Origin of the sequence: Paenibacillus lutrae (assembly GCF_009757775.1) — a bacterium.
In the GTDB taxonomy this organism is placed as follows: Bacteria; Bacillota; Bacilli; order Paenibacillales; family NBRC-103111; genus Paenibacillus_F; species Paenibacillus_F lutrae.
On sequence record NZ_RHLK01000007.1, the window covers coordinates 299,882 to 346,999 of the forward strand.

Consider the following 47,118-nt stretch of genomic DNA (forward strand, 5'->3'; position numbering starts at 1 on the left):
GGGAAGATCAGCTGAGCGAGATCGTCCCGACCACGCACATTATGCGCGGGATGAAATCCGAATTTGCCGATCTGCTCGGCCTCAATCCGGACGTGCCTTTCGTAGTCGGTGCGGCGGACGGTGCGCTCGCCAACCTCGGTGTGGGAGCGGTCGAGCCCGGCGTAGTCGCGATCACCATCGGAACGAGCGGCGCAGTCCGTACCGTGGTGCCGAAGCCGCTCACCGATCCCAAGGAGCGCACGTTCTGCTACGCGCTCACCGAGAATCACTGGGTCATCGGCGGTGCCAGCAACAACGGCGGCCTCATGCTGCGCTGGTTCCGCGACGAGTTCTCCTTCCCCGAAGTCGAGGAAGCGCGCCGTACGGGCAAAGACCCGTACGACATCATGATCGCGTCAGCCAAGGAAGTAGCCCCGGGCTCAGACGGCCTGCTGTTCCTGCCGTTCCTGTCCGGCGAACGTGCGCCTTACTGGAACGCGGATGCACGCGGCAGCTTCTTCGGCATCGGCCTGCACCACAAGCGGCCGCAGTTCATCCGCGCGGTGCTCGAAGGCATTCTCTTCACCGTCTTCGGAATCGGCATCGCTCTGCGCGACCTGGCCGGCCCGGCGAAGGAAATCCGCGCATCCGGCGGATTCGCCCGCTCACCGGAATGGCGCCAGATCATGGCCGATATGTTCGGCTATCCGGTCCACATTCCGAAGAGCCACGAGAGCTCGTCCTTCGGTGCCGTGGCACTCGCCATGCATGCTGTCGGCGCTCTGGAGCGTCTGGAAGACGTGAACAAGCTCATCTCCATCACAGACCGCCAGGAGCCGAACATCGAGCACGCGCCTACGTATCTGGAGCTGTACTCCCTATACGACCGGGTGTACCACAAGCTGAAGGATGAATTCTCCGTAATTGCGGAGTTCCAGCGCCGCGGCCATAAGTAAACTAATTTATCATTAGCAAGTTAGTTAAGCGCAAGCCAGTTAAGCAGATTCCACCATTACTTAACCATTCAGATAACAGAGAGCCTAGCTCCATCGGCCATCGGGTACACATTCTGCCCTCAAGCACCAATGCCGATCGCATGCGCCAGCCGCTGCATAGCATAGCCGGCAACCCGTATCCGAGGAACTTCGATCTCATGCTCCCAACAATCACAAAATCCCCTGCACAGCCTTCGCAACCAGCGAACCCTGTGCAGGGGATTTTTTTCAATCTATAACGTCAGGTTCGGGATTGCAGTCCCTGTGTTCCAGCCGGCACCTTATACCACCAAATACTCCGGCTTCACCTGACAATGCTCACAATGGACAGGCGGTTCCCACTTAGCAAAGCTCACTTTATCTAAATCCACGATATCCGGCGCGTCCTCATATTCGTCTACGAATTGATCAATTGCAATCTCCAGATGCTCTTTGCAGACTGTGAACATTACTTTGCCCCTTCTTCCTGTTAGTTCTTTCCCGCTTCGGTAAGCGTCAGATTAGTCTGCTGCTTTTTACCTTCGCGGTAGTAGGTCACTTGAATTTTATCTCCAATCTTGCTCTCATTATACAGGAATTTTCGCAGCTGCACCGTGGTCTCGATCTTCTTGCCCTCAATCTCCACGATCACATCTTCGCTTTTAAGTCCCGCCTTCTCGGCAGGCCCGGATGCTTCTATCACGATCAGGCCCCTTTTAACATCAGCCGGCAGTTTCAAGGACTCGGTATCTTCGAATAGCTGCAGTTCCTGCGTGGACACACCCATCAGCGGACGGATGACCTTCTGATTGTTAATGAGAGACTGGATGACCGGCTCCGCATCCTTAATCGGAATGGCAAATCCCAGGCCCTCGACGCCCATTTCCGCGATCTTGAGCGAATTAATGCCTACGACTTTGCCCTCCAGATTGACGAGCGCTCCGCCGCTGTTGCCCTGGTTGATGGAAGCATCCGTCTGGATTAGCTCCATCTCCCAGTCATACTGCCCATCCATCGCGAATGAGATCGGCAGAAGCCGCTTCGGGGACGACACGATGCCTTTGGTCACAGTCGGCGAATAGCCCAGCCCGAGGGGGTTGCCCAGCGCAATGACCGTCTCGCCCGCTCTCAGAGCGGAAGAATCGCCGAACTCGGCAATGGCCGTTAAGCCGTCCGCATCGGTTTCCAGCACAGCCAGATCCGTAATCTGATCTTTACCGAGCAGCTGCGCTTTCTTCTTCTCGCCGGATGCCGTGTAGACCTCGAACTCCTGCCCGCTGTCCACGACATGATAATTCGTCGCAATGCGCACCTTGGAGCCTTTTTTCTCGAAAATAATGCCGGAACCGATGCCGGTCTGTTTCATTTCATCCTCTGCATCGGGCTGTACGCTGACAATACTGACAATCGCCGATTTGACCCGCTCGGTTGCCTGGACAACCGCATTGTTATAAGAATCCTCCAGCTGCTTAGCGGATATAGCGGCCGGCTTGGCACTGCCGGTGCCGGTCACCGCCTGTACCAGCAGGACGATGACCAGCATCGCTGCAGCTCCGGCTGCCCCGGCTATCCATAAGGTGCGGTTAGGCATCTTTTGCAGACCCGGCATTCCAAGCGGACCTGCTCCCGTACGTAAGCGGAACCGGCGTCTCGACGGCAGCCATCCGCCTTCTTCCTGGTTCTGCTGCCGTTTGGACGGCTTCGTAGAATAAAAATCGTCATCGAATAAACTCACGCGACCCACACCTCTCGCTCAAACGGCGGATTTTTCAAGAAACCAGGAATGTTTTCGGCCCGATCAGCCTACAATAATAGTAAACGTATCTGCTAGATTTACCAGAATGGCTCCGGCTCTTGAACTATTAACCTTCCCAAGGAGAGGATTAACATGAACAACCGTATCCGTACATCTCTGGACGAGGTCCAGCTTATCGGCAAGCTCGCCGATCTCAAAGAGGACCACTACCGCAGCTCACTCATCCTCACCGCCCTGATCGATGTTCTGATTGACAAAGGCCTTGTGACTTCCCAGGAGCTCCAGGCACGTATCGACAAACTCGATAACAGCTTCAGTCCTTACCCAGCTCCTCCCATTTCGTAGGACGGTCAAAGTACGTGTCCATCAGCCGGACCTTCCGTTCCTTCAGGGATACTCCCCGGTCTTCTACTACATTATTCAGCGTAAGCCTGGCTAAATCCATCAGGTTGTGATTCTGGCTCAAATGCGCCATATAGATAGCTTTGGTACGAGCCGTCATGATATCGAGAATAGCTTCCCCAGCCGCTTCATTGGACAAGTGTCCGAGATCGCTCAGAATTCTGCGCTTAATGTTCCACGGATAATGTCCCATCCGCAGCATCTCGATATCATGGTTGGCTTCGAGAATAATCGCATCCGAATCACCAATAACGTCTTTGACCTTCGTACTCATGTACCCGAGGTCCGTCGCCATAGCCAGCTTCTGGCCCCCGCAGTGAAAGCAGTAGCCCACCGGCTCTGCCGCATCATGCGAAATTCCATACGATTCCACCCGGATATCACCGAAGAATTCTTCCGTGCCCGTAGCCATCAGGCGCCTATTCGTTTCCGAGATTTTACCGATATGCTTATCAAGCGCGTCCCAAGTCTTCGGGTTGGCGTACACCGGAAGATTATATTTCCGGGCAATAGCCCCGAGGCCCTTAATATGATCGGAGTGCTCGTGAGTGACCAGGATGGCATCAATGTCCTCTCCCTTCACTTCACGCTCAAGCATCAGCTGCTCCACTTTCTTGGCGCTAAGCCCCGCATCCACCAATATCGTCGTATCTCCGTTAGAGACTACCGTCGCATTCCCGGTAGACCCGCTGGCGAGTACCGTAAACCGTAAAGCCATACGCGTTAACTCCTCTATCGCACAATCCCGGCATCGGGATTGGATCACTTTTTTTTCAACAAACTCTGAACTTCCGTCGTATTCGTAAGCATCTCTACCGCACCGTTAAAAGCATGCACATAGTAGATATCGCCGTTATCAATCGATACACGCCAATTCGGCACCATATACTGCGTCTGGGAATCGAACAGCTGCCCGTGGTAACCGAGCCTTACGTCCGTAATAACCGTACCGTCGAGCAGGAATTTATCCACCAGGCTGCGCACAGCCGTATAGGCGTGAATCACCTTCTGCTCCTTGTCTTCTCCACCTGATTCTACTTCAACATAGGTCTGCCGGTAACTGGTAATTAATGTATCATTCTCGTACATCTTCAATTGAACGTCGAACATCGGATAACCATTGTATACCTGATTGAGCACATACATCCCTTTGGTACTTACAACCGGATCATACTGGTACGACTCCAGCTGCGGGATATCGATTTTGGATAATTCCTCTTTGGCCGTAGACCGGTTCAAGAGGTTCGTGAATTTGAAAGGATAACGGAGCTGGAGCATGATGTCCGGTTTGTATGTTTCCGCGAATTTGAATGTAATTTCTCTTAACCTCGGCGTTTCTTTGGGCAATTCATGATTGAGCTGAATATTCTTGTCCTTGAGCAGCTTGTTCGTTTCCTGCAGCACACTGGACATGTCCGTGGCTAGTTCTGTCTGCTTTTCTTTCCCCGCCCACACGAGATAACCGAGCACCACATTCAGAAAGAAGAACGATAAGATCAAGATCGTCTTCGCCCGTCCCCAGTTCATCGCCAGCCTCCCCTCCACCTTACTCCGGTCTTCATTACCCTTTAGTTAAAAAGCTCATAAGTTCCATCCCGGAACTCAATCGCCCACTGCGGAATCAGCTTAATCGTCTTCTCGCCCATAACCGGACGGTACGCTGGAAATACATTAATGATGTTGTAACGCTTGGGATGGTTCGTAATCCGCGTGTTCAGCGCTTCTCCGCCCATTAACTCCGTATTCTGCTTGCTCACGACTTTGGAATCCGCATAGACGACCGACCGTTCATAGTTCGAGACAACGCCCTTCTGAAGCGTAATATGAATCGTTCCGAAGCCCTCCCTTTTATCCGCTATAATCGGAAAAGCATCATACACCTGCCGGAACGCGAATGTCTGGTTGGAATAAGAGTGCTGCTGCATCGGTTTGCTGATGGCATACTTTCCGTTCCAGCCGCCATGCTGATTAATAAACTGCAGACCCGCTTCCAAATTCTCGCTGATGTTATTCTTGCTGTCCGTTACCGCGAGTGCATCCGTATATTTCATCCAGCGTTCTTCCGTATTAATCTGAAGTCCGCGCTTGCCGTCTGTAAAAATCTGCGGGCCATCCTTGTTCTTCAAGTTCCTTGTCAGCAAGGGATCGGCAAAAAGACTGCTCTTGAGCTGTTCCGTCTCGAACTCTTTGTAGCCGAACTCATAGGACAGGACAGGCATTGGCTTGGACGGAAGATAATAATCTCCGGGCATAACCTGGAAGAGATCATTCATAGCTCCCATCGCCGTAAAGTTCTCTACATCCTTCACCGTAAAATCAGCCCGCAGCACTTCATAAGCCGTATTCATCGAATCCGTGAAGAAATACGTGACCGCAGCCTGCTTGTCGCTGCTGGAATAGATCCACATCCGCGTAATCAGATCCGACTCTTCGGGCAAACTTCCCTTAATGTTCAGATTCTTCTGGAGGATACTCAGCGCGATTCCATCACGGAACCGGAACTCGACACCCTCCTGCTTGTCCCGGATATCTTCCCAACTGATCCGCTCCTGCGTCAGATTCACTTTGCGGAATCCTTCAATTTTACGGGACTTCACACTTTCAAAAATCGAAGCATATGCGGACGAATCCGGGAACAGGACCGTATGACGCTGCTGCCCGAAGTGAAGCACGATCTGATCGGGAAATAACAGGTCTTCCAGCTCTGCTTTGGTCCCCTCCAGCACACTGGAAATATATTCGGAAGGCGGCAGCGGCTCATAATTAGGCGTGCTGTAGGCAAGCAGGTAGCTCTGAAGCAGACTGGCCAGTATAAGTACAGTCAAGATGACTGACTTCAGCTTCTCGATCATGAGGCGCTCCCCCCCTCCGGATGAACCGGCAGAGTAAAAGTCACTCTTGTCCCCGTGCCGGGTTCAGATTCTAATGCAATCGTACCGCCGTGGGCTTTTACTATTTCCCGGGCAATCGACAGACCGAGTCCGGTACCGCCCATGTTCCGGGATCTAGCTTTGTCGACCCGGTAGAACCGGTCGAAAATCCGGGGCTGGTCCTTCTTCGGAATCCCGATCCCCGTGTCCTGCACCGTGATTGCGAGCAGATCCCCTTCGCCCTTGCGGGCGCAGATCGTAATCGCGCCTTCGTCCGGCGTGTATTTAATCGCATTGGATACGAGATTATCGAGTACCTGGTCGATTTTGTCGCGGTCGACCGAAGCCGGACGAACGCCCGGCTCCACCTGGATGCGGATCCGGATACTCTTCTGCCGCAGCTGGAAGGAGAACCGGTCGGCTACTTCATCCAGCATATCGGTAATGTCCGTCCGCTCCTTCGTGAGAAGCGCCTGCTTGGAATCCAGGCGCGACAAGTGAAGCAGATCCGTGACGAGGCGGATCATCCGCTCCGTCTCATTGCGCGTCACGCTCAGGAACCTCGGCGCGAGCTGCTTGTCCTCCAGCGCGCCGTCTTCGAGCGCCTCGAGGTAGCTCTTGATCGTCGTCAGCGGCGTGCGCAGCTCGTGCGATACGTTCGCGACGAACTCCCGGCGCGACTGCTCGAGCTTCTCCTGCTCGGTGACGTCCTGCAGCACCGCGATGATGCCGGTAATGCCGCTGACGACATCGCCACGGCGGTGAATCGTGGTGAACGTCACACGAACCGTCTGCGGCTCTTCCACATCCGGAAGAGGAACATCGATCAGTGTCATGTTCCGTGTGCCGTGGACGTATAAGTCGATTTCATGCCTGGTCAGTCCGAGGAGCTCGGAAATGTGGCGTTCCAGCGTCTTCTCCTCGTCCACCTGAAGAATCTGCATCGCCCGCCGGTTCATCAGAATAACCTGACCGGTGTCGTCCGTTGCGATGACCCCGTCATTCATATTCGTCAGGACCGAAGCCAGCTTCTCTTTCTCTTCCTCATTGATGGATAGGGCTTCCTTGAGCCGGTTCATCATGAAGTTGAACGTATGCCCGAGCTGGCTGATCTCATCTTTGCCGTACACCGTCACGCTCCGGTCGAAGTTCCCCTCGGCCGCAGCCGTCGCCTGCTGGGTAATTTCCTTGATCGGCTTCGTAATGGTCCCGGATAGGATAACACCCAATCCCGCCGTAAAAGCCAAAGCGATCAAGGTCGCCACAATCAGAATCCGGTTGATGCTCGACATCGTCTTATACAAGTCTTCCATCGAAGACACGATATACACGGCGCCAAGTGTTCTCACGCCGCTGCCGATAGGCTTGGCCGTAGCAAACTTCCGGGTGTTATCGACGTCCGTGAACATCCGGTCGTTATTCGGAATGCCCTGCAGCGCCCGGGTCACTTCCGTCTTGGTCGTCTTCTGGTTGACGATCTGCTTATTCGCCTCCAGCGAGGTGCTAAGCACCACGCCTCCGGCATCTATAATTTGAATCTCCGTATTGCCCGGAGCAAACAAGCTGTTTACGAAATACGTCAGCTCCTCCGATAAATTCTTGGAGTCGCTGTTCTTGGATTCACTGTTCTTGGACTCGTTCAAGTAGTTGTTCTCGACCATCGTGGCGATCAGCATCGCCTGCTTATTAATCGAGTCTCGGAATTCATTCTTATAATGGCTGTCCAGCGTCTGGTAGAAGTACGCCGCAATGAGCTGCATCGCAATCAGGATCAGCAGCACATAAATAATAATCAGCTTGGCCTGGACCGATTGAAAAAAACGGATCCCCTTCATATCAGAAGCCTCCGTATTTGGTTCCCCGCATCATATAGCCGAGGCCGCGCCGGGTCACGATGTATTCCGGTTTGCTCGGGTCTGTCTCCAGCTTCTCGCGCAGCCGGCGGATCGTCACATCGACCGTACGGACATCGCCGTAGTAGTCATAGCCCCACACCGCCTGCAGCAGGTGCTCGCGCGTCATGACTTTGCCGGGGTGCTTGGCCATGTAATGAATCAGCTCGAACTCGCGGTGCGTGAGATCCAGCGGCTCGTTATCCCGGTAGACCACATACATGTCGCTGTCGATAAACAAGCTGTGCAGACGGATGCCATTCGCTTCCTGCGGTTCCGGCTCTGCCGGCCCGGCTCCGGATGATTTGCTCTGGCGGCGCAGATGCGCCTTGACGCGGGCAAGCAGCTCCCGGTTGCCGAAAGGCTTCGTCACATAATCATCGGCGCCCATTTCGAGTCCCAGCACCTTATCCAGCTCCGTATCCTTCGCCGTCAGCATAATGATCGGCGTATTCAGCTTCGCCCGGATCTCCCGGCACACGTCCATGCCGTCTTTGACAGGCAGCATGAGATCGAGCAGAATCAGATCGGGGCGTTCCGAGAACGCCAGCTCGACGGCCGTGCCGCCGTCATGGGCGCAGATAACCTGGTAGCCCTCTTTTTCCAAATTAAACTTGAGTATATCCGCAATCGGTTGTTCGTCGTCGACGACGAGAATTTTACCATTTGTGCCGAACATGACCTTTATCACCTGTCCTTCACCTAAGAAACCATACCCTTTTATTGTAACATACCTCTAAGCAAAAAGAGACACAGCCTCCCTTGCGGGAAGCGGTATCTCTCTGTTAAAAATGCCCTAGTGATTCAAATATTTAAGCGGGTTTTCCAGGCCGCCGTTCTTGTGGATTTCAAAATGGAGATGGACCCCGGTGGAATCGCCGGTACTGCCCATTACCCCGATTTGCTCACCCTTCTCGACGATCGTTCCCGCAGTGGTTTCGATTTTACTCATGTGCGCGTACATCGTTTCGTACCCGTTCATATGGTTTATAAGTACATAATAGCCGTAATCGGATTTATAACCCGCTGATACCACTTTTCCGTTATCCGCCGCCACGATGGCGCGGTTCCCTACAATATCGAGTCCCTTGTGAAGCTTGTTCCAGCGTGTGCCGAAGGTGCTGGTAATGGAATGCGACACGACCGGCCATGCGAAGCTTCCGGTTCCTTCCCCGAGAATAACCTTGGTTCCTTTTTTCACCTTAGCCGGTACGGGCTTCTCGACCATTTCTTCCCCGATAATTTTCTCATCCACCAGTTGGCCGTTCACCTTAGTCAGTTCATACGTAACTTGTTTAAGTCCATTTTTACCCGGGGAGATTGTCTCGACAATCCCTTCTTTGACCGTATCATCGGTAATGACCTCGGTCTCATACTGGACATCTTGATTCTCTACCATTTTCTCCACGGTCTTAACCGAGAGGGCCGGCTTGATCACAGTCAGATCGAGTACATCGCCTTCACGAATCTGATCATCTACAATCCAAGGGTTCTTGTCATAAATGACTTGCTTGGGCACGCTCAGCTTCTCGGCAATACAAGAAACGCAGTCACCTGGAAGCACCGTATATTTAGTCGGCTCTACGCCGCCTGTCTTAATCTTCGCGATCAGCTCGTCCGGTTTAACGACATCCTGAGGCTGGATTCCCAGCGCATCGCTCGTCTCCACCTTCTGCACGAACTCTACCTTCTCGACCGTCGTCGAAGCCGGCTTGGCCGTATCTGCGGATAGAACAGCCACCTGACTGCTATCCTTCGCTTTCTGCTCATAAGGCTTCTTGATTTCGGCCAGGACTTTGTCCGCTGTCGCCTGATCTTTTACAATCGCGAATGTCTTGCCTTCAATGACCAGCTCAACACCGCTTGCAACGGGCTTCAGCTTCTCGTCTAAGAGCGCAAGCACCTTGCTGTCATCCGGCTTCTGGCGGAAAGCTCTCTCCGGCTCTGACTGCTCTAGTTCGGGTAGAATCATATGTACGTCCGGATACTGCTTGGCGAGCTTCTGCTCACGGTCTGCCGTATATTCCTTCAGGACTTCCGGGCTGCTCACATAACCGAGCGTTTCCTGCCCGACTTTGACCGGATAAATATCTGCGAGATTCGCTTCAACGTAATCCTGGCCGGTTATCGTTAAAGTTCCGATCAATGCGATTGAACTTATGCTATATAGGAAGAACCATTTACCTCGTCCGGGTGCAGCGCTATCCTTCAGGACGGACGTCGGTTCTGCTTGTTTACTGGTCAAGCTTTGCCATTGGGCTTTACTTTGTTTCCAAAGCTTCCGGGCCCAATCTATTCCCTTAGAACCTCTCATAATCTTCTCCTTGTCCGCTTTGTTCTGTACGATGCGGCGAATACCCCTTAAACTCGTTTAAGGAGTCTCAAACTCTATCACCGTATAAACTCCCCTAATAATTTAACACAACCCGTCCCGACTTTTCAAGAAAAGTATAGGTTGCCACTATTAGGAATGACGCGGACAAGACAGATAAACCGTGCAGGAAAGGGGGTTTAGAAGCCATCAGGAAAACATTGGGTTCCCTGTCTCAGCACACTCTTAACTTCCATATTTCTTCAAAATCACGGAAAGCTGCTCGTATTCTTCCTTACTCAAATATTGCTTCATCTTGCCGTCTACTTCCTTCAACTCTTCAGCCGTAATGCCGTCTTCCACCAGCTTGGATAGCTTCTGAACTTCTTCGGAAGGCAGCTTCGCGATCAGAATAGAGAGGATCTTCTGCTTGTCTGTACCGGATAGCGAATCCTTCTTCTTGGAAAAGTCCTCCGTCGAGACGACGACGTCCTTCTTGTCCGCTCCCGTCCCGCCGGCAGGGGGCTCCCCTGTCTTCAGCTCACCCATGACCGCCACCGCATCGGGCATTCCCGTAGGCTGCGGCGATACGCCTCCCTGCACGGGTGAAGCGGATGGCTGCTGGCCGGGAGCCTCCGTCCCGCCGCTTACACTGCCCGATGTGCTCTGCGAGGCGCCTGTCGGGGCAGGGCTCGGAGCCCGTGATGGCGAAGGCGAAGGCGAGCCCGCGGCAATCCGTTCCACCCGCTCGTTGACGGAAGCGCCCGCATTCGCACCGGGTTTGCCCAGTCCTATCTGTTCCCCCAGTTTACCTACAATTTGCGGGAAGCCGATCTTCGCTCCGATCGGAGGCAGCTGAAAATGCTTCAGCACCTCGTCTACCATCGTAGTTACCACTACATACGTCGTAAATATGGACAAAAAGGACATCAGTACGGCACCCACTGCCCACTTGCTCAACACACCTATCCATTTCATCTTCATCCACCGCCTTGTTGCTTCTAGTTTCGTCTCTCTCTATGAACCAGTATGGACGAATTAGCAACAAATCAATCGAGTGGTGTCAAAAAATAAGAGGCTGGAGGATGGAAAACAACCTGGGGACTAGTGAGTTACTTATTGGCGTAGATTCCTTGGGGCTTACAAATACTACGGGGTTTGAAAGCCCCTCTTCGGCATTTACCGCTTCTTTAAGTTCTTTAATTCTTTAAGTTCTTTAAATCCTGTAACTTTCAACCAACCCCCCGCCTTCTTTTTTACACGCAAAAAAAGCCTCCCGCCACGCCGCTAACAACGGCATTGGGGGAGACTTGGCTTAATTCGAATCTTAAGCGTAAACAGGGCGAATCAAGTTCGTTTGCTCACGGTTGCGTCCGACCGAGAAGATCGCGATTGGAATGCCCGTCAGCTCCGAGACACGCTCGAGGTAGTTGCGCGCATTGTCCGGCAGGTCACTCAGCGTCTTCGCATTGGAGACATCTTCGCTCCAGCCCGGCAGCTCTTCGTACACCGCTTCGCACTCCGCAAGCACGTTCAGGCTTGCAGGATAGTGCTCGATAACCTCGCCTTTGTACTTATAGCCTGTGCAAATCTTGACGGTCTCAAGACCTGTCAGCACGTCGATTGAGTTCAGGGACAGGCCGGTGATTCCGCTGACGCGGCGCGCATGACGGATCACGACGCTATCGAACCAGCCGACGCGGCGCGGACGTCCTGTTACGGTGCCGTACTCGTGGCCCGTCTCGCGGATCATGTCGCCGATCTCGTCCTTCAGCTCGGTCGGGAAAGGCCCGTCGCCGACACGGGTCGTGTAAGCTTTGGCTACTCCGATGATCTGGTTGATCTTCGTCGGACCTACGCCGGAACCGTTACATACACCGCCGGCAGTCGGGTTCGAAGACGTAACGAACGGATACGTGCCTTGATCGATGTCGAGCATAACGCCTTGTGCGCCTTCGAACAGCACGCGTTTGCCTTCGTCAATCGCATCATTGAGCACAACCGAAGTATCGGTTACGAATACACGCAGCTGCTCTGCATAGCCCAGGTATTCGGCAAGAATCGCGTCTGCATCTACGCCTTCATGACCGTATACTTGCTTGAGCAGCGTATTCTTGTCTTTGACGATTTGACGCAGCTTAAGCTCGAACTCGGCCGCATCCATCAAGTCCGCGATGCGGATACCGTTGCGGGCTGCTTTGTCCACGTAGCAAGGGCCGATGCCTTTGCGTGTCGTTCCGATTTTGTTATCGCCCTTGCTGTCTTCCTCAAGCTGATCCAGAAGAAGGTGATAGGGCATAATAACGTGAGCCCGGTCGCTTATTTTTAAATTATCTGCAGAAAATCCGTTATCGCGAATATACTGAATCTCTTCCACAAGCGCAGCCGGATTAAGGACCATGCCGTTTCCGATGACACAAACTTTATTATGATTGAAAATACCGGACGGTATCATCGTCAGCTTGTACTTCTTGCCTTCGATCAGAATGGTGTGGCCGGCATTGTTGCCGCCTTGGTAGCGGGCGACCACTTCCGCGGACTCCGCTAAATAGTCCGTGATTTTCCCTTTCCCTTCGTCTCCCCATTGGGTTCCGACTACAACCACTGTTGACATTCTGTATTACCTCCGTAAAGTGACTCTCGCCACATCATTTTGCTGCTTTTTAGCATACTGCTTTAGTGTAGCAGTCAGAAGTAGCAAAGTCAAACAAAACGCGAACAATCATACTGAGTACAGTATGATTGTTCGGATATTGTCAACCTGCAGGAAGCTCCTGATGGGCTCTGTCCATATTGACGAATTTATTAAAGTTTTTGAGGAACGCGAGTTCCACTGTACCTACGGGGCCGTTACGCTGCTTGGCGATAATGATCTCGATGATGTTCTTCTTCTCCGATTCCTTGTCATAGTAATCATCCCTGTACAGGAAAGCTACGATGTCGGCATCTTGCTCAATGGAACCGGATTCCCTCAAGTCAGACATCATCGGGCGTTTATCCTGCCGCTGCTCGACACCCCGGCTGAGCTGGGAGAGTGCAATAACCGGCACATTCAGCTCACGGGCAATCTGCTTCAGCGTACGGGAGATCTCGGATACTTCCTGCTGCCGGTTATCGCCTTTACCGCGGCCCTGAATGAGCTGCAGGTAGTCGATCAGGATCATCCCGAGTCCCCGCTCCTGCTTCAGCCGCCGGCACTTCGCGCGGATATCGGTTACGGTGACCGAAGGGGAATCATCGATATAGATGTCCGCTTCGGACAGCGAGCCTATCGCCATCGTCAGCTTCTCCCAATCGTCCCCTTCGAGGAAACCGGACCTCATCCGGGTTGCATCCACATTGGCCTCCGCACAGATCATCCGCTGGACAAGCTGTGCGGCGCCCATCTCCAGGGAGAAGATCGCGACGGTTTCCTTGGCCCGCACACCCACATTCTGCGCTATATTCAGCGCAAAAGCAGTTTTACCGACAGAAGGACGGGCCGCCACGATAATCAAATCCGAACGCTGGAAGCCGGATGTCATCTTGTCGAGGTCGTTAAACCCCGAAGGAATTCCGGTTGATCCCCCTTTATGCGAGTACAGGAACTCTACCCGCTCGAAGACGTCCATCAAGACGTCCCGGATGGAGATAAAACCGTTCGAATTACGCCGCTGCGAAATCTCCAGAATGCGGGATTCCGCGTCGCTGAGCATGAGGCCGACATCCTCAGCACTGGCGTAGCCGTCTGACACGATCTGTGTCGCGGTCCGGATCAGCCTCCGGAGCATCGATTTCTCTTCGACGATAGCTGCGTAGTAATCGATGTTGGCTGCCGTCGGGACGGCATTGGCGAGCTCGGACAAATAAGCGACCCCGCCAATCTCTTCGAGCAGCTGCTTGTTCTGCAGCCTCGCCGTCAGCGTCACGAGATCGACCGGCTCGTCTTCCTCCGCCAGTTCGATCATCGATTCGAAAATACGCTGGTGTGACGACCGGTAGAAATCGTCAGGCCCCATCCGCTCCATCGCGGTAATCAGTGAATCGCTATCCAACAGGATCGCGCCAAGAACCGCTTGTTCAGCTTCGATATTTTGCGGCGGAACACGATCCATGAACAATTCTTGGTTCATGTTCTTTCACCTGTTCTTCCGTTCATATTTTCTTGCTGCCGGAGCACGACTTTACTCTTCCGAAACTTGAACACTGATTGTCGCAGTCACTTCGGTGTGCAGTTTCACAGGAACCTTGGTTACGCCAAGAGTACGGATAGGATCGCTCAGTACGATTTTACGCTTATCGATCTTGTAGCCCAGTTTCTCAAGCTGCTCCGCGATTTGCTTGCTCGTAATGGCTCCGAACAGGCGGCCGCCTTCTCCGGATTTCGTACGGATGGTTACCGTTGTTTCGTTCAGCTTGGCACCGAGTGCTTCCGCTTCCTGTTTCTCTTGCTCTTTGCGCTTCTGCTCCGCCTTATTCTGCTGGTCAACCTTCTTTACCGCAGAATCCGTACCTGCCGCAGCCAAGCCTCTGGGGATCAGGAAGTTTGTTGCATAACCTTCCGAAACCTCTTTGATTTCACCTTTTTTGCCTTGTCCTTTAACATCTTTCAGAAATACGACTTTCATTCGAAAAGCCCCTCCTCTTGCTCTATCTCTTCTAATATTTGTTTCAGCTTCAGAGCCGCTTCCTGCGGACTTATTTCAAGCTGAGTCGCTGCGTTCGTTAAATGCCCGCCGCCTCCCATACGCTCCATGACAAGCTGTACATTCATAGAACCGAGAGAACGCGCGCTGATACCGGTTAATCCGTCAGGTCTTACACAGATGACGAAGGATGCAAATACACCAGTCATATTTAATAAGGTATCAGCCACCTGCGCAATCATCAACTGAGAATATTTGTGATCCGCCTCGCCTACGGCCAAAGCCACGTGCTCATACAGCATTTCCGTATGCTTCATGATCGTAGCCTTCTCGATATAAGCTTCCAAATCTTCCTTCAGCATCTTCTGGATGATAGTCGGGTCCGCGCCGTTGCGGCGCAGGAAAGATGCCGCCTCGAAGGTCCTTGAACCGGTCCGCAGGCTGAACTGCTTCGTATCCACGACAATACCGGCCAGCAGGACGGTCGCTTCAAGGACATCAAGCGAAATCTTGTCGTTGAAATACTGCAGCAGCTCCGTCACCAGCTCGCATGTGGAGGAAGCGTACGGTTCCATGTATACGAGCGTCGCATCATGGAAGAACTCCTCGCTGCGCCGGTGGTGATCGACTACCATAATCCGGTGAGTCAGGTTAAACAGCTTCGGCTCCGCCACCATAGAAGCGCGGTGGGTATCCAGCACGACCGCCAGCGTCCGCTGGGTCGTGATCTGCATCGCCTGGGCCGGTGTAATGAACCACCGGTTCAGCTTCTCGTCCTCGGCGATCATCGTCATCAGCTTCTCAATCGAAGGATTGACGCCCTCGAGGACGATGTAGCCTTCTTTGTTGCTGAGCTGGACCGCCTTCAGCACGCCGATCGCAGCGCCGATAGAGTCCATATCCGGGAAGCGGTGACCCATGATCACGATCTTATCGCTCTCTTTAATGAGCTCTCTCAGCGCGTGAGAGATAACCCTCGCGCGGACCCGCGTACGCTTCTCTACCGCGTTGGTACGGCCGCCATAGAACGAAATACGCTGGCCGGCCTTAACCGTCACCTGGTCGCCGCCGCGGCCCAGAGACATGTCCAGGCTCGTCTGGGCGACACGTCCAAGCTCCTCCAGATCCTCAATACCGGAGGAGACCCCGATACTGACCGTGAGGGGCAGCTTGTATTCCATCGTGAGGTCCCTTACTTCGTCCAGAATATCGAAGCGGTTCTGCTCCAGCTTACTGAGTGACTTCTGATTCATCAGAATCAGGAAACGGTCGGATGCGGTCCTGCGCAGATAAATCTCATTGCGGTGGGCCCACTCCGTAATCTCGCCCGTTACCCGCGCCAGCATAATACTGCGCGTCTGATCGTCCATCCCCTGCGTTACTTCGTCCAGGTTATCCATTAAGACGATACCTATCGCAATTTTGCTTTCTTCGTGCTTATGGAGCAGCTGGTTGTAGTCGGTAATGTCGAGTATATACAGTAACCGCTCTTCGGACTGGTGAAAGAATTTGTAGACCCTTCCGTCATGCTCCACCTCACACGATTCTTCCTTTTCTTTGCCCTGCTTCCAGGACGGGAAGATTTCTTCCAGAGAATCTCCGATTACCGATTCCTTCTCAGCTAATTTAGCCACGAAAGGATTGTGCCACTCGATTTCTTTGTCTTCATTATATAGAACCATCCCGATTGGCAGCTCGGAGATCACATCTCCCGCCGCTTTTTTGACCCGATGGGTGATGGTGCCTAAATATGCATTTAAATCATGACGAAAAGCACTTTCCGCTTTCCAAGAAAAATACAGGATAGATCCCGAAGCAAGTAAAGCGGCTATCCCTAACACCCATTCATATAAAAACAGCACAATCGTTAATGCGCCGAGCAGCGCAAAAGTCCATACCATGTGTTGTCCATGCCAACGTTTCGACAGGAATTTCGGCATTTGTTCTCCCCTGACCCTTAACTAGATTTGAAGAACCTTTCCCGAAGGGGAAAAGCTACATCGAACACGCCGAGCAAACTGTACAATACCAGAAGAAGGGGCATAAAGACGATCAGAGCGATCGTGCCGGCAACCGGTAGAAGTTTACCCCAGCCTTTATGATGGGCCATGAACGCAAGGAATGAGATCGCCTGCGCAGCGAAAGCGAACATTAACAAGGGCATAATATTTACTAGAAGCGTAGACATTAAGGAGTCAGCCGAGAATTGAAATAACATTCCGCCAATAAACGCCAGAAGATAGAGCCATACGAAAGATCTCGAAAGCCTCCACTCCCGTACAGGCGGCATGCCAGGAATATTCTCACCGGTCCGGTTCAGGATCCAGCGTCCGACAATATGCGTAATACCTACAAAAAACAGTGAAAAAACGATCATATAAAGCGGTATAACCTGAACCAGAAAGTCTCCTAAAATTTCAGGGTCGCTTACATTAGGCATAACATCCTTTAAGGTCGACTGCATGTTGTTCATGGACTCGAGCATCAAAGACTTGAATTTGGCAATAAAATTCAGCTTGAAGATAAACCCGATCACGAGCGTAAGCAGCAGCTGCGCCAGGAATGTCAGCGTGCCGTAAGTTAATACCGTTCTCGCGGGAGCCTTCCTCTTATAAAGAGTTCCTATGACAATGACCGGCGGAAGCAGGAATAACGAAATGGCGAGCACCACGAACCCTGTCCATCCGAGCAGCAGATTTACGATCAGCAGACAACCTACATAGAAAGCCGTAAATCTTTTGGCATCCAGCTTCACGAACAGGATCAGCACCGGAATCATGATAAAGCTGAACGTAAATAATAAATACGGAGTCATAAAAGACAGCAGGAAGAGTACATACAGCAGACTCCAGCCGATGAACTGCCAGTTTTGCTTTTTCAACGCGTTCACCTCTTACGAAGATGATCTTCCAGAGCCGAGATATCGCCATACCAATCCTCGAGCTGGTGACCTTCTTCTCTATGCTTTTTCATTTTATCCATGATCGCTTCATCTAAACTTCGAAAAGAGACTCCAAGCCGTCTGCCAAGTATATACACGCATGAAATCAGACTGGCAAGGCTGTCAATGATTTTGGCTTGCTTGCCTTCCCATATGCCCTTTAATAAGTGCGCCACCTGATCCACGACTTCGGTTTTGAGCCATTCAATGACCTTGACCCGCTTGGCGAGATCAACCTCTCTTTCCTTATTGGACAATGCCCGCTCCTCCCCTTATCCCCATCAAGGCTTTATATTCGATTATACCATAAAAGTGCCCTCGCTGTGTTTACCCGGGCACTCCAATTCCGTGCTTCCGTGCTTCAATTTTCCTTTAGAAAGCGCTGTTTTACTAGAAACCGATCTCCGTTGTTGCTCGCTCTGGAGATTGCCTCTCCCTCATTATGAAGAAACCAGCCGTCGCAATACTTCCCAAATATAGTGCTCCGCATTTTGCTTGTTCCACTCTACATCGTTCATCCCCTTCTGTTTATAACTTTGTAGATAATCCTGGTGATTCATTTATCCACATGTGTATAACTTTATCCAGGGAGTTATCCTGCGAGTTCTCCACATATCCCCTTGCCGCTTCTCTTCATTGTAGTAAAGTTCCTGTGGACTGTCTAATCTTCCCATCTATCCACAATTCTTCTCATACCAACACTTACTTGTTTTAGGCCTTTTCTTTAGAAGCCTCGCTCTTTTATTTATGCGCACAAAAAAAGACAGCCGGTTTCCCGGCTGTCTTCTCTCTATACGAACTACTCCGTAGTGTAAGGCAGCAATGCAATTGTGCGTGAACGCTTAATTGCAGTTGTCAGCATACGCTGGTACTTCGCGGAAGTACCTGTCACACGACGAGGCAGAATTTTGCCTCTTTCGGAGATAAATTTCTTCAGCGTATCGATATCTTTGTAATCGATGTGAGTGATCTTGTTTGCTGTGAAGTAGCAAACTTTACGGCGCTTACCGCCTTTACCACGGCGTGGAGTGAATTTACGCTCCGAACGCTCTGGACGATCACCGCCTTCCGATCTTTGCGGACGGCTGTTTGTTTGTTGTTCGCTCATTGAAGTCAGTCCTTTCTACTTAGAATGGCAAATCATCATCGGATATATCGATCGGTTTCCCGTCGTCGAGGAACGGATCCTGCTGTTGGTCCCGAGTATTCCGGCCGCTGTTGCTATTACCTCCGCCGCTATATCCATTGCCCGAACCGCCGGAGTATGAACCCTCTTCACGGTTGCCGGAATTAGATGATTCCAGAAAACGTACATTGTCGGCAATAATTTCAGTCACGTAAACTTTACGCCCCTCATTATTGTCGTAAGAGCGTACCTGGATGCGTCCTTCCACAGCCGTCAAACGGCCTTTGCGTAGATAGTTGGCGCAAGTTTCCGCAAGCTGCCGCCAAGTTACAACAGGTATGAAATCGGCTTCCCGTTCCTTCGATTGCGAACTCACGAACGGCCGATCCACCGCTAAGGTAAATTGGGTTACAGCCACACCTGCTGGTGTGTACCGCAGCTCAGGGTCTCTAGTCAGTCTGCCGATAAGAATTACACGGTTTAACAACTTTCATCCCTCCGATGCTTCCTTACTTACACGTCTGTCTGATTAAGCTACGTCTTTAACGATCAGGTAACGCATGATTTCGTCGGAAATCTTCATTACACGATCAAGCTCTGCTACAACTGCAGGTTCTGCGTTGAAATGTACGAGTACATAGTGTCCATCACGGAACTTGTTGATCTCATACGCAAGGCGACGTTTACCCATCAGGTCGTGCTTCGTAATTTCGCCACCACCGTTGGTGATAATGCCTTGGAACTTCTCTACAGTAGACTGAACTTGTTCTTGCTCAATGTCTGTACGAATAATGTACATCACTTCGTATTTGCGCATGCTTGTCACCTCCTTTTGGACTAAGCGGCTCCTAATTCTGATTAGGAGCAAGGACGAGAATCATTTTAAAACACAAAACTCGCACCTAAATACTATAGCAGATAGCCCATCCCATTACAAGTAAAGTAAAGATGAGTTTGAAATATTCTGCACAATATGTGCGCTTAAGAAGCATTCCCGGCTGCCTCGTCATCTATTCCTTCCCTTGTCCCCCTAAATTTGCGCATATATCATAGATGAAGGCTCCCCCGCCCCATGACAAGATTTTTCAATTATTTGAGTTGCACATTCTTCGGACAGGATCGGACATACTAACAGCACTAAACTCTTGGGGAGGTGAATCGGATGGGTGAAAAATCACAGTTTGTACCGGGTGACACAGCGCCTAATGACGGCCGCTACATTGAAATCGGCGAGAATGCCTTCCATATGGGCATTAACAACCCTCAGATCGTCCACTTGAAGAAGGGGGACTCATTTCCCGACACACAAAACCACAACCGCAAATGGAAGCGGCTGTATCAATAGCAAAGGGGCTCGACCCGCATGAAATCATTGGCCTTCACCTTCTATTTCACTGTCTTTGGAGTCGTTCTCTGCCTCATTCATTATTACGGGCATAATCTGGATTCGCTGTACCTGCTCTTTTATTCACTCAGCGTGCCCGCCTGGTTTGCCCCCTTGGTCACGGATGTGTACGAGATATCCATGGGTAAAATGATGATCATATACCTGCTGACAGTAGCTTCCTGGGGGGCCATCGGGTACGCGATCGACCGCTTCTCCTTCGTCCGCAAGAGACGCAAACGTGAAGCTGCATAAGTCTAATCTCGTATGAATCGCGGACCGTGTATTTTCAGTCTCCATGCTTTCTGAGCACTAAAAATATCCCCTTGCTTACGAGGGGATATTTTCTCATCGACATGCTAAAACACCTTGGAGACCGCTCGAGTCCCCAAGGTGTTACAACTTGTTTGTTTATTTTTTGGGGTCGTAAAGATTATTCAACCAATGAACTCCTGTCGGTCTGTCCCCATTCTTGTCTTCGATTTCGATTACATCCACCGTACTATGATTCCAAATTTTAATTAAGTCCCCAACCTTGGCCGTACCCTCTATTTCCGTTATCGTAAAACTAGTGGATAAAGGTTTATTCGATTCCAGTAAAGACATAGGTTCCAGGCTGGTATCGAACCAGCTTATAGTCAATTCCTCTTTATTATTTTTTAGCCCTGCTGCATAGATTTGTGAAATCTTAAGGTTATTTTCTTCCACAATCTTATTAATGTAGGTGCTAGTGATAAACTTAGATTTGTCGAAAGTAATGGCGAATTGTACTTCTGTAGAATCGGGCGTAAAAATTAATTTTTTATCGGCTTCCTGCTTAAATTCAATTAATTTAGTTTTGGAATCAATAAGCGAATAGCTCTTCACCTTAGTTTCTTTGGTATCTTTTGAATACTGCCTAAAGGCACTGTCAAAATCTTTCGGAAGATATAGCCGCTCATATTTTTTATCCAGCGTGGCCGCTTCCTTTAAAGAAACCTTTGAAATTATGTCGGACGTTTTAGGAATGTCATTCATGGTTCCATTCGGTTGTGCAAACCTTTGCTGCGTAATCAAAGAAACACTAGGGTTACTGTCAAACATATTCAGCCAAGTTGTATAAAAAAAATAAGATTTATCTTTAACGAGATCTGAAGTTTTTAACACGGACAGTTGAATTTCTTCCCCTATACCGTATTGTGCATCTTTCCTCGTAAATTTCGCTCCCGGCATATTTGTAACCATTAATTTCGATCTTAAGTCATCTTGGTCAGCCTGGTAAGTAAAAGATGGAATAAATTGCGGATCCACTCTGTTATCTTGAAGTTTGGCGAGTTGATCAGCACTCCACTGAACATCCGTATTAGTAAATAGAATCTTATTTTCAACTTTTGCCGCTTCTAATCCCGTTTTGCTTGGAAAGTCCCAATTAGAAGTATCTTTGTTGGTAAAAGAACTGGCAGAAGCCATTGCATGACTGCCCATAAATATAGTCGTAATAATAATAGATGCGACTAGTTTACCCTTTATCATTATCATCCTCTCCTTCACTAATCAGAATACCACATTTTTACTTTTTTTACAGAGTGAATTTGCATAATTCAATACAAAAAACGGGCCCCAACGGGACCGTCTCTTTGTGTATGTATGTTGAAAGATTGGGATTCGAACCCAGGCACGGCTTGCGCCGCCTACTCTACTGCTTTTACTTACCAATTCTACTCATCTCTTTGTTCCCTGTATGAATACCGAATTCAAAAATCGGTTTCAATGCAATTCCTAGTACAATTCCGATAATAAAGCCCACCGCATGTACAAAAAACTTATCGTAACTAAACCAATAACATTTCCGAGAATAGAATATCCGATCAGAAACGCCAACCCTCGATTTTTCGCATGTTTAAAAAATTCTCGATCTCTCCAACAGTATATTAGCAAGACACCAATTAATCCAAATATTCCAGGGGAGCTGCCAATAGATGAGATAGGCGAAAACGCAAAGGCAAAAATCATTCGCTCTAAAATATTGCTTATCAAAAAGACCAGCAAAACCAAATACTTCTTATCTTGGATTCTAACAGTATTCCGGTGAAATAAATTGCTAGACTGTTAATCAAAATATGTATTATTCCAGTATGGAAGAACGGTGATGTTATTACTCTCCACCATTGATTATTCAAGAATAGCTTTTCTTTATTTAATGTGCCCCATTGTAATAAAAGTCCGTTGAGAATGAAAGAATCTACCACAAATAGTATTAAAAATATGCTTATTAAGCATATCGCCATTTTAGGGTAATAATTTTTCACAACTCTCACCTCAAATGCAAACCAGATTTCCCCTAACAGGAATATATTAACACTACATGCTGCATTTTGCTTCAAAGAAATGTGAAAATCAAAGAGCACCAGCTTTTATCCAGCGAACCCTGTATTCTTCTATTGGTACCGGCCATCTGTTGCATTATCTTCAAAACCTGATTGAAAACCAAACCGCTTTAATTTCCTGCAAGCAAAAAGAAATAAAAAAAACGGCCCCAACGGGACCGTCTGTGTGTGTATGTATGGCGGAAAGAGTGGGATTCGAACCCACGCACGGCTTGCGCCGCCTAGCTGATTTCGAGTCAGCCCCCTTGGGCCTCTTGGGTACCTTTCCGTATCGAGAACATTTTTTATTGTAGCACACGCATAAGCATGTCCGCAAGTAGCAAATTGAGCAGCTTACACTTGCCTGTCTCCTGAGGTTATCTGTCAATTCTCCCTGCGGCGAAGGTCACTTATCATCTCCTTCGGCAGCAGGAGCGTCAGATGCCTGACACTCCATTTCCCGCAGAATTCGAGGGCTGCTGCATGCCAGAACGAAGCACTTTCTTCAGCTTGCTTTCGAATTTAGCACGTGGAACCAACACGCTGTGTTTGCAGCCGACACACTTGATTCGAATGTCCATCCCCATCCGGATGATTTCCATCTCATTCGTCCCGCAGGGATGCGGCTTCTTCATCTGGACAATATCCCCCAGGTCAAATTGCTTCTTCTCCATGGGCTAGATGGCTCCCCTTTCCCCTTTGAAATACGTAACGGTTTTCGGATATGGAATTTCAATTCCATTCGCATCCAGCTGCTTCTTAAATTGTGCGAACAGAAGCCGTTGTACATCAACCTGTGCATTAGGCTTACATTCCGCGATCGTGCGTATAACGACTTCCGATTGTCCCAAAGATTGGATACCCAGCACCTTCGGTTCACTGACGATATTATCGTTAGTACCTGCAATTTCATCTACTGTCTTTTGTAAAATTTCGACTGTCTTATCGATATCTGATTCGTATGCAATCGAAATATCCACAATCGCCAATGAATTATTGATCGAAAAGTTCGTGACCTGCTTAATGTTACCGTTGGGAATAAAATGAACTTCCCCCGTCCAGCTGCGCAGCCGTGTTACCCGGATTCCAATCTGCTCGACGGTTCCGCGGACAGCATCGACTTGAATAACATCCCCGACAGCAAACTGATCTTCAAAAATAATAAAGAATCCGGTTATAACATCCTTTACGAGACTCTGCGCTCCGAAACCTATCGCAAGTCCCAGTACCCCTGCACCAGCCAATATAGGCCCCAGATTTATTCCCACCTGGCCTAGGATCAATAAGATCGTAATAAAATTGACCACATAAGAAATCAAGTTATTAATCAGTTTACCTATGGTTGCCGTCCGTCTCGGATCAAATTTAAGCGGACTTCTTTCCCGTGTCTGCATCATACGAATAACCAATTTACTGGAAATACGAATGATAAATCTGGATAAAACATAGATCAGAATAATTCCGATTAGAGTCATCCCATAACTAACCAACTGCTGGGAATCGAACAAATATTTCTTTAGATCATCCAAGAAATTCGTCACGTTCTGCTGAGTTTGCTCTAGTTCATTTACCACTGCGACTTTGTGCCACATACTCACCATCATTCCACCATCCTTACTCCTTCATCCTAACATATTCACTATCCCTTTTGAAATAAATGCCTCTGATTTCGACTTGCTCCGATTGAAGTATAGAGCTTGCCTGGTCATAGTCAGCCTCTGGGAATTGAATAGATAAAGCACAACCCGCCGTTATGCTTTTGGGCGTCGGGCATAAATCAATTTCAATATCTGCATATTCAAGCAGCATCTCCGCTCTAAGTGCTTGTTGAGTAGAGTCAAATGCAATCAGCAGCATCTCTTCCATTTCTCCCCCCGTTTCCCCTTGGCATAGGAATCTTCTTCTTTCTACTTCTTCTAGTGACTGCGTATATTTTCCAGGTATTCTCCGTATACTAGTAAAAACTTTTAACACCCGTAAACGCTGAATAAAGACGAACCCGGAGGGATCCCCCTATGAAGCCATTCGGCATTCCAGCCAAACCCGCTAACAAGCTTGCTTCCATTAAATTGCCTCATTCAGACAACCGTACACCGGAGATGCTGGCCGCTTATTTCACCTCTATTCTAAAAAAACTGCCTTCCTATCAACCTATCGTAATCGTGTGTGTCGGTACGGACCGTTCCACGGGCGATTCACTAGGTCCTCTAGTCGGCAGTAATTTAAAAAAGCGCGGTAATCATTCTTATTCACTGTATGGAACACTGGATGAACCTGTCCATGCTATCAATTTGGCCGATACCCTTACAACCATAGGGGATTCTCATCGTCAGCCTTTTATCGTTGCCATTGATGCTTGCCTTGGTCAAGTTTCCAGTGTCGGTTCGATTCAGGTAGGCCATGGCCCTCTGAAACCCGGTGCAGGTGTCAACAAAGATTTGCCTGCTGTTGGAGATATTCATGTTACGGGTATCGTAAATGTGGGCGGTTTCATGGAATACTTTGTACTTCAGAACACCCGTTTGAGTCTTGTTATGAATATGTCCGATGTCATTGCATCATCTCTTCATCAGGCTCTTTATACAGTCCGGCATGTTTCGCCTACTTCTGCCCTAATGTCAGAGTAATGGCTTCCTTCTCCTCGGGCGAAAGTGAGTAGGGAGAATCTCCTTTTTCAACCGGTTTCGCGTAAATATACGTGTCTTGTCTGCTGTGAATGCCTGTAATAAGAATGCCATCCTCATATTCATCTAGAATGGCTACTGTAAAGCTTAGCTGACTTCCCATGTCAGAGAAAGCATTATAGCGGTGAATGCCGACTTTGGATTTCATCCGTTTGATGGATTGACTCACGGTATTGAGTCTCTCAGACATATCGCCCTGCAAGACATGCTGCTCATCCAATTGATGCTGCATATTCACCAGAAGCTGCTCAACGTTAACATCGCCGGCACCATTCATCAACTTTTTATATTGCTTGCGCAGCTTCCCTAGCTTGATCCACAAGACAAGCAACCCTATAAACAATAGCAAAACAAGCAAGCAAAGAACCGATAAAATCGGTTCAACCGGCAGTCCGATGTTGTTCTCAGCCATGTTCTTTCTTCTTCCCCTCTGCTTTCTTGTCGCCTGATTCCCTAACCGCTCATTCCTACAATATTGCCGATTCGGCGATTTCCGCTACTGCTTCTACTAAAGCATCCACTTCGTCATCGCTTGTATAATAACCCAGGCTCGTACGGACTGCACCGGTCTGTGCAGTTCCAGCTGTCGCATGCGCAAGCGGAGTACAATGATACCCCGCTCTTACCGCTATCCCATAATGCTGATCTAGAATAAATGCAATTTCAGAGGCATCCATACCGGCTAGTACGAACGAAACAATCCCCGTACGATCCTTTCCAAGAGCAGGACCAAGCAGACGAATACCACGGATACTCTCCAAGCCCTCCATAATTCGCTGCGTCTGTTTCCACTCCTTAGCATGGATATTCTCCACGCCCGTCTTTAGAACAAATTTCAATCCTTCATTCAGACCTGCCAGACCAGGTGTATTCGGAGTTCCCGCTTCATAGCGATCCGGTCTGACTGTAGGCTGGTCTATCGCTTCCGACTGGCTTCCTGTCCCCCCATGCAGATAAGGTTCCAGCTCAATTCGGGGGTGGATATACAGCCCGCCTGTTCCTTGAGGCCCCAGGAGTCCCTTGTGGCCCGGGAAAGCCAGCAGATCGATACCAAACCGCTCTACGTGAATAGGAACCGTCCCAGCGGATTGTGCGGCGTCTACAAGCAGCGGAACTCCATGCTCTCTGCACAACTGTCCTATATCCTCTAGCGGGAGTATGCTTCCTAGCAGATTCGAACTATGGTTGACGACCACTAGAGCCGTTTCCTTACGGATACAATCTTTCAACTGGTCTATGTTAATCATACCGCTTGAATCTGTCTCCAAATAGGTCAACTGAACCTTTTGAGTCCGTTTCAAAAATTCTAAGGGCCGACGAACTGAATTATGTTCAACTCCGGTACAAATGACATGCTCTCCCTCTTTTACCAGTCCCTTAATCGCCAGATTAAGTGCTTCGGTCGTACTCGAGCTAAAAGCAATATCATTCGGGTTTTTAATTCCAAAAAGCTTGGCAGCCTGCTTACGCGTTTCAAAAATAACCCGACTAGCCTGCACCGCCATCCTATGACTGCCTCTTCCGGGATTAGCAGCATGTTCATGAATACTGCGAAGCATAGCTTCCCCAACCTCAGGAGGTTTCGGCCAAGAGGATGCAGCATTATCAAAATAAAGGACGGGCTTCGTCATCGCTGTATCCTCCTCACAAAGATAGCATACCATCCTATGCTCACTATCTAGAGCAAGACCAGGATTCGTATGCTATGGGATATTCATGATTACATTAAGAACTTTGTCCCTGCAGCATTTCCAGTAACCGTTCCAAGTCGTCTTTGGAATAATACATCAATTCAATTTTACCTTTGTAATTTTGATGTTTGATTTTTACGGTTGTTCTGTAATGATCTTGCAGCTGTTCTTCGAACTGATGAATGTACGGGTCTTTCTTCTTATCTTTTGCCTTTTGCTTTTCCTTGTCTTCCGTACCGGATCCCAATTCTTCACGACGTTTAATTTCTTCTTCTAATTGCCTAACGCTCCATTGGCCATTCATACATGATTCAGTCAATTCCTTTTTGACTTTATCATCCTTCACGCCCACAATGGCCCGCGCATGTCCCATAGATAATGTTCCACGTGAAACATGCTGCTTAATGGACTCGGGCAGATGAAGTAATCTAAGGAAATTCGCGATATGTGAGCGGCTCTTCCCTACCTTTACAGAAAGTTCCTCTTGAGTAAGAGAAAATTGATCAATAATAGATTGGTAAGCTACCGCCACTTCCATCGCATTAAGGTCTTCACGCTGGACGTTTTCAATGAGCGCGATTTCCATAACCTGCTGATCGGATAGTTTCTTAACGACAGCTGGAATAGTAGCCATGCCGCTCACTTGTGAAGCCCGATAACGACGTTCACCTGCGATGATTTCATAGCCCTTTAGAACCGTACGAACAATGATAGGTTGAATAACACCATGTTCCTTAATGGAAGATGCCAATTCCTGGATACTATCTTCATTGAAATGTTTACGAGGCTGATAGGGATTCGGCCTTAATTGATTCAAAGGTATCTCGATAACCTTGTCTTCTTCACCGATTTCGAGTTCGGGAATCAGCGCTCCAAGCCCTTTACCTAGTCGTTTGCTCAAGACTAATCACTTCCTTTGCAAGCTCTAAGTATACTTCCGCACCTTTGGATCGCGGATCATACGTAATGATCGATTGCCCATGGCTTGGTGCCTCACTAAGACGCACATTCCGAGGGATAATCGTCTGATACACTTTTTGCTGAAAATACTTTTTCACTTCTTCAATAACTTGAATGCCCAAATTAGTACGCGCATCGAACATCGTAAGTAAAACGCCTTCAATTTGCAGCGAAGTATTTAAATGTTTTTGCACAAGTCGCACGGTATTTAAAAGTTGACTTAATCCTTCTAGCGCGTAATATTCACACTGAATCGGGATAATAACAGAATCAGAAGCGGTCAACGAATTGATCGTGAGAATACCTAGTGAAGGTGGACAATCAATCAGAATATAATCATACAGGTGCTCTACTAGTTGAAGTGACTTTTTCAACCGGACTTCACGTGAAATGGTAGGTACCAGCTCAATTTCCGCCCCGGCCAATTGAATAGTTGCGGGAATAATGCTCAAATTCGGTATTTTGGTTTCTACAGTGGCGTCTTTTGGATGAATATCGTTAATTAATACGTCGTATATGCAGTTTTCTACATCTGCTTTATTGACGCCAATTCCGCTCGTTGTATTACCTTGAGGGTCGATGTCCACCAACAGTACTTTTTTGCCGAGCGAAGCCAGACACGCACCCAAATTAACTGATGTCGTTGTCTTTCCAACGCCGCCTTTTTGATTTGTAATTGCAATTGTCTTGGACAAAATCATTCACCCCACTACCTTAAACCCCTCTATTAGTTAAAAAAAGAGAGTACTACTATATTACCATAAGAAGGAGAGCGAATTCTAATAAAAATGCAAGATTGTGTCATCAATTTGATGAAACTTGGCAGAATGACATGGATTAGTCATTTCGATCCTAGATTTACTAGGTTCAAGCGCTTCTTAATAAAAAAACCTCTAACCAGCTGGAACGTCTCATCCCTGGAAGAGGATCGACATTCATACTAATTAGAGGATTATGCTTGTTATCTATTTTGCAGCTTGCTTAGGTATTTTAATTATGATTTCATAATGATCTTCATGATCCTGCTCAGCTGTATTAATATTCAAACCTGAACTCGCAACCATTTCAACGGACTGGCGGATTGTATTCAATGCTAATCGAACATCTTTGGAGAACGATACTCTCTTGCTCTTCTTGATATTCGTAGCTTCTTTGAGAAATTGAATCCGGGTTTCCGTCTGTTTCACATTAAGCTCTTTGACCATGATTTCTTCAAGTATCTTCAACTGAAGCTCCTCTTGATCCAAAGAAAGCAGAGCCCGTGCATGACGCTCCGTTATTTTACGTTCAATCAAAGCAATTTTTACAGGTTCACTTAAGTTAAGCAGTCTAATCTTATTAGCAATGGTAGATTGGCTCTTCCCAAGTCTCTGTGCCAAACTTTCCTGTGTAAGGTCATGCATCTCAATAAGCTGCTGATAAGCAGCCGCTTCTTCAATAGCAGTAAGCCCCTCGCGCTGCAAATTCTCAATAAGAGCAATGGATGCGGCCTGGGAATCATTAAATTCACGAACAATCGCAGGGATCGTGTCAAGTCCGAGCTTTTTAACAGCTCTTAAACGGCGCTCACCCGCGATTAATTCAAAAGCACTGTTACGAACACGAACAACGATAGGTTGAATAACACCATGCGTACGGATCGTTTGGCAAAGTTCATCAATTCGATCATCATCAAAAATCGTTCTTGGCTGATACGGACTCGGATTGATATTTTGAACGGGAATGTTCTTCACTTCATCCATATTGCTTCGATCCGTAAAACCAAAAAGTTTTGACAGCTGCTCTTTCATGAATATGATACCACCCAACTCTTCCCCGTTATTTTGGAGGAAGGGCAACGCAAAGCTGCGGCATTCACCCATTCCTTTTATATGGAAACCAAGAATTAAAGAAGGGTCGCATACTCCCCCGTACTAATCACTCTATGCTTATCACATAGAGAATGCATATAATACTCTGCTATAGTACATATTCGGCAGCATCCTCATTTTTCCTGCCAGGAAGAAGCCCCTTTCAAGAATTTACTTCGGGTAGTGTTTCACGTGAAACATCTACCGAATCAGCGGTTGCTTTAGAGGCAGCCCCGCTTTACGAGGGAATTTGGCTGGAGTGGCAGCTGCTTTGCTAATTTGTATAAAATGACGGATGGACTTCTCTATTGGAAGTTCCATTCGATCGACCTGCTTAAGCTTGCCTTTGAGCGACTGGATGCTGTATTGTGCTTCTTTCAACTCATCCTCAGCATCCGCAGCTTTCATAGCCACGAACAAGCCTCCCACTTTGACAAAAGGCAAGCACAATTCGTTAAGCACACTGAGACGAGCTACAGCACGTGCTGTAACAAGATCATACTGATCCCTGTGCTCCGGCTTGCGGGCTGCATCTTCCGCCCGGGCATGTACGCATTTCACTCCACTCAGTTCCAGCCTTTGCACCAGTTCGTTCAAAAAGAGGATGCGTTTATTTAACGAATCTACAATTGTAACTTGTATATGAGGAAAAGCAATTTTTAAAGGAATACTGGGAAAGCCGGCACCGGAACCAATATCAGCCATCGTAACTACGCTTTCCATATCCACATGAAAGGCTAACGTAAGTGAATCATAGAAATGTTTCAAATAGACCTGATCGCGTTCCGTAATGGCTGTCAGATTAATCTTCTCGTTCCATTCCACAAGCAGCTGATAATAGGCCTCAAATTGACTAAGCTGTACTTCCGACAACGTGAGTCCACGCTGCAGAAGTTGTTCCTGAAACTGGTGTTGAATAGTATCCATAGAGTCAAGGTCCTTTCTATGCTCTTGAAGCAGTCACTTGGTTGTAGTGTTCCAAGTACACTAACAGAATAGAGATATCTGCAGGTGTAACCCCTGAGATACGTGTAGCTTGGCCAATGGATACCGGACGAATTTTGGCAAGCTTCTGCTTGGCCTCCGTTGCAATCCCGTGAACTTCCTCATAGATAATATCGTCAGGAATCTTCTTTTTCTCCATCTTTTTAAGCTTTTGAACTTGCAAAAGCTGTTTCTCAATATACCCGGAATACTTCACCTGAATCTCCGCCTGCTCTTTAACCTCTTCAGGAAGCTCAATGGATGAAGGTGACATGCGCTCAATATGAGCATAAGAAATCTCCGGACGCTTCATAAGAGTAAGCAGATCAACTGCATTATTCAGGAGTACGGAGCCTGCTTCTTCAAGAATCGCTTGAATCTCCGGCTCAGGACGCACCTTCGTTGTCTTCAGGCGCTTAAGCTCCTGCTCGATCTGCTCCTTCTTCTCAAGGAAACGCTGATGCCGTTCCTCAGGAATCAGTCCCACTTTGTACCCGATCGGAGTTAAGCGAAGGTCCGCGTTATCGTGGCGGAGAAGCAAACGATACTCCGCGCGGGAAGTTAGCAAACGGTATGGTTCTGGTGTTCCTTTTGTTACGAGATCATCAATCAGAACTCCGATATATCCTTCCGAACGATCCAGAATAACCTCTTCTTTGCCCTGCACTTTGCAAGCGGCATTAATACCCGCCATGATGCCTTGACCCGCCGCTTCCTCATATCCGGAAGTTCCATTAATCTGGCCGGCTGTAAATAAACCCTCGACCAGCTTAGTTTCAAGTGTTGGTTTGAGCTGTGTAGGCGTCACCGCATCATACTCAATAGCGTAACCGGTACGCATCATTTCCACCTTTTCCAGACCTGTAATCGAGCGCAGAATTTGAAGCTGCACATCTTCCGGCATACTGGTCGATAGTCCTTGAACGTAGTATTCGGATGTATTCTGACCTTCAGGCTCCAAGAAAATCTGATGCTTCGGCTTATCCGCAAAACGTACGATTTTATCTTCAATCGACGGGCAGTAACGTGGTCCGGTACCTTCAATAGCACCCGAGAACATAGGTGCTCGGTGCAGATTATCACTAATAATCTGATGCGTATCGGCCGAGGTATAGGTTAACCAGCACGGCAGCTGCTCACGCAAGCTTTCCTTCGTTTCGAAGGAGAAAAATCTCGGATTCTCATCACCTGGCTGAATTTCCGTCTTGGAGAAATCAATGGAATCTTTATGGACACGCGGAGGCGTTCCCGTTTTGAAACGAACCAGATCCAAACCAAGACTTCTTAACGATTCCGACAAACGGATGGATGGCTGCTGGTTGTTCGGGCCGCTTTCATACATCAGCTCGCCCATAATAACCTTGCCGCGCAGATACGTTCCCGTAGTTAATACGATTGCCTGTCCGTTATAGATAGCTCCAGACTTCGTTATAACACCTTTGCAAACTCCGTCCTCAACGATAAGCTCTTCTACCATTCCCTGACGCAGCGTCAGTTTTGGTGTTTTTTCAATCGTTTCTTTCATCATATGTTGGTACAGGAATTTGTCCGCCTGTGCACGCAGCGCATGAACGGCCGGGCCTTTCCCCGTATTGAGCATTCTCATTTGAATATAAGTCTTGTCTATATTACGGCCCATTTCTCCGCCTAATGCATCGATTTCCCTAACCACGTGACCTTTGGCAGGACCGCCGATCGATGGGTTACAAGGCATGAACGCCACCATATCAAGGTTAATCGTCAGCAGCAGCGTCTCACAACCCATCCGGGCTGCCGCAAGAGCGGCTTCAACGCCGGCATGACCAGCGCCGATAACAATTACTTCGTAATTACCAGCTGTATAGCTCATTTGTACATCCTCCTCGCCTTCATTGAATCTGTTATTTCCCAAGACAAAACTGAGAGAAAATCTGATCGATCAGCGATTCGGCAACCGAATCCCCTATTATTTCGCCGAGGTGCTCCCAGGCAGCCCGGATATCAATCTGTATCATGTCAATCGGTACATACGCATCATTAGCTTCCATAGCCTCACGCAGTGAACCTTTGGCCTGTTTAAGCAGGCCGATATGGCGCACATTGCTGACATAAGTTAAATCCGTAGATTCCAGCTTTCCTTCAAAAAAGATCGAGGCAATTGCCTTCTCCAGGTCAGCTAACCCGCTGCCTTCCAGCAAAGACAACGCTACGACGCGTCCAGGCGGAAATTGACTGGCTATCCCTTCCCTGTCAATTTGACTAGGCAGGTCCGTCTTATTCAAAATCACAATCGTTTGTCGCTGTCTGAGCTCTTCAATCATGACTAGCTCTTCCGGATCTAGCGGCTCGCTGCTGTTCAGAACAAGCAGAATTAAGTCCGCTTCACTGAGCGCGGTCTTAGATCTCTCTACGCCGATCTGTTCGACCAGATCCGTTGTCTCACGGATGCCTGCTGTGTCCAGAAGCTTCAGGGGAATGCCACCTACATTGACGTATTCTTCAATAACGTCACGCGTCGTCCCTGGAATATCGGTGACGATCGCCCGATTTTCCTGCGCGAGCGTGTTAAGCAAAGAGGACTTGCCGACATTCGGCTTGCCGATAATAGCCGTTACAATACCTTCACGCAGTATCTTCCCATGCTCTGCCGTTCTCAGCAGCTCATCAATATAAGTGCTCACCTTAACGCAGCGCTCACGAATAAAAGCATTCGTCATTTCCTCAACGTCATGCTCCGGGTAATCAATATTTACTTCAATGTGCGCCATCAGCTCCACAAGCTGAAATCGGAGGTCTCCGATGGATTTGGATAAGCTGCCGTCCACTTGCTTGAGCGCCATTTGAAAAGCTCTGTCCGACTTGGAGCGGATTAGATCGATAACTGCCTCCGCCTGCGTTAAATCTATCCGTCCATTGAGAAAGGCACGCTTGGTGAATTCACCAGGTTCCGCTACACGGATCTCTTGCTCCAGCAGGAGATCCATTACTCTTTTGACTGCAACAATTCCGCCATGGCAGTTGATTTCCACCACATCTTCGGTTGTGAATGAACGCGGCGCACGCATGACGCTTACCAGAACTTCTTCTATTTTATCCCCTGTGTTCGGGTTAATTATATGTCCATAATGGATCGTGTGAGTCTGGGCTTCTGTCAGCCGGGTCTTAGAACGAAATACATGTTCCACCTGCTCGACAGCTTTATCCCCGCTAACACGCACAATCGCTACGCCTCCTTCTCCCAGTGGAGTGGCAATAGCGGCAATCGTATCAGATATCATCAATAAACACCCCGTAAGCGGAGCGGTAACCGCTCATAGTATGAAAAAAAGCAATGACGCCTAGAAGTTACAGGGTCATTGCAGCAAGTTATCTTAACGTAATTACAACTCTACGACTCGGTTCCTCACCCTTGCTGTAAGTTTTGACAGAAGGATGAGATTGCAGCTCGGAATGGATGATCTTGCGTTCCTGTGCGTTCATAGGTTCAAGGATGAGATCCTTCTTAGAACGGGTAACGCGTCCTGCAAGCCGGTTCGCGAGTTCCTGGAGCGTCTGCTTCCGTCTTTCACGGAACTGCTCGGCATCCAGGAGAATACGGATATGCGCATTCGAATACCGATTTGCGACGATGTTGACCAAATATTGAAGCGCGTCCAAAGTTTGTCCTCTTTTACCGATCAGTATTCCGAGTTCGGATCCGCTTAAGTTAAACATATGGGCATCTTTTGTTTGCTTCTGGTCAATGGAGATAGCCAGGCCCATCGAATCAAAGAGCTCTTCAAGAAATAAGACAGCTTCCTCAATTGGATCCGGGATCTTCTCAAGTTCTACCTTTGCTTCTTTTGTGCCGATTAATCCAAGAAAACCTTTAGACGGCTGCTCCAGAACGTTGACGTGCACCCGATCCTGCGTTGTATTAAGCTGCGCAAGACCGGATTTAACCGCATCCTCAATCGTCTTACCCGTCGCAATCACTTTTTTCATGCAGCCTGTCCACCTTTTTCTTTAGGAGTCCGACCGTACAAGAAGTAGGTCTGAACGATGGTGAAAATATTGCTGTAAACCCAGTATAAAGGTAACGCAGATGCAAAACTCATGGACATGACGAAGATCATTACCGGGAAAATCATCATGATGGTCTGCATTTGCTTGTTCATCGGGTTTTGTTTAGCCATTATCTTCTGCTGCAGATACGTGGTGATGGCTGCTAAAATCGGTAGAATATAGTACGGATCCGGAACGCCGAGTTTCATCCATAAGAATTCGTGACTGAAAATATTCGGGTTACGGATGATCGCCTGATACAACGCCAGCAAAATCGGCATTTGAACCAGGATTGGGAAACAGCCTGCTAGCGGGTTTACGCCATTTTTCTGAAAAAGCTTCATGGTTTCTTCCTGCTGCTTTTGAGGGTTATCCTTAAATTTCTCGCGAATTTTGGTCATTTCGGGCTGGATCGCCTGCATCGCTTTGGAGCTGCGGTACTGTTTCAGCGTCAGCGGCAGAACAATGACCCGGATGATAATGGTCACGATTAGAATAGACAGACCATATGAATCAGCCAATGATTTTGCGAAGAAATCAAGGAGATCAGACAACGGGATGACAAAATACTTCGTAAAGAAGCCTGCTGTAGCCGGATCTAAAGGTGCGTATGAGCCTGGTGCCGTTCCGCAACCCGTCAATAGTAACAGCAGCAAAAAAAGTGGCGTATATTTGTAGGTTCGACGAATCAATTGAGGTCCTCCCAGTTTTCTATTCCACCATAAACTATACCATAGTTTGTCACAGCAAGGAAATAAATGCTCACAAAATAAACGGCTGCGGAGCACAGCCTACATTAGTTGTTTTTACGGAGCAAGCCCGCTCTTTTAAAAACATGGGCGACACTCTTCTCCATCTCTTTGTATTCCATCTCAACCGCAGGCTTACGCACAATCACGATATAATCGTAGCCTCCCGGAAACTTCTCCATATTCAAACGGACAATTTCCTTAATAAGCCGGCGCAGCCGGTTTCGAATGACGGCGTTTCCAATCTTCTTGCTGGCAGAAATACCGAGCCGGAAATGCTCCTGCTCGCGCCGGGGTAAATAATAGAGTACGAATTGGTGATTTGCCGCTGATTTTCCGTAGCGGTACACCTTTTGAAAATCTTCTCTTTTGGCTAATCGTAATTTCTTTTCCACGGCAAGCACTCCAAACAATGGCGCTTCTATTGACAACCTCTTCTCTAGTTTTCACCAGGAAAAGGCCCTTTAATCGTTTAAAATCCTCTTAAACCTATAAAAATCCAGAAAAAAAGACCACGTCAAGTGGCCTGCCGATTAAGCACTCAGTACTTTTCTACCTTTTTGACGGCGTGCTTGCAGCACTTTGCGGCCGTTCTTCGTGCTCATTCTTGTACGGAAGCCATGATTCTTCTTCCGCTTTCTGTTGTTTGGTTGAAACGTAGGACGCATTTATTTGCACCTCCCTGAGGATATTACTCCTAAAAATGTCTTTTACAATTAAAGCACAGAAGTTCTCTAAAAGTCAAGGTCTATGCTTCCTCTCTCCCTCACCCTAACAAGCTGTGTACAACATTTTCGACCTCTTATGCAGAACTTGTCGAAAGTAAACATTTTATCAACAATATCTTGTGGTGTTGACAATTTTTTTACACAAGGGGTTGAATATGTGGATAAATTAAAACATTGCGTTGATAATCAGTCTTTCATTTGCTAATATAGTATTGTTTCAGTTGTGGATATTCTCCTGAAAATCTTCGTTTATCAACAACCTGTGGATAACATTGTGAACAATTTTCCCTCTATTCAAGCAAGTCTCTTCTTGATAACCTGACTCGTGTGGATAAGAATCGACAAGATCTTGTGGTATTTGACATGATGCAAGGCGACATGGCCCTTCCCGCAAGTCTTTTTTATTGTTTAAAGGAGTGAACCTGTTGTGGATAGCCATACAACCGACTCATGGCAGCAAGTCCTGTCTATCATACAAAAAAAACTTAGCAAACCGAGCTTCGACACATGGCTCAAATCCACAAGGGCTACCGTATTTACGGATTCTACCGTCGTCATTAGTGCACCGAACAATTTTGCCAAAGAATGGCTCGAAAGCCGTTATGCCAAAATGATCAGTACGACGATTTATGAATATCTGGGTAAGCAAGTGGAAGTCAAATTCATTAATGAATCCGATGAAAAGATACCCGTCTCGGTTCAAGCTGCGACACCGGAAGTCACGAAAACCGCTGCTGCGCCTTCCCAGGAAGAAATCTTTCATCACATGATGAATTCCCGTTATACGTTTGATACCTTCGTCATTGGGGCAGGCAACCGCTTTGCCCATGCCGCCTCGCTTGCCGTTGCGGAAGCGCCGGCCAAAGCTTACAATCCTCTGTTTCTGTATGGAGGAGTCGGCTTGGGAAAGACCCATCTTATGCACGCAATCGGGCATTATGTGCTGGAGCACAATCCTGGCGCACGCGTTCTGTATATCTCGTCCGAGAAATTTACGAACGAATTTATTAACGCCATCCGTGACAATAAAGGCGAAGGATTCCGCAACAAATACAGAAGCATTGACGTGCTGCTTATTGACGACATTCAGTTCATCGCCGGCAAAGAACAGACCCAGGAAGAGTTCTTCCATACATTCAATGCTCTTCATGAAGAAGGGAAACAAATTATTATTTCCAGTGACCGACCTCCCAAAGAGATCCCTACACTGGAAGATCGTCTACGTTCCCGCTTTGAATGGGGTCTTATTACCGATATTCAGCCGCCGGATCTGGAAACTCGGATTGCCATCCTGCGCAAGAAAGCCAAGGCAGAGAATCTGGAAATACCAAATGAAGCGATGGTGTACATCGCCAATCAAATCGACACGAACATCCGCGAGCTCGAAGGAGCTCTGATCCGTGTTGTCGCCTATTCCTCGTTAACGAATCAGGATATTACGACCCATCTGGCAGCTGAAGCGCTCAAGGATATCATTCCTTCGAGCCGGCCGCGTGTCATTACGATGCATGATATTCAACAGAAAGTCGGGGAGTTCTACGGACTCAAAATGGAGGACTTCAAAGCGCGGAAACGGACCAAAGCCGTTGCCTTTCCAAGGCAGGTTGCGATGTATTTATCCCGTGAATTGACCGATTTCTCACTCCCTAAAATCGGTGAAGCATTCGGCGGCCGTGATCACACCACGGTTATCCATGCGCACGAGAAAATAAGTGAAGCGCTCAAAGTCGATCAGGAACTGTTCAAGATTATCCACAGCCTGACCGAAAAAATCAAAAATCCGTCCTCGTAAACCTGCAAGCCTATGCACAAACTATGCACATGTGGATAGGCTTGTTTTAATTGGGTTTCATCCACATATCCACATATCCAGAGCCCCTACTACTATTACTAATAAAAAAAAGGTATTATATAAAGGGTATGCAGTCCGCCAAGAATTTAGAACCACAGGAGTGAAACCATGAAATTAACCATCCTAAAAGATTATCTGAATGAAGCCATTCAACATGTCTCCAAAGCCATCTCCAGTAAAACAACCATTCCGATTCTAACCGGAATCAAAATAGACGCTACGCATGAAGGTGTAACCTTAACGGCAAGCGACACGGATATTTCCATCCAAAGCTTTATGCCCTTTGAAACCGCCGAATTAAAAGTCATCGAACTATTTCAGCCGGGAAGCGTTGTACTTCCAGCTAAATTTTTCATGGAAATGATTCGGAAACTGCCGTCTCAAACAATCGAAATTGAGGTAAAGGACCATTTTCAAACCACAATACGTTCAGGTTCTTCCGAAGTGCAGATTATGGGACTTGATCCGGAAGAATACCCGCTCCTTCCACAAATCGAGGAAAGCCGTACGATTCGTATTCCAAGTGATTTGCTCAAAACGATGATTAAGCAGACTTCTTTCTCCGTGTCTACGAACGAAACGACACCTATTTTGACAGGTATTCTGTGGCAGATCGCCAATAACAAACTTAAATTTATCGCCTGTGACCGGCACAGACTGGCTTCCCGGGAAATCAACCTCGAACTGGATTCCGATCAGAAATTCAATCCGATCGTTATTTCCGGACGTACGCTTAACGAGCTCAGCAAAATTTTGCCGGATCAGAATACGTTGATCGATATCGTTATTTCCGACAGCCAGGTTCTTTTCAAAATGAATGCTATTTTGTTCTATACACGCATTCTCGACGGCACCTATCCGGATACTTCCAAGCTTATTCCGCAAACTTTCCAGACAGAACTCGTTGTTGGAACCAAGGAACTGGCGGATGCAATCGACCGTGCTTATTTATTGTCCCGTGAAGACAAAACGAACATCGTAAAACTTGTCATGAAAGAGGACGAAACCATCGAAGTCTCCTCCAGTTCCTCCGAACTGGGTAAAGTGACGGAGCAATTGCAATTGCAAAGAATTAACGGGGAGCTTCTGCGCATTTCGTTTAACTCCAAATATATGCTTGATGCACTAAAGGTGCTCGACAGCGACCGGATTCATATCGGATTTACAGGAGCTATGCAGCCGATTATTATCCGTCCGGAAGATCAGGAGAACATTTTGCAGCTTATTCTTCCATACCGGACAACGAACTAATTTACTCGAACGAAGGAGACTAACATGACGACAGTCACAATACGAACGGAGTACATTACGCTGGGGCAGTTTCTTAAGCTTGCCGATTGTATCCAATCCGGCGGGCAGGCCAAAAGTTTCCTGCAGGAAAACAGCATACAAGTAAATGGACTGGACGAGAATCGCCGCGGCCGTAAGCTTTATGAAGGGGATAAAGTAACGGTAGAAGGCTGCGGCGAATTTGCCGTGGGACGGGAATAGGCGAGGCGACAAAACGCAGGAGGAAAGCCAATTGTTTCTCAAACGGCTCGAGCTCAATCATTATCGGAATTATCCACATGTGGAAATCTCGACGGATCAGAATATCAACATCTTTGTAGGTCCGAATGCGCAGGGGAAAACGAATTTGCTCGAATCGATCTATGTTCTGGCGCTAACTAAGTCACATCGTACCCATCAGGATAAAGAGCTGATCGAGTGGCAGGAAGATCATGCGAGACTTTTTGGCGAGGTGGAGCGCAGGTACGGGACGAGTACGCTGGATCTGACGATCTCAGGAAAAGGGAAGAAGGCCAAGGTGAACGGGCTGGAGCAGAAAAAGCTGAGTCAGTTTATCGGCGCGCTCAATGTAGTCATGTTTGCTCCCGAAGATCTTGAGATCGTGAAGGGGAGTCCCGGAATCCGCCGCCGGTTTCTGGATATGGAGATCGGCCAGGTATACCCGAGCTACCTATACGACCTTACGCAGTATCAGAAAATTCTGGTGCAGCGTAACAATCTCCTCAAACAGTCATTCCCGCCTTCGACGGCTAACAGCGCTATGCTGGACGTATGGAATGAACAGCTTGCAAGCTTTGGTGTTAAAATTATGAAAAAGCGTCAAAGCTTTATAAAGAAACTGCAAAGCTGGGCGGAGCAGATCCACCGGGGGATCACGAACGGAAAAGAATCTCTGCGTGTAGAATACGCTCCTTCCTTTGGGGACGGGCACTTTGAAGATGAATCTGTTTTATTGGACCGATTTATGATAAAGTTATCACAGATAAAAGAACAAGAAATGCGAAGAGGCGTCTCCCTGATCGGTCCGCACCGGGACGACCTTCTTTTCTGCATTAACGACAAAGACGTGCAAACGTTCGGATCCCAGGGGCAGCAGAGAACGACTGCTCTTTCTTTAAAATTGGCCGAAATTGAACTGATTCGCGAAGAGGTAGGCGAGTATCCGGTTCTTCTTCTGGATGACGTTCTATCCGAACTCGATGAATATAGACAGACCCAGCTCATTCAAACGTTTCAGAAAAAAGTACAAACGTTTATAACAACGACCGGACTCGAAAGCGTTCATTTGGACCAGTTAGACCATGCAGCCGTGTTTCATGTTTCAAACGGCAGCGTCATCGACAGGAGTTGAGAAGATCGTGTTCATCCATTTAGGCGGCGAGAAAATTATACGTTCTTCGGAGCTCATCGCCATATTTGACCTGTCTATTGAGAAGTCTTCGAAGATTTCCAAGCAGTTCATAGCGGAGGCCAATCGAAGTAAACGGATTGAAATTATCGGCGAAGAGGAATGCAAGTCGCTTGTCGTGACGCAGAGTAAAGTGTATTATTCCCCGATCTCCTCGATGACTTTGAAGAAACGCGCAAATCAGCTGTTAACGAACTGAGCGATTTGACTATGTAGAAGCAGGTGAAGGGTGTATGACTTTGAACCAAAATTCGTATGATGAGAATCAGATTCAGGTGCTTGAAGGACTCGAGGCCGTTCGTAAGAGACCGGGTATGTATATCGGCTCCACCAGTGCCCGCGGCCTTCACCATCTGGTGTGGGAAGTCGTCGATAACAGTATTGACGAAGCTCTCGCGGGTCATTGTACACGAATTGATGTAATTGTACGCAAAGATAACAGTGTAACGGTAATCGATAACGGTCGTGGAATCCCCGTAGGTGAACATGCGAAATTGAAACGCCCCGCCGTTGAAGTCGTTTTAACGGTGCTCCATGCAGGGGGCAAGTTCGGGGGAGAGGACTCAGGCTATAAAGTATCCGGTGGTCTTCACGGCGTCGGTATTTCCGTAGTAAATGCACTTTCCAAATTGCTTGTTGTGAAGGTTAAAGTGAAAGGCAAAATCCATCAGCAGGAATATCGCCAAGGTAAACCGCAGTATGATCTTCGGGTTATAGGTGAAACGGATGAGACCGGAACAGAGGTCACGTTTACGCCGGATCCGGAGATTTTTACGGAAACGACTGAATATGATTATGAGACTCTTCAATCCAGAATTCGGGAACTAGCGTTTTTGAATAAAGGGATTGAGATAAATCTCTTGGATGAGCGCACTGGCGCATCCGATAACTTTATGTACGAGGGCGGTATCAAATCTTTCGTTGAGTACTTGAACCGGAACAAAGAAGCTCTTCATCAACCGCCGATCTATGTGGAGGGGTTGAAAGATAACATTCAGGTTGAAGTGGCCATCCAGTACAACGACAGCTATACCGAGAATATTTATTCGTTCGCGAATAACATCCATACACACGAAGGCGGTACGCACGAGTCTGGTTTTAAAAGCGCATTGACACGGGTTCTCAATGATTATGCGCGTAAAACCAATGCGATTAAGGATAGCGGCTCGAACTTTTCCGGTGATGATGTGCGTGAAGGCTTGGCAGCCATCATTTCTGTTAAAATTCCTGAACCTCAGTTTGAAGGTCAGACGAAAACCAAACTAGGTAACAGTGAAGTGCGCGGTATCGTGGATTCTTTATTTGCGGAGAAGCTGCTGGAGTTTCTTGAAGAAAATCCTTCGGTTGCTAAGAGAATCGTGGAGAAAGGTTTACAGGCATCCCGTGCTAGAGAAGCAGCCCGTAAGGCCAGGGAGCTCACTCGGCGCAAAGGGGTACTGGAAGTAAGTTCTCTTCCCGGCAAGCTTGCCGACTGTTCTTCGAAGGATGCTTCCATAAGCGAATTGTATATCGTTGAGGGAGACTCTGCCGGTGGTTCCGCCAAGCAGGGCCGCGATCGTCATTTCCAGGCGATTCTGCCGATTCGCGGTAAAATTCTGAACGTAGAGAAGGCTCGTTTGGACAAAATCCTGTCTAACCTTGAGATTCGGACGATTATCACAGCTATGGGGACGGGGATTAGCGATGATTTTGATATTGCCAAAGCCCGTTATCACAAGCTGATTATTATGACAGATGCCGATGTCGATGGAGCGCATATTCGTACGCTTCTGCTAACTTACTTCTATCGCTACATGCGCAAGCTTATCGAAGCCGGTTACGTCTATATCGCTCAACCGCCGCTTTATAAGCTTGAACGAGGGAAAGTGGCGCGTTATGCCTATAACGATAAACAGCGTGATGAGATTATGAAGGAATTCGGCGAAGGGGCGAAAGTTAACGTCCAGCGTTACAAAGGTCTTGGTGAAATGGATGCTGTTCAGCTGTGGGACACAACGATGGATCCAGAAACACGCACCCTTCTGCAAGTTACGATCGAAGATGCCATGGATGCAGATACGATTTTTGATACATTGATGGGTGACAATGTTGAACCTAGACGCGAATTCATTCACCAGCATGCCAAATATGTAAAGAATTTAGATATTTAAGATTTTGAACGGATAGATTGCCGGGCGCAGGCCCGGCATAGGATGCACGTTTCAGGAGGATAGATCATGACCGAAGAAATGCGTTCGCAAGTCGTAGAGATTGATATAAGTTCGGAAATGCGCACTTCATTTATGGATTACGCTATGAGTATTATCGTCAGCCGTGCGCTTCCTGATGTACGGGACGGTCTCAAACCGGTTCATCGCCGTATTCTATATGCCATGTCAGAGCTGGGGATGTCCCCGGATAAACCTCATAAAAAATCGGCTAGAATCGTCGGTGAAGTTATCGGTAAGTATCATCCTCATGGTGATTCGGCTGTATACGAAACGATGGTTCGGATGGCCCAGGATTTCTCTCTGCGCTATATGCTGGTAGACGGGCACGGTAACTTTGGTTCCATCGACGGAGATATGGCTGCTGCTATGCGTTATACAGAAGCAAGGCTCTCCAAGATTGCCATGGAAGTGCTTCGCGACATCAACAAAGAAACGATTGATTATATTCCCAACTATGACGGTGAAGAAATGGAGCCGGTTGTTCTGCCGGCGCGTTTCCCTAACCTTTTAGTTAACGGAAGCTCGGGGATCGCTGTCGGTATGGCGACGAATATACCTCCTCATAACCTGGTAGAAGTCATTGACGGGCTTCAGCAGATGATCGAGAATCCTGAAGTGACTTCGCTGGACCTTATGCAGTCTATTAAGGGGCCCGATTTCCCTACAGGAGGTTACATTCTCGGACGGGAAGGAATCCGCCAAGCGTATACGACAGGAAGAGGCTCTGTTCCTATGCGTGCCAAAGCGGATATCGAAGAGAATAATAACAAAGCAAGGATTATTGTGCGGGAGCTTCCTTACCAAGTAAACAAAGCCCGTCTGATCGAGAAGATCGCAGAGCTTGTACGCGATAAGAAAATCGACGGTATTACGGATCTTCGCGATGAGTCCGATCGCAATGGTATGCGGATTGTGATCGAGCTGCGCAGGGATGTTAATCCGAATGTAGTGCTTAACAATCTGTACAAGCATACCGCTATGCAGTCCAATTTCGGTGTGATCATGCTGGCACTCGTTAACGGAGAGCCTAAAGTTCTAAATCTCCGTGACATGTTGTACCACTATCTGGAGCACCAGAAAATTATTATCCGCCGCCGGACAGAGTACGATCTTCGCAAAGCTGAAGCACGCGCGCATATCCTTGAAGGATTGCGTATCGCACTTGATCACTTGGACGAAGTCATCGCACTTATTCGTTCTTCACGTACCACCGAACTTGCCCGTGAAGGCTTAATGTCTACATTCAGCCTCAGTCACGATCAGGCACAGGCCATTCTGGATATGCGTCTGCAGCGTCTGACCGGATTAGAACGGGAGAAAATCGAGAATGAATACGAGGAACTGCTTAAGAAAATCGCGGAGTACAAAGCCATTCTCGCTGATGAGCAGCTGATTCTGGCAATCATCAGTGAAGAACTTAACGAAATTAAGCAGAATTTCGGCGACGAAAGACGCAGTGAGATCACAAAGGGTGAAGGCAGTATCGAGGATGAGGATCTGATTCCTCAAGAAGATGTTGTCATTACCATTACCCACACGGGTTATATCAAACGTCTTCCGGTTACAACGTACCGTAACCAGAAGCGCGGCGGACGTGGCATTGTGGGCATGGATACCAAAACGGATGATTTCGTCAATCACCTTTTTGTTACGAATACTCACCACTACCTGCTCTTCTTTACAGATCGCGGTAAGGTGTACAAGTTAAAAGCTTATGAAATACCTGACCTAAGCCGTACGGCTCGCGGAACTCCGATTATCAATTTGATTCAAATTGAGCAGGGGGAGACGGTGAGTGCTGTAATTCCCGTACAGGAATTCAGTCCGGATAATTATCTCTTCTTCGCTACAAAACAGGGGATTGTCAAGAAGACACCGCTTGACGACTATATCAATATTCGTAAGGGCGGCTTAATTGCCATTAATCTGAGGGATGATGACTCTCTGATCGGCGTGAAGCTCACAGACGGGGAACGGGATATCATTATGGGAACCCGTCAGGGCATGTCAATCCGGTTCCCGGAGAACGATGTCAGATCGATGGGCCGTTCAGCAACAGGCGTCAAAGGTATTCAGATCGGCTCGGATGATACGGTCATTGATATGGATGTCGTAGACGAAGTAGCCAGCGTTCTGATCGTGACATCCAAGGGCTTCGGTAAACGGACACCGATCGGCGAATACCGGGTACAATCACGCGGCGGTAAAGGGATCAAGACATTGAATGTAACAGCCAAGAATGGATCGGTAGTCGGTCTCAAGGTAGTCAATAACGACGAGGATCTGATGATTATAACCGCAAGCGGCACGTTGATTCGGACAAGTATTTCAGGCATTTCCGAAATGGGTCGTAATACGCAGGGGGTTCGCCTCATTAATATCCGTGAGGATGATGAAGTGGCGACCGTAACCCATGTTGCTAAAAGCGATGAGGAGTCTGAAGATGAGCTTGATCTCGAAGCGGCAGAACAAATGGAATTATCCGGGCAGGCCGGTGAAGAAGGCGAAGAGTCAGCTTCGGATACGAAAGAGCCGGAAAGTGAAAATTAATAGTTAGAATCATGAGGTGGGGACTTACATCCCCATCTTTTTTGTTTTACAATAAAATTGACAATCTTAGGTAAAGCGGAGGAATTGAACTTGCGGACAGTTTCTGTCTCACAAATTAATGCTGGCGATAAGCTGGCGGAGTCTATCAACAGTCGTTTTGGCCAAGTTCTTTTTTATAAGGGTAGAATCTTGACAGAGAGAGATCTTGAAATCCTCAGGGCTTTTCTCATTTCGACTGTGAGTATCGAATCTAAATCCATTGTCTCCAAAGAAGAAGGGACTGCTACAGAACATTCAGCTGCAACCGCCTCGAGCAGCGGCACTTCTTTTGACCAGGAATATGATAAAATGCTCCAACTCCTGAGAAAGGTTTTTGGACTAGCACTCGGCAATGCAGAACTGCCGGTTCTGGAAATGCGCAATTGCTTGCAGAATTTAATTGATGCAGGTGATTATCAGATTCTTTCTTTTACACCAAGGAACTATCACGTAAGGGATTTCTTATACCATGATAGTATTATGGTTTCTCTGACATCCTATCAGCTCGCCCAGTGGCATGGTTTACCGCAGAGAGATTGGATGCAAATTGCACTGGCCGGACTTCTTCACGACATCGGTAATGTCAAGATCGATCCGGGACTCCTTACTAAACCGACGAAACTTACAAACACAGAGTTCGAAGAGGTTCGCAAGCATGCGTTGTATGGCTACAATTTGCTCAAACCTGTAGCGGCCCTTAATGAAGGCGTGAAGCTAAGTGCCCTGCAGCACCATGAGAGAGAAGATGGATCCGGTTATCCGCTGGGTCTTAAGAACGATCAAATTCATCTGTATGCTAAAGTTGTGGCTGTAGCCGACATCTTCCACGCAATGACCAACCACAGGCATCATCAGGAAGCAATCTCTCCTTATCTAGTACTTGAACAGCTTAGTGAAGATTCTTTTGGTAGAATGGACCCGGCACTTGTACGTACCTTTATTAATAAGGTCACATCCTTTCATACGGGCACGGTCGTTAAGCTCAATGACAACCGGATAGGAGAGATTATTTTCTCCGACCGTGCTTATCCCACACGTCCATGGGTGAATATTAACGGAACCATTGTAAACCTGACTTTAGAAAGAAATCTGTATATACAAGATGTAATTCAGCTGCGATAGAGAACCTTTCGTCTACAAAAGCTCTCCTTTCATAGGGGGAGTTTTTTTTCCTTGACCTTAATGCTCTACGGTGTTATATTTGTATTCCGGCTTTCGAAAGAAGCAAAGTTAATGAAGCTTTGCAACTAACAGTTAAAAACACTTTAAAATGTTTCGAAAAAAAGTGCTTGCAATTAACTAGCCGAATGTGTTATATTAATTAGGTCGCCGCTGAACGAAGCGGAGATGAAAAACGACTGAATAAGTCGAAGATTGTCCTTTGAAAACTGAACAACGAGTGATTGAAACGTCTTGAGCAATCAGGACGCTAAACAGAGAAGAAATTCTCGTCAGCATTGAATTTTTGAGCTATTCAGCTTGAGATAAACGTCGG

General features: G+C 48.0%; 48 protein-coding genes, 1 tRNA gene and 1 pseudogene (1 of these 50 running past the window's edge). 14 read left to right on the forward strand and 36 right to left on the reverse strand.

The genetic code is table 11. The annotated features are described in order from the left end of the window. On the forward strand, positions 1-935 hold the 3' portion of the coding sequence (locus EDM21_RS14545) for a gluconokinase (RefSeq protein ID WP_166542024.1). It extends 589 nt beyond the left edge of the window; 935 of the gene's 1,524 nt are visible here — the last part of the coding sequence; its start codon lies beyond the left edge, outside the window; it ends in the stop codon at positions 933-935. Between the two features lie 320 nt (positions 936-1,255). Here EDM21_RS14545 and EDM21_RS14550 read toward each other — a convergent pair whose 3' ends face one another. Together EDM21_RS14550 and EDM21_RS14555 are read right to left on the reverse strand one after the other, a co-directional pair. After that, positions 1,256-1,423: a CxxH/CxxC protein gene (locus EDM21_RS14550; protein WP_084783750.1), complete on the reverse strand. Its 168-nt coding sequence runs from the start codon at positions 1,421-1,423 to the stop codon at positions 1,256-1,258. Between the two features lie 20 nt (positions 1,424-1,443). Further along, a complete protein-coding gene (locus EDM21_RS14555) occupies positions 1,444-2,688 on the reverse strand; it encodes a trypsin-like peptidase domain-containing protein (protein WP_166542014.1) in 1,245 nt (414 codons plus the stop codon). A gap of 153 nt (positions 2,689-2,841) precedes the next feature. Here EDM21_RS14555 and EDM21_RS14560 point away from each other — a divergent pair, with 153 nt between their 5' ends. Beyond that, positions 2,842-3,054, forward strand: coding sequence for a hypothetical protein (locus tag EDM21_RS14560; protein ID WP_068776516.1), 213 nt, complete (start codon positions 2,842-2,844; stop codon positions 3,052-3,054). Here the strand turns inward: EDM21_RS14560 and EDM21_RS14565 are convergent. From EDM21_RS14565 to EDM21_RS14595, 7 genes are all read right to left on the reverse strand, one after another. Beyond that, complete coding sequence (locus EDM21_RS14565; RefSeq protein ID WP_068776515.1) at positions 3,023-3,829, reverse strand: MBL fold metallo-hydrolase; 807 nt, start codon at positions 3,827-3,829, stop codon at positions 3,023-3,025. The genes EDM21_RS14560 and EDM21_RS14565 overlap by 32 nt on opposite strands. A gap of 44 nt (positions 3,830-3,873) precedes the next feature. Further along, positions 3,874-4,638 carry a two-component system regulatory protein YycI gene (gene yycI / locus EDM21_RS14570; RefSeq protein ID WP_157336463.1) on the reverse strand — a complete coding sequence of 255 codons (765 nt, stop codon included), beginning with the start codon at positions 4,636-4,638 and terminating at the stop codon, positions 3,874-3,876. Positions 4,639-4,679: 41 nt separating this feature from the next. Next, positions 4,680-5,963, reverse strand: coding sequence for a YycH family regulatory protein (locus EDM21_RS14575; protein ID WP_157336465.1), 1,284 nt, complete (start codon positions 5,961-5,963; stop codon positions 4,680-4,682). Next, complete coding sequence (walK, locus tag EDM21_RS14580) at positions 5,960-7,816, reverse strand: cell wall metabolism sensor histidine kinase WalK (RefSeq protein ID WP_157336467.1); 1,857 nt, start codon at positions 7,814-7,816, stop codon at positions 5,960-5,962. The genes EDM21_RS14575 and walK overlap by 4 nt, the downstream gene beginning before the upstream one ends. 1 nt (position 7,817) lies before the next feature. Beyond that, a complete protein-coding gene (gene yycF, locus EDM21_RS14585) occupies positions 7,818-8,552 on the reverse strand; it encodes a response regulator YycF (RefSeq protein ID WP_157336469.1) in 735 nt (244 codons plus the stop codon). Positions 8,553-8,669: 117 nt separating this feature from the next. Further along, positions 8,670-10,187 (reverse strand): M23 family metallopeptidase, encoded by a 1,518-nt coding sequence (locus tag EDM21_RS14590; protein ID WP_157336471.1) that lies wholly within the window; start codon positions 10,185-10,187, stop codon positions 8,670-8,672. A gap of 243 nt (positions 10,188-10,430) precedes the next feature. Then, the gene (locus EDM21_RS14595; protein WP_157336474.1) at positions 10,431-11,162 is read right to left on the reverse strand and encodes a hypothetical protein; all 732 of its coding nucleotides are present in this window, start codon (positions 11,160-11,162) and stop codon (positions 10,431-10,433) included. A 107-nt stretch (positions 11,163-11,269) separates the two neighbouring features. Here EDM21_RS14595 and EDM21_RS25255 point away from each other — a divergent pair, with 107 nt between their 5' ends. Further along, positions 11,270-11,395, forward strand: coding sequence for a hypothetical protein (locus EDM21_RS25255; protein WP_268893081.1), 126 nt, complete (start codon positions 11,270-11,272; stop codon positions 11,393-11,395). 116 nt (positions 11,396-11,511) lie between these two features. On the opposite strand, the gene EDM21_RS14600 is transcribed toward EDM21_RS25255, so the two are convergent. The 9 genes from EDM21_RS14600 to rpsF form a co-directional block, all read right to left on the reverse strand. Next, entirely contained in the window at positions 11,512-12,798 is a 1,287-nt protein-coding gene (locus tag EDM21_RS14600) for an adenylosuccinate synthase (RefSeq protein WP_157336476.1), read from the reverse strand. 142 nt (positions 12,799-12,940) lie between these two features. Next, a complete protein-coding gene (dnaB, locus tag EDM21_RS14605; protein ID WP_068776507.1) occupies positions 12,941-14,296 on the reverse strand; it encodes a replicative DNA helicase in 1,356 nt (451 codons plus the stop codon). Between the two features lie 51 nt (positions 14,297-14,347). Further along, positions 14,348-14,791, reverse strand: a complete 444-nt coding sequence (rplI, locus tag EDM21_RS14610) for a 50S ribosomal protein L9 (RefSeq protein ID WP_068776506.1) — start codon at positions 14,789-14,791, stop codon at positions 14,348-14,350. Then, positions 14,788-16,749 (reverse strand): DHH family phosphoesterase, encoded by a 1,962-nt coding sequence (locus tag EDM21_RS14615; protein WP_157336478.1) that lies wholly within the window; start codon positions 16,747-16,749, stop codon positions 14,788-14,790. Before EDM21_RS14615 ends, rplI begins: the two co-directional genes overlap by 4 nt. Positions 16,750-16,766: 17 nt before the next feature. After that, a complete protein-coding gene (locus EDM21_RS14620) occupies positions 16,767-17,690 on the reverse strand; it encodes a DUF2232 domain-containing protein (RefSeq protein ID WP_157336480.1) in 924 nt (307 codons plus the stop codon). Between the two features lie 5 nt (positions 17,691-17,695). Then, positions 17,696-18,007 (reverse strand): MazG-like family protein, encoded by a 312-nt coding sequence (locus EDM21_RS14625; protein WP_068776503.1) that lies wholly within the window; start codon positions 18,005-18,007, stop codon positions 17,696-17,698. 542 nt (positions 18,008-18,549) lie between these two features. Beyond that, the gene (gene rpsR, locus EDM21_RS14630; protein WP_068776502.1) at positions 18,550-18,858 is read right to left on the reverse strand and encodes a 30S ribosomal protein S18; all 309 of its coding nucleotides are present in this window, start codon (positions 18,856-18,858) and stop codon (positions 18,550-18,552) included. 19 nt (positions 18,859-18,877) lie between these two features. Continuing rightward, a complete protein-coding gene (gene ssb / locus EDM21_RS14635) occupies positions 18,878-19,363 on the reverse strand; it encodes a single-stranded DNA-binding protein (protein WP_157336482.1) in 486 nt (161 codons plus the stop codon). Positions 19,364-19,405: 42 nt separating this feature from the next. Next, the gene (rpsF, locus tag EDM21_RS14640) at positions 19,406-19,693 is read right to left on the reverse strand and encodes a 30S ribosomal protein S6 (protein ID WP_068776500.1); all 288 of its coding nucleotides are present in this window, start codon (positions 19,691-19,693) and stop codon (positions 19,406-19,408) included. Between the two features lie 345 nt (positions 19,694-20,038). Here rpsF and EDM21_RS14645 point away from each other — a divergent pair, with 345 nt between their 5' ends. Beyond that, positions 20,039-20,221: a YjzC family protein gene (locus EDM21_RS14645; RefSeq protein ID WP_157336484.1), complete on the forward strand. Its 183-nt coding sequence runs from the start codon at positions 20,039-20,041 to the stop codon at positions 20,219-20,221. Between the two features lie 18 nt (positions 20,222-20,239). Next, entirely contained in the window at positions 20,240-20,515 is a 276-nt protein-coding gene (locus EDM21_RS14650; RefSeq protein ID WP_157336486.1) for a hypothetical protein, read from the forward strand. A gap of 156 nt (positions 20,516-20,671) precedes the next feature. Here EDM21_RS14650 and EDM21_RS14655 read toward each other — a convergent pair whose 3' ends face one another. The 6 genes and pseudogenes from EDM21_RS14655 to EDM21_RS14680 all read right to left on the reverse strand — a co-directional run bounded on the left by EDM21_RS14655 (position 20,672) and on the right by EDM21_RS14680 (position 24,471). Continuing rightward, positions 20,672-21,772 (reverse strand): hypothetical protein, encoded by a 1,101-nt coding sequence (locus tag EDM21_RS14655; RefSeq protein WP_157336488.1) that lies wholly within the window; start codon positions 21,770-21,772, stop codon positions 20,672-20,674. Positions 21,773-22,018: 246 nt separating this feature from the next. After that, positions 22,019-22,527, reverse strand: a pseudogene (locus EDM21_RS25555) (rhomboid family intramembrane serine protease). Between the two features lie 276 nt (positions 22,528-22,803). Beyond that, a tRNA-Ser gene (locus EDM21_RS14665) sits at positions 22,804-22,894 on the reverse strand. Between the two features lie 148 nt (positions 22,895-23,042). Beyond that, complete coding sequence (locus tag EDM21_RS14670; RefSeq protein WP_157336492.1) at positions 23,043-23,279, reverse strand: DUF951 domain-containing protein; 237 nt, start codon at positions 23,277-23,279, stop codon at positions 23,043-23,045. A gap of 3 nt (positions 23,280-23,282) precedes the next feature. Then, positions 23,283-24,206, reverse strand: coding sequence for a mechanosensitive ion channel family protein (locus EDM21_RS14675; protein ID WP_157336579.1), 924 nt, complete (start codon positions 24,204-24,206; stop codon positions 23,283-23,285). 13 nt (positions 24,207-24,219) lie between these two features. Continuing rightward, entirely contained in the window at positions 24,220-24,471 is a 252-nt protein-coding gene (locus EDM21_RS14680; protein WP_157336494.1) for a DUF3343 domain-containing protein, read from the reverse strand. A gap of 149 nt (positions 24,472-24,620) precedes the next feature. On the opposite strand from EDM21_RS14680, the gene yyaC reads away from it, so the two are divergent. Then, on the forward strand, positions 24,621-25,232 hold the full coding sequence (gene yyaC, locus EDM21_RS14685) for a spore protease YyaC (protein ID WP_157336496.1): 612 nt from the start codon (positions 24,621-24,623) through the stop codon (positions 25,230-25,232). On the opposite strand, the gene EDM21_RS14690 is transcribed toward yyaC, so the two are convergent. The 12 genes from EDM21_RS14690 to rpmH all read right to left on the reverse strand — a co-directional run bounded on the left by EDM21_RS14690 (position 25,207) and on the right by rpmH (position 36,214). Then, positions 25,207-25,701 carry a DUF4446 family protein gene (locus EDM21_RS14690; protein ID WP_157336498.1) on the reverse strand — a complete coding sequence of 165 codons (495 nt, stop codon included), beginning with the start codon at positions 25,699-25,701 and terminating at the stop codon, positions 25,207-25,209. The two genes, yyaC and EDM21_RS14690, sit on opposite strands and share 26 nt — an antisense overlap. Before the next feature lie 55 nt (positions 25,702-25,756). Continuing rightward, a complete protein-coding gene (locus EDM21_RS14695) occupies positions 25,757-26,920 on the reverse strand; it encodes an aminotransferase class V-fold PLP-dependent enzyme (protein WP_157336500.1) in 1,164 nt (387 codons plus the stop codon). A 94-nt stretch (positions 26,921-27,014) separates the two neighbouring features. Continuing rightward, entirely contained in the window at positions 27,015-27,881 is an 867-nt protein-coding gene (locus EDM21_RS14700; protein WP_157336502.1) for a ParB/RepB/Spo0J family partition protein, read from the reverse strand. After that, positions 27,862-28,635 (reverse strand): ParA family protein, encoded by a 774-nt coding sequence (locus EDM21_RS14705; RefSeq protein WP_068776725.1) that lies wholly within the window; start codon positions 28,633-28,635, stop codon positions 27,862-27,864. Before EDM21_RS14705 ends, EDM21_RS14700 begins: the two co-directional genes overlap by 20 nt. Before the next feature lie 270 nt (positions 28,636-28,905). Next, a complete protein-coding gene (noc, locus tag EDM21_RS14710; RefSeq protein ID WP_157336504.1) occupies positions 28,906-29,730 on the reverse strand; it encodes a nucleoid occlusion protein in 825 nt (274 codons plus the stop codon). Positions 29,731-29,991: 261 nt separating this feature from the next. Then, complete coding sequence (gene rsmG / locus EDM21_RS14715) at positions 29,992-30,717, reverse strand: 16S rRNA (guanine(527)-N(7))-methyltransferase RsmG (protein WP_157336506.1); 726 nt, start codon at positions 30,715-30,717, stop codon at positions 29,992-29,994. A gap of 16 nt (positions 30,718-30,733) precedes the next feature. Next, on the reverse strand, positions 30,734-32,623 hold the full coding sequence (mnmG, locus tag EDM21_RS14720) for a tRNA uridine-5-carboxymethylaminomethyl(34) synthesis enzyme MnmG (protein WP_157336507.1): 1,890 nt from the start codon (positions 32,621-32,623) through the stop codon (positions 30,734-30,736). 31 nt (positions 32,624-32,654) lie between these two features. After that, on the reverse strand, positions 32,655-34,031 hold the full coding sequence (mnmE, locus tag EDM21_RS14725) for a tRNA uridine-5-carboxymethylaminomethyl(34) synthesis GTPase MnmE (protein ID WP_157336510.1): 1,377 nt from the start codon (positions 34,029-34,031) through the stop codon (positions 32,655-32,657). An 88-nt stretch (positions 34,032-34,119) separates the two neighbouring features. Beyond that, the gene (gene jag / locus EDM21_RS14730; RefSeq protein ID WP_157336512.1) at positions 34,120-34,737 is read right to left on the reverse strand and encodes an RNA-binding cell elongation regulator Jag/EloR; all 618 of its coding nucleotides are present in this window, start codon (positions 34,735-34,737) and stop codon (positions 34,120-34,122) included. Further along, complete coding sequence (locus EDM21_RS14735; protein WP_068776483.1) at positions 34,734-35,489, reverse strand: YidC/Oxa1 family membrane protein insertase; 756 nt, start codon at positions 35,487-35,489, stop codon at positions 34,734-34,736. Before EDM21_RS14735 ends, jag begins: the two co-directional genes overlap by 4 nt. 104 nt (positions 35,490-35,593) lie before the next feature. Beyond that, a complete protein-coding gene (gene rnpA / locus EDM21_RS14740) occupies positions 35,594-35,941 on the reverse strand; it encodes a ribonuclease P protein component (protein WP_068776482.1) in 348 nt (115 codons plus the stop codon). 138 nt (positions 35,942-36,079) lie between these two features. Then, positions 36,080-36,214, reverse strand: a complete 135-nt coding sequence (gene rpmH / locus EDM21_RS14745) for a 50S ribosomal protein L34 (RefSeq protein WP_068776481.1) — start codon at positions 36,212-36,214, stop codon at positions 36,080-36,082. A gap of 487 nt (positions 36,215-36,701) precedes the next feature. On the opposite strand from rpmH, the gene dnaA reads away from it, so the two are divergent. From dnaA to EDM21_RS14785, 8 genes are all read left to right on the forward strand, one after another. Continuing rightward, a complete protein-coding gene (gene dnaA / locus EDM21_RS14750) occupies positions 36,702-38,066 on the forward strand; it encodes a chromosomal replication initiator protein DnaA (RefSeq protein ID WP_166542015.1) in 1,365 nt (454 codons plus the stop codon). Between the two features lie 168 nt (positions 38,067-38,234). Then, on the forward strand, positions 38,235-39,377 hold the full coding sequence (gene dnaN / locus EDM21_RS14755) for a DNA polymerase III subunit beta (RefSeq protein WP_068776479.1): 1,143 nt from the start codon (positions 38,235-38,237) through the stop codon (positions 39,375-39,377). A gap of 24 nt (positions 39,378-39,401) precedes the next feature. After that, positions 39,402-39,617 carry a S4 domain-containing protein YaaA gene (gene yaaA, locus EDM21_RS14760; RefSeq protein ID WP_157336514.1) on the forward strand — a complete coding sequence of 72 codons (216 nt, stop codon included), beginning with the start codon at positions 39,402-39,404 and terminating at the stop codon, positions 39,615-39,617. 31 nt (positions 39,618-39,648) lie between these two features. Beyond that, complete coding sequence (recF, locus tag EDM21_RS14765) at positions 39,649-40,767, forward strand: DNA replication/repair protein RecF (protein WP_157336515.1); 1,119 nt, start codon at positions 39,649-39,651, stop codon at positions 40,765-40,767. A 7-nt stretch (positions 40,768-40,774) separates the two neighbouring features. Continuing rightward, on the forward strand, positions 40,775-41,023 hold the full coding sequence (gene remB, locus EDM21_RS14770) for an extracellular matrix regulator RemB (RefSeq protein ID WP_068776476.1): 249 nt from the start codon (positions 40,775-40,777) through the stop codon (positions 41,021-41,023). A 34-nt stretch (positions 41,024-41,057) separates the two neighbouring features. Further along, positions 41,058-42,974 (forward strand): DNA topoisomerase (ATP-hydrolyzing) subunit B, encoded by a 1,917-nt coding sequence (gyrB, locus tag EDM21_RS14775; RefSeq protein ID WP_068776475.1) that lies wholly within the window; start codon positions 41,058-41,060, stop codon positions 42,972-42,974. Between the two features lie 66 nt (positions 42,975-43,040). Further along, the gene (gene gyrA / locus EDM21_RS14780; protein ID WP_157336520.1) at positions 43,041-45,584 is read left to right on the forward strand and encodes a DNA gyrase subunit A; all 2,544 of its coding nucleotides are present in this window, start codon (positions 43,041-43,043) and stop codon (positions 45,582-45,584) included. Positions 45,585-45,674: 90 nt separating this feature from the next. After that, positions 45,675-46,745 (forward strand): HD-GYP domain-containing protein, encoded by a 1,071-nt coding sequence (locus tag EDM21_RS14785; protein ID WP_157336522.1) that lies wholly within the window; start codon positions 45,675-45,677, stop codon positions 46,743-46,745. Positions 46,746-47,118 lie beyond the last annotated feature (373 nt).

Bases quoted from the DNA above. Each gene is read 5' to 3' on its own strand.
- EDM21_RS14550 (WP_084783750.1), bottom strand. From the start codon at position 1,423: ATGTTCACAGTCTGCAAAGAGCATCTGGAGATTGCAATTGATCAATTC.
- EDM21_RS14560 (WP_068776516.1), top strand. From the start codon at position 2,842: ATGAACAACCGTATCCGTACATCTCTGGACGAGGTCCAGCTTATCGGC.
- EDM21_RS14565 (WP_068776515.1), bottom strand. From the start codon at position 3,829: ATGGCTTTACGGTTTACGGTACTCGCCAGCGGGTCTACCGGGAATGCG.
- yycI (WP_157336463.1), bottom strand. From the start codon at position 4,638: ATGAACTGGGGACGGGCGAAGACGATCTTGATCTTATCGTTCTTCTTT.
- EDM21_RS14575 (WP_157336465.1), bottom strand. From the start codon at position 5,963: ATGATCGAGAAGCTGAAGTCAGTCATCTTGACTGTACTTATACTGGCC.
- walK (WP_157336467.1), bottom strand. From the start codon at position 7,816: ATGAAGGGGATCCGTTTTTTTCAATCGGTCCAGGCCAAGCTGATTATT.
- yycF (WP_157336469.1), bottom strand. From the start codon at position 8,552: ATGTTCGGCACAAATGGTAAAATTCTCGTCGTCGACGACGAACAACCG.
- EDM21_RS14590 (WP_157336471.1), bottom strand. From the start codon at position 10,187: ATGAGAGGTTCTAAGGGAATAGATTGGGCCCGGAAGCTTTGGAAACAA.
- EDM21_RS14595 (WP_157336474.1), bottom strand. From the start codon at position 11,162: ATGAAATGGATAGGTGTGTTGAGCAAGTGGGCAGTGGGTGCCGTACTG.
- EDM21_RS25255 (WP_268893081.1), top strand. From the start codon at position 11,270: ATGGAAAACAACCTGGGGACTAGTGAGTTACTTATTGGCGTAGATTCC.
- EDM21_RS14600 (WP_157336476.1), bottom strand. From the start codon at position 12,798: ATGTCAACAGTGGTTGTAGTCGGAACCCAATGGGGAGACGAAGGGAAA.
- dnaB (WP_068776507.1), bottom strand. From the start codon at position 14,296: ATGAACCAAGAATTGTTCATGGATCGTGTTCCGCCGCAAAATATCGAA.
- rplI (WP_068776506.1), bottom strand. From the start codon at position 14,791: ATGAAAGTCGTATTTCTGAAAGATGTTAAAGGACAAGGCAAAAAAGGT.
- EDM21_RS14615 (WP_157336478.1), bottom strand. From the start codon at position 16,749: ATGCCGAAATTCCTGTCGAAACGTTGGCATGGACAACACATGGTATGG.
- rpsR (WP_068776502.1), bottom strand. From the start codon at position 18,858: ATGAGCGAACAACAAACAAACAGCCGTCCGCAAAGATCGGAAGGCGGT.
- rpsF (WP_068776500.1), bottom strand. From the start codon at position 19,693: ATGCGCAAATACGAAGTGATGTACATTATTCGTACAGACATTGAGCAA.
- EDM21_RS14645 (WP_157336484.1), top strand. From the start codon at position 20,039: ATGGGTGAAAAATCACAGTTTGTACCGGGTGACACAGCGCCTAATGAC.
- EDM21_RS14650 (WP_157336486.1), top strand. From the start codon at position 20,240: ATGAAATCATTGGCCTTCACCTTCTATTTCACTGTCTTTGGAGTCGTT.
- EDM21_RS14655 (WP_157336488.1), bottom strand. From the start codon at position 21,772: ATGATAAAGGGTAAACTAGTCGCATCTATTATTATTACGACTATATTT.
- EDM21_RS14670 (WP_157336492.1), bottom strand. From the start codon at position 23,279: ATGGAGAAGAAGCAATTTGACCTGGGGGATATTGTCCAGATGAAGAAG.
- EDM21_RS14675 (WP_157336579.1), bottom strand. From the start codon at position 24,206: ATGGTGAGTATGTGGCACAAAGTCGCAGTGGTAAATGAACTAGAGCAA.
- EDM21_RS14680 (WP_157336494.1), bottom strand. From the start codon at position 24,471: ATGGAAGAGATGCTGCTGATTGCATTTGACTCTACTCAACAAGCACTT.
- yyaC (WP_157336496.1), top strand. From the start codon at position 24,621: ATGAAGCCATTCGGCATTCCAGCCAAACCCGCTAACAAGCTTGCTTCC.
- EDM21_RS14690 (WP_157336498.1), bottom strand. From the start codon at position 25,701: ATGGCTGAGAACAACATCGGACTGCCGGTTGAACCGATTTTATCGGTT.
- EDM21_RS14695 (WP_157336500.1), bottom strand. From the start codon at position 26,920: ATGACGAAGCCCGTCCTTTATTTTGATAATGCTGCATCCTCTTGGCCG.
- noc (WP_157336504.1), bottom strand. From the start codon at position 29,730: ATGAAAGAGCAGCTGTCAAAACTTTTTGGTTTTACGGATCGAAGCAAT.
- rsmG (WP_157336506.1), bottom strand. From the start codon at position 30,717: ATGGATACTATTCAACACCAGTTTCAGGAACAACTTCTGCAGCGTGGA.
- mnmG (WP_157336507.1), bottom strand. From the start codon at position 32,623: ATGAGCTATACAGCTGGTAATTACGAAGTAATTGTTATCGGCGCTGGT.
- mnmE (WP_157336510.1), bottom strand. From the start codon at position 34,031: ATGATATCTGATACGATTGCCGCTATTGCCACTCCACTGGGAGAAGGA.
- jag (WP_157336512.1), bottom strand. From the start codon at position 34,737: ATGAAAAAAGTGATTGCGACGGGTAAGACGATTGAGGATGCGGTTAAA.
- rpmH (WP_068776481.1), bottom strand. From the start codon at position 36,214: ATGCGTCCTACGTTTCAACCAAACAACAGAAAGCGGAAGAAGAATCAT.
- dnaN (WP_068776479.1), top strand. From the start codon at position 38,235: ATGAAATTAACCATCCTAAAAGATTATCTGAATGAAGCCATTCAACAT.
- yaaA (WP_157336514.1), top strand. From the start codon at position 39,402: ATGACGACAGTCACAATACGAACGGAGTACATTACGCTGGGGCAGTTT.
- gyrB (WP_068776475.1), top strand. From the start codon at position 41,058: ATGACTTTGAACCAAAATTCGTATGATGAGAATCAGATTCAGGTGCTT.
- gyrA (WP_157336520.1), top strand. From the start codon at position 43,041: ATGACCGAAGAAATGCGTTCGCAAGTCGTAGAGATTGATATAAGTTCG.